The sequence below is a fragment of the Nonomuraea sp. NPDC059023 genome (assembly GCF_042740095.1).
Taxonomy (GTDB): Bacteria; Actinomycetota; Actinomycetes; order Streptosporangiales; family Streptosporangiaceae; genus Nonomuraea.
This window is the reverse complement of record NZ_JBHYIO010000007.1, coordinates 1-54,801: the sequence shown is the minus strand read 5'-3', so window position 1 is coordinate 54,801 and position 54,801 is coordinate 1. Positions and strand designations below refer to the sequence as shown.

Below are 54,801 nucleotides of genomic sequence, written 5' to 3'. Positions count from 1 at the left end.
GGCGGCGGTGCCCGGGGGCATCTTCTCGCCGAGTTCCTTCATGAAGTCGTCGTTGACGCCGACGTCGGTGAGGGCGCCGCCCGCCGCGCCCGCGGCCGCGCCGAGCGCCATGCCCAGCAGCGGCATGAAGAACAGCAGCCCGATGAGGCCGCCCCACAGCGCGCCGCCGGCCGCGCCCACGCCGGTGGTGCTGGTGGTCTGGTGCAGCTTGATCTTGCCGTCGTCCTTGCGCTCGACGATGGCCGCGTCGTCAAGCGTGATGAGGTTCTGCTTCTGCAGCTCGAACAGCCGCGTGCGTACGGTCTCCGCGGTCGCGACGTCCGGATAGTCGATGACGATGAGGTTGCTCATGCCGTCCCCCGATTTCTATGAGCTCCTCACCGATAGTACACAGATGGCTACGCGAGGTCGGATGCTTCCCATTCGTGGCACGGCTGCAGCCCGTGGTGGTGGAAGATCACGCCGACCATCTTCTTGGTGGCGGAGTTGTGCACGCCCTGACCGGTCGGGCCGCACGGGCAGTCGTGCGACTCCTCGTGACCGATGGCGTCGTCGAGGGGTCTGACGTGGACGATCTTCTGCATGGTCGCTTGCCCTTCCTTTGGCGGGAAGTTTAAGTCACGGGGTTGACCTCAAGCAAAGTTGAGGATGCAGGCTCGTCGGCATGAGCGAAGTGATGAAGGCAGCGGCGTTCGCCGAGTTCGGCGGCCCCGAGGTGTTGAAGGTCATGGAACTGCCCGCGCCGCAGGCGGGCCCTGGACAGGTCCGGGTGCGGGTGAAGGCCGCGGGCGTGCAGCCGTACGACACCGCGGTACGCGCTGGATGGACCCCGCCGGGCATCACCGGCGACCTGCCGCGCGTTCCCGGCAACGAGTTCGCCGGAGTGATCGACCAGGTGGGCGAGGGCGTGACCGGGTTCGCGATCGGCGCGGAAGTGCTGGGCTTCACGCAGCTCAACGCCTATGCCGAGTACGCGGTCGTACCCTCCGGCTCGGTCACGCCGAAGCCCGCCGGGCTCGCCTGGGAGGTGGCGGGGGCGATGACCGCGGGCGTGCAGACGGCCGAGATCGCCATGGACAACCTGGCGATCGGGTCGGGGGACACGCTGCTGATCCACGGCGCGGCCGGATCCGTGGGCGGCGCCGCCACGCAGATCGCCCGCCGGCGCGGCGCCACGGTCATCGGCACCGCCCGCGCGGTCAACCACGACTACCTGCGCGATCTCGGCGCGATCCCGGTCGAGTACGGTCCGGGCCTCGCCGACCGGGTGCGCGCGCTGGCCCCTGGCGGCGTCACCGCGGCCCTGGACGGCGCCGGCGGCGAGGCGCTGGAGGTCTCGCTGGAGCTGGTGGCGGATCGCGACCGCATCCTCACCCTGTTCGAGCACGACAAGGCCGCCGGGCTCGGCATCCGCACGACAGTGGGCGAACGGCTGGCCGAGCGCCTGGGCCGCTATGCCGCCCTGGTGGCCGCGGGCGAGTTCAAGTACCACATCCGCAGCACCTACCACCTGTCCGAGGCCGCCGACGCGCACCGCGAGATGGAGACCGGCCACGGCCGCGGCAAGATCGCCATCGTCATCCCGTAGAGCACCTAACCAGAACACCCGACAAAGACACCCGGGGTGAGGGGTTTCTAGGAAGCGCCGGTCGGGCGCTTGCGCTCGTTGAAGCGCCCGACCTTGGCCCGGTTGCCGCACACGTCCATGGAGCACCAGCGGCGGCTGCCGTTCTTGCTCACATCCAGGAACCACAGCACGCACCGCGGGTTCGCGCAGTGCTTGACCCGCCCGCCCATGACGCGCACGAGGTCGGCCGCCGCCACCCACGCCGCGTGCCACTCCGGCTCGTCCACGACCACCACCTCGTACGGCCCGCCCGCCCCGACCTGGGGTCGCAGGCTCCCGTGGGCCAGCACCGCGTTGAGCCGCCCGTGCCCCCGCCCCTCGAGCGCGTCGCGCATGGCGGCCCGTGCCTCGACCAGCCGCTCCCGCGCCCCTGATCCGCCCGGCAGCCCGTGGTCGGCGAGCCACGCCTCGACCCCCTCGGCCGTGTCGAACTGGTCGAGCAGCTCCCCCTGCCACACCCAGGTGGTGTCGACCAGGTCAAGACCGACGGGCTCCCCGCGCAGCGGCCGGATCCTCATCCTAACCTCTCAAATCAGTTTGACCGGTTAATCATGGCCATGCTATCACTTAACCACCAAACTACATTTAGCTGGTTAAGGAGTGATCATGCGCTACCACACCAAGGTCATCGAGGGACTGAACGTCTTCTACCGCGAGGCCGGAGACCCGTCGGCGCCCACGCTCGTCCTGCTGCACGGCTTTCCGACCTCGTCCATCGCCTACCAGGAGCTGATCGGCGAGCTGGCCGGGGAGTTCCATCTGATCGCCCCCGACTACCCGGGCTTCGGCCACAGCTCGGCCCCGGCCGCCGACGCCTGGGACTACACCTTCGACCACCTGGCCGACGTCGTGGACCAGCTCCTGGACTCCATCGGCGTCCACCGGTACGCGATCTACGTGCACGACTACGGCGCCCCGGTCGGCTTCCGCCTCGCACTGCGCCACCCCGAGCGCATCACCGGCATCGTCACCCAGAACGGCAACGCCTACGACGAGGGCCTGACCCCGTTCTGGGACCAGATCCGCGCCTACTGGGCCGACCCCTCCAAGGAGAACGGCGACGCCCTGCGCGCCCTGCTGACCCGCGAGGCCACCCACTGGCAGTACACCCACGGCGTCCCCGACACCTCCCTGGTCAACCCCGACCAGGAGGCCTTCGACCAGGCGCTGCTCGACCGGCCAGGCAACCAGGAGATCCAGCTCGCGCTCTTCCTCGACTACGGTGTCAACCCCGGCCGCTACCCGTCTTGGCAGGAGTACCTGCGCACCCACCAGCCTCCGCTGCTGGCGGTCTGGGGCAGGGGCGATGAGATCTTCGGCCCGGACGGCGCCCGCGCCTACGCCCGCGACGTGAAGGAGGCCCGCGTCCACCTGCTGGATGCCGGGCACTTCCCGCTCACGACGCGGCTGAGCCAGAGCGCCGCCCTGATCCGCGACTTCCTGCGCGGGCTGTCGGACTGATGCCGCCCTGGAAGAACGTGGTCAGCGCGACGACCGCGGCCCTGGCCGGGCTCCTGTTGCTGGCCGGGATCACCAGCGCCACCGGCCTGGCGTTGTTCGCCCTGCCGTTCGCCGCCACGGCGGGGATCGTCGCGCTGGCCCCGGCCGCGCCGTTCGCGCAGCCGCGCAGCATCGTGCTCGGGCACGTCAGCGCGACGGCCCTGGCGCTGCTCATCACGTCGGTCGCGGGGCCCTCGGTGTGGACGGCGGCCGTGGCCGCCGCCCTGTCGACGGCGCCGATGATGCTGCTCAAGGCGCCGCATCCGCCCGCCGGCGCGACCGCGGCGCTGGTCGGGCTCACCGCTCCGGAGCCGCTCTACCTGCTCAACCCGGTCATCCTCGCCAGCGTCGTCGTGATCGCCGGAGGGGTGGTGCTCGGGAAGCTGCTACCCGGCCACAGCTACCCGGCTTCCTGGAAGTGAGGTCACAGGCGCGGGCGCAACGCCTCGGCGATCGCCAGCTGGTCCTCGTCCAGCTCGGTCTCGCCGTCCTGGACGTCCCACAGGGCGTTCTGCAGGAGCCGGCCGTACGTCCAGCCGGCGGCCCGCTTGGGGTCGAGCGCGAGCCGGTCGACCAGCAGGTCGAACCGGCGGCGTACGGCGCGGTGCACGTCGCCGGTGGCCACGACGTCGTCCCAGCGGTTGTCCAGGGCGGGCCACAGGTCGAAGCCCGGGTCGCCGGCCAGCGGCTTGGGGTCGATGGCCAGCCACGGCTCGCGCCCGGCGGCCAGGACGTTCTCGTAGTGCATGTCCCAGTGCAGCAGCCGGTCACCTGGCTCGGTGACCAGTTCGGCGACGACCGAGGCGCACGTCTTCAGCCACGCCCGGTCGCTCTCCTTGGCCAGGGCGGCCACCGCGTCGGGCGTCTCGTCGATCATGTCCTGGGCGATGTCGGCCAGGCGGCGCATGCCCGCGGGCGCCGGGTGGGCCACGAGGCGGGCCAGCAGGTCGGCCAGGATCGTCAGGGCCTTGGTGTCGTCGGCGACCGTCGCCAGGGTGCGATGGCCCTCCAGCCGTTCGAGCAGCAGCGTGCCGGTGGAGGGGTCCTCGTCCAGGAGGCGGACCATGGCGTCGCCGTTCCAGACCTTCAGGCCCATCGCCTCGCTGGCGTTCTCGTCGTTGACCGGCTGCAGCTTGAGCGCGGCCGGTACGCCGTCGGGCCTGGTCACGGGGAGTACGAGCGAGACGAACCCGTGCATCGGGTCCCCGTCGAGCCGTAGCCCCCACGCATCGAGGTAGCGTCCGGCCAGGGCGGGCAGACCGGCGATCCAGGTAGGGCCGCCTTCCTCGCCCTCGCCGATCTCGTCGTGGTTGCTGATGAGCTTGGCGGGTATTTCGATCTTCGTCACAAACGTCCTAGAAATGCCAGGGGAAGGGCGACCAGTCGGGCTCGCGCTTCTCCAGGAACGAGTCGCGACCCTCCGCCGCCTCGTCCGTCATGTACGCCAGCCGGGTCGCCTCACCCGCGAAGACCTGCTGTCCGACCAGGCCGTCGTCGATGAGGTTGAAGGAGTACTTCAGCATGCGCTGTGCGGTGGGCGACTTGCCATTGATTTTCCGCGCCCACTCCAGGGCCGTGCTCTCCAGCTCGGCGTGGGGGACGGCGGCGTTGACCATGCCCATGCGGTGGGCGTCCTCGGCGGTGTAGGTGTCGCCGAGGAAGAAGATCTCCCTGGCGAACTTCTGCCCGACCTGACGGGCGAGGTAGGCGGAGCCGAAGCCGCCGTCGAAGCTGGCCACGTCGGCGTCGGTCTGCTTGAAGCGGGCGTGCTCGCGCGAGGCCAGCGTCAGGTCGGCCACGACGTGCAGGCTGTGCCCGCCGCCCGCGGCCCAGCCGGGGACGACGCAGATGACGATCTTCGGCATGAAGCGGATGAGGCGCTGCACTTCGAGGATGTGCAGGCGGCCGGTGGCCGGGGTCCCGTCGGCGTACTGGTAGCCGTCCTTGCCGCGGATGCGCTGGTCGCCGCCGGAGCAGAAGGCCCAGCCGCCGTCCTTGGGCGAGGGGCCGTTGCCGGTGAGCAGGACGCAGCCCACGTCGACGCTCTGGCGGGCGTGGTCGAAGGCGCGGTAGAGCTCGTCGACGGTCTGCGGGCGGAAGGCGTTGCGCACCTCGGGGCGGTTGAACGCGATCCGCACCGTGCCCTGGTCGACGGCGCGGTGGTAAGTGATGTCGGTGAAGTCGAAGCCTTCGACTTCCTTCCACGCCTGGGGATCGAACAGCTCGGAGACCATGACGGCGAGCCTAACGGATCTGTTTCTCGGCCCATTCGGCCCACTCCTGCTGCGTCCTGGTGAAGCGCAGGCCCCACTCCAGGGCGAGCCGGCCGTACACGGAGAGGTTGTCGGTGTCGCCGTCGAGGAACTCGCGGATGCCCTCCAGGTGCTCAAGGGTCTTGCGGCCGATCTCGGCCTGGCGGCGGATGTAGCCGCGCGCCTGCTCGGGTTCGACCTGGGCCAGGAAGAAGACGCGCAGGAGCATGTCGCTGCGGATGGTCCCGGCCGGCTCCACGTCGATGATCCACCGGCGCAGCTCGGCCAGGCCCGCTTCGGTGATGGAGTACTCCTTGCGGCCGCGCGGACCCTCCGCCGACACGCTGACCAGACCGGCCTCGGCGAGCCTGCCGAGCTCGGTGTAGAGCTGGCTCTGCGTGGCCGGCCAGACGTTGCTCAAGGACGCGTCGAACAGCTTGAGCAGGTCATATCCGCTCGCGGGACCTTCGGAGAGCAGGCCCAGCACACCATGGCGAAGACTCATGTTCCTATAGTGACATATCTCAACTGGAACGTGCTGCTCACCCGTGCGCTTCCGCCCTCAGTTCGGCCAGCAGTTCGCCCTGGTCCGCCAGCATCTCGGTGAGGATGCGGCGGACCGCGTCGAGCAGGTCGGCCAGTTCGGGCGTGGCCAGGGAGTAGACGACGGTGCTGCCTTCCCTCTCGGCGCTGACGACCCCTGCCCTGCGGAGTATGGCGAGTTGCTGTGACAGGCTCGATGCCTCGATGTCGATCTGGGCCAGGAGATCCCGGACCGGAAGCGGCCCCTCCTGGAGAAGTTCCAGCACCCTTACGCGAGCGGGGTGCCCGAGCGTCCGGAAGAAGTCGGCCTTGGCCTGGTAGAGCGGGACGGGCATGCGTCCAGGCTAATCCAGTGCAGTTGCATAATTGTTCAAGTCGCAATGTCGTTGGTTAGGATGACACCCGGGGAATAGGGAGTTGCCATGGGCCGAGGAAGACAGAAGGCGAAGCAGACCAAGGTCGCTCGCGAGCTGAAGTACACCAGCCAACACATGGACATCGACGCGTTGCGCAGGGAGTTGTCTGCGGACACGTCGCATGATGAGGGCTCTGGCGTACCGCATGACCAGGAGTCCGAGCCCGCCCGTTGAGGCGGGTGCGAAGGAGCCGTGTGCCAGCCGTCCGGGAAGGGACCGGGCGGCGCGACACGGCCTTCTCGCGTCTCGGGCTCCAGGTCGGCACGGCCGCCTATCGGGGCTGAATCTCGATCACGGTCTTGCCGCGTGAACGGCCGGCCTTGTTCTTGGACAGCGCCGTCGCGGCGGCGGACAGGGGCACCACGTCGTCGATGTGGACCTTGATCCGGCCCGCGTCGATCAGGTCGGCCAGCAGGACCAGGAGTTCGGCGGAGGCCTTGTTGTCGAGGTTGACTCCGGTGATCTCTCTGGCCGCCAGGGCTGCCGGGTCCGCGGAGAAGACCGTGGTGACCACCGTGCCGCCGGGCCGTACCGTCTGGGCGAGCTGGTCCAGCGCGGCCGGGTCGGTGCTCACCGTGTCGAGCACCACGTCGATACCGTCGGGGTGAAGCTGCAGCACCTGCTCGGCGACCGGGCGCAGGGTGTGGTCGACGAGTTCGGTGGCGCCGATGCCGCGCATGTGCTCGGCCAGGTCGGCGGTGGCCGTGGCGATGACCTTGGCGCCGGCGTTGGCGGCGAACTGCACCGCCTGCTGGCCGACGCCGCCCGTGGCTCCGGAGACCAGGACCACCCGGCCCTGGTCGATCTTGGCGGTCTCGACCATGTTGTACGCGGTCGTGGTCGCGACGGGCACCGCGGCGGCCTGGGTGAAGATCATGCCGGCGGGCATGCGCGCGATGACCGGGGTCGCCAGGGCGTACTCGGCGTAGCTGCCCTTGAACTGGCCGTAGACCTGGTCTCCCGGGCGGAACGCCGACACCGCGGGGCCGACCGCCTCCACGACCCCGGCGCCGTCGATGCCCAGCACCTTCGGGAAGGTCAGGCCGGGGATCTTGAACTCTCCCTCGGCGATCTTCCAGTCCACCGGATTGAGGCCGGCGGCGTGGAGCCGGACGAGGACGCCATTGGGGCCCGGCGTCGGTTTCGGCAGTTCCATGAGCTCGGGTTCTTGCCCCAAGCCGGAGATGGCAATGGCACGCATGGGAGGTACATGCCCGTGTGTCCGGTTCGCCAACCTGAGTAGGGGCGTACTCACGACACCATCCGTGACCCTCCCGCACGCTGGGTGCGAAGGAAGGGAGGTGGTGGCCATGGCGGCCAGGAGTGTGGCGGTGACCTTCACCAACACCACGGGAGAGATCCTCGGCAAGAACTTCGAGGCGCTGATGCACGGCGTCTGGACCAATGACATCGAGCCTCCGCAGACCGTGATGCCCGGCGAGACCGTGAGCTGGGAGAGCGAGTCGGACGGCATCGCCACCGGCACCGAGGGCCGCGTGCAGTACCGCGTCGGCGACGGCGGGCCGATCATCGAGATGCACTGGAGCAACCCGTTCGTCGGGGCCAACACGTTCAACGAGGTGTGCGTCGCGGGCAAGGCGCTGCTGCGCGGCGGCGGCGACGGCGAGAACGCCCGGGTGTCCTGGACGCTGGAGAACTCGCAGTGGCACACCACCGCGTTCCGGCCGACCCTGCACGGCTTCCACTTCAACAACTCCTGGCCGGAGGGCACCACGCTCAAGCACCTCGACCTCGGCGTGGTCAGCCTGCCGATCGGCGACGCCACCAACGGGCTGTGCGGCGGCATGGTCTACGCCGCCATGGACTACTTCCTGTCCAACCAGCTCGCGCCCGCGCAGACCGTCGCGCCCGCCGGTGAAGGGGTGCCGCTGTTCGACTACTTCGTCTCGCGGCTGTTCGACTCCTTCGACCTGCCCGACCTGCCGCTCAGCCTGCTCAAGCTGATGAACCCGGCCTACCCCGACACCGACCAGGGCATCTTCGAGCCGATCGGGCTCATGTCGGGCCGCTCGGCCATCATGGTCAGGGACTCGTGGCCGAGGGTGAAGGACTGGATCGACCAGGGCTTTCCCCGGCCGATCTGCCTGGTGAAGACCAAGAGCCTCAACCCCGCCGACCTGGGCAAGAACCACCAGGTGCTCGTCTGGGGCTACCACGTGAGCGGTACCGGGGTCACCTTCGCCCTGTACGACCCCAACTTCCACGACCACGACGCGCTCATGATGACGTTCGACACCTCCCGCACGGACGTACCGGTCGCCGTCGGCGTCACCGACCCGGGCCAGGGCACGATCTCCTGCTTCCTGCCCACCGCCTACGCCGCCCAGACGCCTCCCTGACCCCTGCTAGGTTCTGGGGCGTGCTCCAGGGAAGGAAGGACGAGCTGGTCGCGATCGAGCGGCTGCTCGGCACGGCCCGCGAGGGCGGCAGCGGCGCGCTGGTCCTGCGCGGCGAGCCCGGCGTGGGCAAGAGCGCCCTGCTGGAGCACGCGGGGCGCGCGGCCGACGGGTTCGCGCTCCTGCGCGGATCGGCGGTGGAGAGCGAGTCGGAGCTGCCCTTCGCCGCCCTTCACCAGATCCTGCTCCCTCTCCTCGACGAGCTCGACGCCCTCGACGCGCTCCCGGAACCGCAGGCCGCCGCCGTACGGACCGCGTTCGGCCTGGCCACCGACGGCGTGGCCGACCGGTTCATGATCGGCCTGGCCACGCTGACGCTGCTCGCCGAGAACGCGCCGCTGCTCTGCCTGATCGACGACGCCCAGTGGCTCGACCAGGCCTCCGCCGAGGCCCTGCTGTTCGCCGCCCGCCGCCTGCACGCCGAGGGAGTGGTGATCCTGGTCTCGGCCCGTGACGAGGCGTCGCTGGCCGGGCTGCCCGAGCTGCGGGTCGAAGGGCTCGACCGGGCGGCGGCCCACGCGCTGCTGGCCCGCCACCTTCCCGGCCTGCCACCCCACGTCAGAGACCGGGTGGTCGAGGAGTCGGGCGGCAACCCGCTGGCCCTGCTCGAACTGCCCGCCTCCGCGGCGGCGGAGGTCGGGCCGCTGCCGCTGCCCCGCCGCCTGCAGGAGGCCTTCGGCCAGCGCATCGCCGTCCTGCCCTCGCGGGCGCGCAGCGCGCTGGTGGTCGCCGCCGCCGCCGACACCGGCGAGCTGGGCACGATCCTCGCCGCCACGCGCGAGCTCGGGCTGCCCGACGACGCGCTGGCCCAGGCCGAGGGGCTGGTGAGCGTGCAGGGGTCCGCGGTCTCGTTCCGGCACTCGCTGACCAGGGCGGCGGCCTACCAGAGCGCCGGGTTCGTCGAGCGGCTGGCCGTACACCGGGCTCTGGCGGCGACGGCGGCCGACCCTGACCGGCGGGCATGGCACCTGGCCGCGGCGGCGACCGGGCCGGACGAGGAGGTCGCGGCGGGACTGGAGGCCGCGGCGGAGCGGGCGCGCGACCGCACCGGGTACGCCGCCGCCGCGGCGGCCCTGGAACGCGCCGCGCACCTGACGCCCGACCCGGAGCGGCGGCTGCGCCGGCTGACCGCGGCCGCGCAGACGGCGACGGACGCCGGGCAGAACGGGCGGGCCGGCGGCCTGGTCGAGGAGGCGCTGCGGCTGAGCGGCGACCCGGACGCGCTGGCCACGTTGCGCGCCAAGGTCGCCTTCGAGGACGGCGACCCGAGGGCCGCCTACACGATCCTCATCGAGGCGGCCGGGCGGGCTGAAGGCGAGGCCCGGGTACGGCTGCTCACCGACGCGGCCAGGGCGGCCTGGACGCGCGCCGACCCCGCGGGCATGCGGCGCGCGCACGGCCTGCTCGCCGAGCTGCCGGGGCAGGAGTCGCTGGCGGCGGCCATCGGCGGCGCGGCCGAGCTGATGTCCGGCGATCCCGGCGAGGGCCTGCGGATCCTGCGCGAGAACGTGGCGGCGATGCCCCAGCGCCGCGAGGGACTGGTCGGCGAGCGGCTCGCGACCGTGATGGTGGACTTCTTCAGCGGCGACTTCGCCCGCTCGCGCGAGACGATGCTGGTGCTCGCGGGCGAGTTCCGGCGGCGCGGCATGATCGGCTGGCTGGCCGGGGTGCTGGGGACGCTGGCCGAGGCCGAGTTCTTCCTGGGCCGCTTCCACGAGGCGGCGGCCAGCGTCGACGAGACCATCCGCATCGCCGGGGACACCGGCCAGCGCCGGCGCGAGGCCCACGCGCGCGGCCTGCTCGCGGTGCTGGCGGCGGTACGCGGCGAGGAGGAGAAGGGCGAGGGCGAGTGGGCCGAGCGGGCGGGCGCGCTGCTCGACCTGGGGCGCGGCCGCTTCGAGGCGGCGCTGGAGCGCATGGAGCAGCTCACCGGGCAGAACCACGCGCTCTACTTCGCGCCCGACCAGGTCGAGGCGGCGGTCAGGCTGGGGCGTCCCGAGCGGGCCGCAGAACCGCTGGAGCGCTTCGAGCGGTGGGCGCGGGCCGCCGGCCAGCCCTGGGCCGACGCGGTGCTTGCCCGCTGCCGTGCCCTGCTGGCCGAGGATCCCGAGGAGCAGTTCGCGCTTGCCGTACGGGATGGGGCCAGGCCCTTCGAGCAGGCCCGCAGCAGGCTGCTGTTCGGGGAGTGGCTGCGCCGTGAGCGGCGCAAGGCCGAGGCCCGCACGCAGTTGCGGGCCGCGCTGGAGACGTTCGAGCGGGCGGGCGCGCACCCGTGGGCCGAGCACGCCCGCGCCGAGTTGCGCGCGGCGGGCGAGACCGCCGCACGGGCCGCGCCCGACGCGATGGCCGCCCTCACCCCGCAAGAGCTGCAGGTGGTACGGCTCGCCGCGACGGGCGCCACCAACAAGGAGATCGGAGCCCAGCTCTTCCTGAGCCCGAAGACGGTCGGCCACCACCTCTACCGGGCCTTCCCGAAGCTCGGCGTGGCCACCAGGACCGAGCTGGCCCACCTGTTCAGCTGAGCTCGGCCTTCCTTCGCAGCAGGGCGTTACGCCGGCGGTGAGCCAGGAACGTCACCACCGCCGCGACCGCCACGCACAGCGGCCCCACCACGAACAGGACCGGCGTGTCGCGCACGACGGCGAGCACGGCGAGCAGCACCGCCGTCACGGTGGAGGCGGCGAGCGCGAGCCAGCCCGCGACCACCCGGTCCAGCGCGAACATGGGCGTCCGCCGGGCCAGCACCCACCCGCCGTAGCAGGCCCAGGCCAGGCAGAGGGCCAGGAGCAGGGCGAAGCCGAGGTGCAGGCGCTCCGGCAGCGGCCCCGGCTCGGTCAGCCACAGCGAGCCCAGCGCGACGGCGCCGGCGAGCCCGGCGAGCAGCGCGACCAGCCCACCGGCCCGCCGCCACGGCGACAGCACGGGCGACAACTTGGCGATGATGTCATCAGGCGAGTTCATGGCCATATCCCTTTCGCGTGAGGTGTTCCGACAGGAGGCGACGGGCGCGGTTGAGCCGTGACTTGACGGTGCCGACCGGGACGCCGCAGATCTGCGCGCAGTCCTCCAGAGAGAAGTCCTCCAGGTAGAACAGCGCGAGCACGTCCCGTTCCCGCACGGGCAGCGCGGCCAGGGCGCCGACCAGCTCAGCCCGGTCGAGCGCCGCCTCGAACGCGTCACCCTGCGGCGCGGGAGGCCGTGGCTCCGGCTGTGCGTATTCGGCGCGCAGCCGGTCGGCGATCGACCGCCGCGCGATGGTGAACAGCCAGGGCGCGAACCTGCCCGGTTCCTTCAGCCGGGGCAGGCCGCGCAGCACCGCCACCCAGACCTCCTGGGTGACGTCGTCGGCCCGCTCGGCGTCCAGCATGCGCCGGACGTAGGTCCAGACGGGTCCGTGCCACGTTCTGACCAGCTCGGCCAGCGCGTCGCGCTCACCGAGCTGGCAGCGGACCACCAGCAACTCGTCGCTCATGCCTGTCCAGTCGGGTGATGGTCCGGGAAGGTTCATGCCGGGGCGATAAACACCTCATGCGGTCGTGTGCAGGCTTGTTCACGCTCTGTCACGTCCCTACCTTCTTGGCGGGGGGACGCATGAGAAAGCTCCTATGTCAGGATGCCGGACAGGTCGATTTCGAGCGGCGCGGGTTCCGGCTCGGGCCCGCGAGGGGCCACCTGGAAGCTGTCGGGCTGGCCTTCATAGCCGGGTTCAACGCCGCGGGTCCCGACGGGACGGACGTCTCCGGCCTCGCGCCGGAGATGCGCGGGTTCGCCTACGAAGGCGCGGGGATGGCGTGTGCCATGCACGACGTCCTGACCCTTTCCGGCGGCAGGCGGCTGGCCGCGCTGCTGGCCGGGCAGGGGCGCGAGCACACGTACCCGATCCATCTGGGCGCCGGGCAGGCCTTCGCCAGGCTCAGGCTGCGGCCGTGGCCCATGCGCAAGGCGCTGGACCCGCTGCTGCGCTGGCTGAGCTGGGACGGCTACGGCTTCCACCAGGCCTTCTTCCGCCGGCCCGTGGGCCTGACCACCAACGGGGTCAGGCGGGCCATCCGCGACCAGGGCTACGGCCGGGCGCTGTGGTTTCGCGAGTGCGCCGACGTGGACGCCCTCGCCGTCACCATCGCCGCCTTCCCGCTCGACCGGCACGCCGACCTGTGGAGCGGCGCGGGCCTGGCCGCCGTCCACGCCGGCGGCGCCACCCCCGACGACCTGGTACGGCTGGCCCGCCACGCCGGCGAGAACCGGGCCGACCTCGCCCAGGGCGCCGCCGTCGCCGCCGCGGCCAGGGTGCGCTCCGGCCTCGTCCCGGCCCACACCGAGCAGGCCATCGAGATCCTGGCCGGAGCCGGATCCGAGCGGGCGGCCGGCTGGGCCGAGCGGGCCAGACGCGGCCGCGGCCACACCGCGGAGGAGTACCAGCTCTGGCGGGCGGAGATCCGCAGGTTGTGGGGAACGCGGCGAAACGTACGTTCCTGAGGGGGTTGACCGCTCCGGGCCGCCCGCAGAACCTACGGATGTGCAGACCTACCGCTATCTCGTCGTCGGCGCCGGTCCCGGCGGACTCCAGCTCAGCTACTTCCTGCACCGTCGCGGCGCGGACTACGTGACGCTGGAGCGGGAGGCGGGACCGGGGGCCTTCTTCCGGCACTATCCCCGCCACCGCAGGCTGATCTCGCTCAACAAGGTGCACGTGGGCGACGACGATCCGGAGATCCGGCTGCGCTGGGACTGGAACTCGCTGCTCAACGACGCGCCGGACCTGCTGTTCCCCGCGTACTCGGCCGAGTACCTGCCCTCGGCCGACGACCTGACCCGCTACCTCGCCGACTTCGCGGCCAAGCACGCGCTGAACGTGCGCTACTCCACGCCGGTCACGGAGATCCGGCGTGAGGAGGACGGCTTCGTGGTGCGGGCCGGCGAGCAGGTCTACCGGGCCGAGTGCGTCGTCGTGGCCACGGGGTGGGGCGGGCCGTACGTCCCGGAGATCCCGGGGATCGAGCACGCGGTCGGCTACGAGGACATGGAGACCGACGGGGCGCGCTTCGCCGGGCAGCGCGTGCTGGTCATCGGCAAGGGCAACTCGGCGTTCGAGACCGCGCAGGCGCTGCTGCCGCACGCCGACATCGTCCACCTGGCCAGCCCCCACCCCTTACGGCTGGCCTGGCGCAGCAAGCACCCCGGCGACGTACGCGGGCAGTACGGCGCCTTCCTCGACAGCTACTGGTTCAAGACCCTGCACGCGGTCCTGGAGTGCGACATCGACCGGATCTGGCGGGAGGACGGCGTCTTCAAGGTCGCCATCACGTACACGCTGGCCGACGGGGAGCGGGCGCTGCTCGACTACGACGCGGTCCTGCGGTGCACCGGGTTCACCATGGACAAAGGGGTGTTCGGTGCGGGCAGCGTGCCGTACCTGCACGAGAACGGGCGGATTCCGGCCATCGGGCCGGACTTCCAGTCGGCCAACGTCGACGGGCTGTACTTCGCCGGGACGCTGATGCAGGGGCGCGACGTCAAGCACGCCTCCTCGGCCTTCATCGACGGTTTCCGCTACAACCTGCGTACGCTGGACCGGCTGCTGGCCGAGCGCTTCGACGGGGCGCCGCTTGAGCACCGGCCGGCGCCGGTGGAGGCGGGCGGGCTGTGCGCGTACATGCTGGACCGGGCGAACTGGAGCTCGGCGCTGTGGACGCAGTTCGAGTACCTGTGCGACGCCTACGTGTTCGAGGACGGCCGGATCGAGCACTACGAGGACCTGCCCGAGGACTACGCGGCCGGGCGGTTCCACGATCTGCTCACGCTCACGCTGCGCTGGGGGCCGCGCGACCAGCCGGACGTATTCGCCATCCAGCGGCATCCGGAGCCGGATCGGGCCGAGGAGAGCGCCTTCCTGCATCCGGTCGTGCGCCGGTGGCGGGGCGGGGCGCTGGTGGCGGAGAAGCATCTGCTGGAGGATCTGCGGGCCCGGTGGCGCGACCCGGTCAGGCACGTCGCGCCGCTCACCGGGTTTCTGGCCGGGCAGCTCTAGCGCGGGCGCGGGGCCACCACGTCGATCCGGTTGGTCCAGATGCCGCCCGCGTAGCCTTCCGGCAGGCGTTCCAGGTCGGCCGGGGTGTCGAAGCCCTCCGACCAGCCGCCGTCGCCCGCGACGAGGACGACGCGCGTGCCGTGGGCGCGCATCCGCTCGACGAACTTGTGCGGCCAGCCCCACAACCAGGGGGCGTAGCTCTCCGGGATGTGCAGCTGGATGTTCTGGCAGGCGGCGGGGACCAGGCCGGCCCAGCCGGTCGCGAGGTAGCGCAGGCCGCAGCGTTCCATGACGGCCCGGGAGGCGACCCTCGCGCCGGGCGCCTTGGCGGCGTAGGCGGCCACCGAGGCGTCGCCGCCGTAGACGGTGATCTTCGCGCGGCGCTCCGGGGGCAGGGCGGCGGCCACCTTCTCGCCGTCTGCCGGGTCGTCGCTCTTGATGTGCAGGAGCAGTTCCCTGCCGGGGAAGGCTTCCAGGACCTCCTCCAAAGCCGGCATCAGGCCCACGCCCTTGCCGCGGAAGGGGAAGGTCATGCCGCCGTCTGGGGTGTAGCCGTGGCCGACGTCCAGGCGGCGCAGCTCGGCCATCGTGTGGTCGCGCACCGCGCCCCGTCCGTCCGTGCGGCACTCCAGGAGGTGGTCGTGGAAGACGGCGATCCTGTCGTCCTTCGTCACCTGGACGTCGAACTCGACCATGCCGGCTCCGGCCGCGAAGGCGGCGCGCATGGAGTCCAGGGTGTTCTCCAGATAGGGGTGCTGTGGTGGGTGGATGCGCTCCGCCGTACAGGTGTCGCCGGTCAGGCCCGCGAACCCGAACGTCTGTGCCATCCCGCGGTGGGCCAGCAGGAGCGGCGGCTCGTCCGGCGTGCTCCACGAGCGGTTGCCCGCGTAGACGAGCGCGACGAGCCCCAGGAGCACGAGGAGGGCGATGCGGCGTTTCGGCACCGCTCGACGATCGCGCCGGCCCGTCTCGGCCCGCAACCGGCGAAAGGACTAGTCCCTTGGTACGAGCCGCGCGGCCTGGGTGCGGCTGGTGACGCCCAGCTTGGCCAGCACGTTGCTGACGTGCGCCTTGACCGTGCGCTCCGCCAGGCCCAGCGTGCGGGCGATGTCCTGGTTCGACAGGCCCTCGGCGACCAGGTCCAGGACCTCCCGTTCCCTGGCGGTGAGCGCCTCCAGGCCGGGCGGCCGGGCGCGGGCCAGCAGCCGGCCGGCCGAGGCGCTCAGCGTCGTGACGCCGGCGTGCGCGCCCCTGACCGCCGCGGCCAGTTCCTCGCCGGTGGCGTCCTTGAGCACGAAGCCGTCCGCCCCGGCGGCCAGGGCGCGCTGGATCTCCGCGGCCCTGCCGACCGTGGTCAGCATGAGCACGCGCGGCCGCGGTCTGGGCAGGTGCTCGCGCAGCAGCGTGATGCCGTCGATGCCCGGCAGGTACAGGTCCAGCAGAATCACGTCCACCTCGCCGGCCGAGAGGAAGGCGAGAAGTTCCGGCCCGTCTTCCACCGCGGCGACCACCTCGATGTCAGGTTGTGCCCCGAGAATGAGGGACATGCCCTCCCGGACGAGCGCCTGGTCATCGACGATGACGAGCCTGATCACGCGGCCGATGTTACGAGATGCCCGGCTCTGGCTGGAACTCTCGCTCGCCGGCCTCCTGACCGGGCTCTTCGTGATCAGCGGCGTGGCCGTCTCGGCGCCGCTCGGGCTGGCGCAGATTCTTCCGCTGGCCTGGCGGCGCGGGTACCCCGCGCTCGTGCTCGTCGTGGTCGCGCTGGCCACGCTCGTGCACCTGCGGCTCGGGATGTGGCGGGTGGTGGGCTACCTTCCCGCCATGCTCGCGCTGCACGCCGCCGCGGGGAGCGGCAGCAGGAGCGTGCGGATCTGGCTGTGCGCCGCGGCGGCGCTGGCGTTGTCGATCTCGGACGCCACCCTGCGCGGGCCGGTCGAGGGCGGGCTGATCAGCCTCGTGTCGTTCACCGTCGTGTGGGTGACCGGGGTCGAGCGCGGCCAGCACGCCCGTGAGCGGGCCGCGCTGGCGGCCACCGCCGCCGAGCACGCGCGGCTGCGCGCGGAGTCGGCCGAGCGCGAACGGCTGGCCAGGCGGCTGCACGACACGCTGGCCGGGACCGTCACGGTCATGCTCGTCCAGACCGAGGCGCTGCGGCACACGGCCGCCTTCGCGCCGCCCGAACGTGAGCGGGTGGATCGGGTGCTGTCGGCGGGGCGCAGGGCGCTGGACGAGGTCCGCGACGCCATCGCCGATCTCGACCGGCGGGACGCCTCGGGGGCCGAGCTTTCCGCCCATCTCAGCCGGTTGCGGGCGGCGGGGCTGGACGTGCCCGCCGTACCGTCGATGGATCTCGCGCCGCCGCTCGCGGACCTCTTCCACCGGCTGGCCGGGGAGGCGGCGACCAACGCGCTGCGGCACGGCGGGCCGGGCGCGCGGGTGGAGTACCTGGTCGAGGGGCGGGTGCTGACGATCGTCAGCACCCCCGTGCGCGCCCGGCGGGCCGGAAGCGGCGGTTACGGCCTGCGCAGCCTGGCCGCCGATCTTCACGAGTACGGCGGCGCCCTCGCATACGGCCGGGACGGCGAGCGCTGGGTCGTGACCGCGACCTTCCCGGAGTAGCCGGTGCTGTCCAGACGCGCGATGCTCCTGCTGGGGGCCGCCGCACTGCTCCCGGCCGAGGACCCGTTCGAGCTGGTCAGGCGGCGTTGGCGGGAGCTGGCTACGGGCCCGGTGGTCCACGACATCGACGGATATGTCCGGCGGGCCTACGCGCCCGGCACCGATCCCGAAGGCAACTGGTGGCGCTGGCAGATCGGCGTGCCCAAGCGGCTTCTCGACAGCGCGATGCGTACCGGCTATCGGGGCACGTTGCTGCTGGAAGCGGTCGACCACTTCGTGCCGGAGAGCGTGCTCGACGACTACGACGGCACCAGCACCGGCGCCAACCGCGTGGACCTGTGCACGGTGCTGCTGCTGCGCGCCGTCCTCGGCGGCGACCACTCCGACCGCGAACGGGCGGCCAGAGCGGTCGCCGGGCTCGCGCCGGTCCTGCGCTATGTCACGGAAGGCGATGGCTTCTACCGCGACGGCTCCTTCATCCAGCACTCCTGGGTCCCCTACCAGGGCGGCTACGGCGCGGTGCTGCTGTCCGGCCTGGCCAGGCTTTTCGCCGTGCTGCGCGGCACCCCCTGGGAGGTCGCCGACCGGCAGATCGTCCACGACAGCGTCGAGCGCTCCTTCGCCCCCTTCATCCACCAGGGCCTGTGCATGGACCTCGTCCGGGGCCGGAGCGTCGGCAGGCACCCCGACGGCGCGCGGCGCAGGGCCCGCGAGATCGCCGAGGCCGTGCTGCTGCTCGGCGAGACGGCCGGCGCCGCCGAGCGGGCCCGCTGGCGCGGCATGGTCAAGGGCTGGGGACTGCTCGACGACGACCAGGTCGCGGCGCGTTCCGAGCCGACGGGCCACGTGCTGATGCCGATGAGCGCCCGCGCCGTCCACCGGGCGCCCGGCTGGTGCGCTGCGCTCAGCATGAGCTCGCACCGGATCGGCCACTACGAGCACGGCAACGGCGAGAACCTGCGCGGCTGGCACACCGGCGCCGGAATGCTCTACTGGTGGACCCCGGAGCACCCCGCCCAGTACGCCGACGGCTTCTGGCAGAGCGTCGACCCCTACCGGCTGCCCGGCACCACGGTCTCCACCCGCCGCCTGCCCGACGGCGCCGGGACCGCGTGGGGCGAGACCCTCACCCCGTGGCGCTGGGTCGGCGGCGCCACCGACGGCACGTACGCCACCGTCGGCCACCACCTGTCCGGCCTCGAAAGCTCACTCGAGGCGTTCAAGTCGTGGTTCTTCCTCGACGACGCCGTGGTCTGCCTGGGCGCCGGGATCGCCTGCAGCGACGGCGTACCCGTCGAGACCGTCGTGGACAACCGCAGGACCGGCGCCGACCTGGCCGTGGACCGCCGGGCGGGCTGGTTCCACCTGGACGGCCACGCCGGCTACGTCGTCCTGGACGGCGCGCAGCCGAAGATCGGGCGCGACGAGCGGTACGTGACGCTCTGGCTGGACCACGGCACCGACCCCGCGGACGCCGCTTACGCCTACGCCCTGCTGCCCGGCGCCTCCGAGGCCGGGACGCGGGCCCGTGCCGCCGCATCGACCTGGCTGCACGTGTTGGCCAACACGAGCGGGCAGCAGGCCGTACACGTGCCGGGGCTGGGCCTGACCGCGGCCAACTTCTGGCAGCCCGGCACCGCCGGCCCGCTGACCGCCTCCGCCCCCTGCGCGGTCCTCGTCAGGGAGAAAGGCGACGGCACCGCCACGCTCACGGTCGCCGACCCGCGCCGCGAACTGCCTGGTCTGACCGTCGTCTGGAACCGGCACGTCCTCGTCTTCGAGTCCCTCCCCGAGCCCCGGACCGTGACGCTCCCCGTTTAACCGCCTGCCGCCGGGTAGCCGGATGTGCGTCCGCAACCAAAGGAAAGGAGCAGTCATGCAGCCTGACCCGAACCTGTGGGCCTTCCACCACGACGTATACGGAACCGGCGGCACCATGGATCTCGCCGGATACACCGTCGAGGCGACCGACGGCAAGATCGGTTCGGTCGACGAGGCGACTTACGAGGTCGGCGAGAGCTACATCGTCGTCGACACCGGCCCGTGGATCTTCGGCAAGAAGGTCATGCTTCCGGCCAGCGTCGTCACCAGGGTGGATCCGCAGGAGAAGAGAGTCCACGTCTCCCGTACCAAGCAGGAAATCAAGGACGCTCCCGAGTTCGACGACTCGAACTACAAGGAGTCCGTCTACCGGGACCAGATAGGCACCTACTACGGGAAGTTCCCCCCGTACGGTCCCGGTCCTCTGTAATGCGCGAAACCCAAGGGCAGGCCGCCCTCGCGGCCTGCCCTTGGCCTGTCTCTTCAGGAGGTTTCCATGGATCTGCGAGGAAAGGTGGCCGTGGTGACCGGCGCCAGCGGCGGCGTCGGCCGCGCCGTGGTGCGGGAGCTGGGCACGCGCGGCGCCACCGTGGCGCTGATCGCGCGCGGCACGGCGGGCCTGGCCGAGGCGTCGGTGGAGGTCGGCGTCGCGGGCGGCGAGGGCCTCGTCTACGAGGCCGACGTCGCCGACTATCACCAGGTACGGCAGGCCGCCCAGCGGATCGAGGCCGACCTCGGCCCGATCGACGTGTGGATGAACGTCGCCTTCTCCTCGGTGTTCGCCAAGTTCTGGGACATCCAGCCCGAGGAGTACGAGCGCGCCACCAGCGTCACCTACCTCGGCTACGTCTGGGGCACCCGCGTGGCACTCGACCTCATGCGCCCCCGCGGCCACGGCGTCATCGTCCAGGCCGGATCGGCGCTCACCTACCGGGCCATCCCCCTGCAGTCCGCCTACTGCGGCGCCAAACACGCCATCAAGGGCTTCACCGAGTCCGTCCGCACCGAGCTGCTGCACGAGAAGAGCGACATCCAGGTCACGATGGTGCAGTTGCCCGCGCTCAACACCCCGCAGTTCGACTGGGTGCTGGCCAGGCTGGGCCGCCACCCGCAGCCGGTGCCGCCGATCTACCAGCCCGAGGTCGCCGCCCGAGCCATGGTCTACGCCGCCGAGCACCCGCGCCGCCGCGAGTACTGGGTCGGCGCCACCACGGCGGCCACGATCCTGGCGCAGAAGTTCGCCGCCGGAGCCCTGGACCGCTACCTGGCCCGTGCCGGAGTCGACGCGCAGCAGATCGCCGGCGAGGCGCCCAGCGGTGTCCACAACCTGTGGAAACCCGCCGACGACGAGCAGTCCTACGGGGCGCACGGCCGCTTCGACGAGCGCAGCCATCCCCGCAGCCTGCAGGTCTGGCTCTCCCGCCACCGCGGCGCGCTCGCACTCGGCGCCGCTGCCGCCGCCTACCTGGGCTGGCGGGCGCTCCGTTAATCAGCGCGACCGTGGGTAGCCGTCTGTCATGAGCAGATTGCTGTTGCTGCTGGTGGCACTGGTGATCACGGCCTGTTCTTCGCAGCGGGGCGGCGAGGTGACCGCGGCCGCGGACGGCTTCTACGCCGCCGTCGCCGCCGGGGACGGCACGCGGGCCTGCGCCCTGCTCTCGCCGCGGGCCGAGGAGGGGTTGAAGAAGGGCGGCGACACCTGTCCGCGGGCCGTTCTCGACCTGGACCTGCGCGGGGGAGCGCCGCTGGGCGGCCCGCGCGTCTACGGCGACGAGGCCCAGGTACGGCTGGCCGCCGACACCGTCTTCCTGCACCGGTTCGCCGACGGGTGGCGGGTCAGGGCCGCTGGGTGCGAGCCTCGGCCCGGCCTGCCGTACCGGTGCGAGATCGAGGGGTGAGCGCATGCGGATCATGTTCGTCACGACGCTCGCCATCGTCGTCGTGGGCCTGGCCTACATGATCGCGCTGGGGGTGCTGGGCCGATGAGGGGCTTCGTCAGGGACAACGCGCTGAGCCTGTTCTTCCTGCTGGCCTTCGCCGCCGCGCTGGTGGGACAGTCGTTCGCCGGGACCGCCGACTACAACGCCAGGCAGCTGACCGAGGGCGGGCTGCCGGTCACGTGGGCGGACTACGTCACGAGCAGTGACTTCGCCGTGGACGTGGCGGAGAACTGGCAGTCGGAGTACCTGCAGTTCCTGTTGTTCATCATGGTCACGGTCTGGCTGGTTCAGCGTGGTTCGCCGGAGTCGAAGCCGCCGGGGGAGGAAGGCGGACAGAGCGACCGGGAACAGCGGATCGGGCCCTTCGCCCGGCCGGACAGCCCCGCCTGGGCCAAGGCCGGCGGGTTGCGCCGCGGTCTGTACTCCAACTCGCTCGGCTGGGTGATGGGGCTGGTCTTCGCCGCCTCCTGGTTCGCGCAGTCGGTCGCCGGGACGGCGGCGTACAACAACCAGCGCCTTTCCCAGTTGCAGGACCCGGTCGGCTGGAGTGGCTACGTGCTGTCCGCGGACTTCTGGAACCGCACCCTGCAGAACTGGCAGTCGGAGTTTCTGGCCGTGCTTTCGATGATCGTGCTCGCGGTCTACCTGCGCCAACGTGGCTCGCCCGAGTCCAAGCCCCTCGGCGCCGGGCATGCGGCGACCGGTGTGGAGAGCTAGCGCGGGGGTAGGTGAGGCGCTTACCGGATCCGTCCTAGGAGGGACATGCCGACCGCACGAGAGATCATGACGCCCGGCGCGGAGTGCATCGCCGCCGACGCCAGCGTGTCCGAGGCCGCGGAGAAGATGGCCAGTCTCGACGTCGGCTCACTGCCGGTCTGCGGGTCGGACGAGCGGCTCCGGGGGATGCTGACCGACCGGGACATCGTGGTCAAGGTCCTGGCGATCGGCAAGGACCCGGACTCCTGCCGTACGGGCGAGTTGGCCAGGGGCAGGCCGGTCACGATCGGCGCCGACGACGACGCCAGGGAGATCCTGCGCACGATGGCCGCGTACAGGGTCCGGCGGCTGCCCGTCCTCGACGGCCACCGCCTGGTCGGCATCGTCGCCCTGGCCGACGTCGCCCGCGCCCTGCCGGACGCCCCGGTGGGGGACCTGATGAGCGCGATTGCGAGCTGATGACCATGACGCACAACGAGGACTACCGTCCGCCCGAACGTTCGCCCGAGGGCAAGCCGATGGCGAGTGCCACCCCGCGTGACGTGGTGCACATCAGGGTGGGTTCGTTCATCCTGATCTTCGCCGTCGTGCTGGGCGTGGCGGGCCTGCTGCTGGGCATCCCGCTGCTGGCCGCCGCGGCCGGGGTGGTGATCGTGGCCACGATCGTGGACATGGTCCTGGCCGTTCGCGGGCAGCGCGCCCGTGGCACCGGAGAAGCCGGATGAGGCGGCCTCAGCGGTGGCGGATCTTGAGGCGGCCGTAGCCTAGCTCGCCGCTCACCTGGACGTGCAGGGTGCTCGGGCCCGGGTTGCGGGGTGGGCGGTGGGTGGCGCTGCCCCAGGTGAGGCGTACCCGGTCGTAGTCGACGCTCGCCCGCTTCGGCAGGGTGAGGAGGACCGAGCCGTAGGCCAGCTGGATGTCGATCTCGATGGCCGCGTGGCGGATGTCGGCGGCGGACAGGTCGAGGTTGGCGCCGCCGTACTCGCCGATGATCCGCAGTGAGCGGGGGACGCGCCACGCGCCCGAGCGGCGGATCCGGCCCCCCGTGGAGATCAGCTCAACCCGCTCGTCGGGCAGCTCGGCCAGTGCCGTGGCCAGCGTGCTGGGGGAGCGGGCGGTGAGGGCCTGCTCCAGGCGCACTTCCATCTCGGCGGAGTCGAGATGGCCCTCCGCGTAGGCGTGCTGGAGCCTCTGGACGGCCTGGTCGCGCTCGGCCTCGGACAGGGGCATGACGACCTCCCTTCATGGTGTCATACAGACACCATAATGGTGCCATGCATCATCCGGTAGTGCGCTCGGACTCCAGGCTGTCGAGAATGTGACGCAGGCCGAAGGAGAACTGGTCCTCGCGCGCGGCGTCGACGCTGACGTCGGTGGCGTGCTGGGCGGCGTAGAGGCGACGCAGCCGCGGGTACGGCTGGGCGGCCCGCTCGGCGACCGGCCACATGAGCGCCACCCAATCCTCCTGGCTCATGCCGTTGCGGGACATCAGCGACAACGCCGCCGCCTCGGCCATGGTGACACCGGTGACGTAGGACGCGACGGTGCTCAGCGCCCGGTTGGCCGCCTCCAGCGGGAAACCGGCGGTCTCGAGGATGCCGATCATGCGATCGTTCGTTTCCATGGTGTTCGGTCCGAGGTACGACAGGCCGGCCGCGCCGAAGAGCTGCGCGGACCAGGGGTGGCGCAGGATCGCCGCGCGCAGGCTGTGGGCGCAGGCGAGCGTGGGGGTGCGCCAGTCGGCCGGGTCGCCGCTCTCGGGGATCTCGATCTCGGCGTAGATCTGGTCGACGACCAGCTCGATCAGCTCGTCCTTGCTGGCCACGTGGCGGTAGAAGGCGGTGGCGGCGGTGCCCAGCTCCGCGCCGAGGCGCCGCATGCTCAGCGCCTCCAGCCCCTCGGCGTCCAGGACGCGGATCGCGGTGGCGACGATCAGCTCGCGGGTGAGCGCGGGCGGCTTCTTGGGCTGGCGCGTCCACACCGACGGGCTCTGTTCTTGCATGCTCTCTCCCTGGTCGCGGTCATTGTAGTGCACAGCGTGATTGCCAACGAGTACACTGTTCGCTTAGGGTGCACGGTGTGAATTCCTTCGACACCCCGGAACCCATCCAAGCCGCGGTCGACCTCGCGGCGGGAGATGTTCGGCTCGTGGCGGAGCGCCGCGCCGACACGTGGGTCAGGGTGAACCCGCTCGACCCGGCCGACGACGACGACGCGACCGCGGCCGGTCTGACCGAGGTGGAGTACTCCGGCGGCCGTCTGAAGGTGCGCACCCCGCGCCTGTGGGGGCGCCGCACCGGCGCGGTCGAGGTGGAGATCCGGCTCCCCGAAGGCTCCGGCATGGAGATCGACCTGTCCACCGGCGGGGTACGCAGCCACGGCCGGCTCGGGGAGACCAGGATCCGCACCACTCACGGGGAGATCCAGCTCGACCAGACCGCCGGACTCCACCTGGAGTCGGGATCGGGCCACGTGTGCGTCGCCGCGGTCGAGGGTCCGGCCGTGATCAAGATGCCCAGCGGCGACCTGTGCCTCGGCGAGGTCACCGGCGGCCTGCGCGTCCGCGCCGCCAACGGGCGGATCGTGGTCGAGCGGGCCCACGCCGACGTCGAGGTGGTGACCGCGCACGGCGACATCAGGATCGGCGAGGTGGTCCGCGGCCTCGTCACGCTCACCACCGGCTCGGGGGCGGTCGACGTGGGCGTCAGGGAGGGCAGCGCCGCCCTGCTGAGCCTCGGCTCCACCTACGGCGCCGTCCGCGACCTGCTGGAGGAGGAGCTGGCGCCCGAGTCGGTCGCGGAGAACATCGAGATCCATGCCTCGACCACGCACGGCGACGTGGTGGTCCGCCGCGTGGCTCACCTGCGGAAGTAGGCGCGGGTCGACGGCAGGAGAAGCAGCACGATCACGGCCGGCGCGGCCACCGGGGTGAAGAACATGCGGCCCTCGGTCAGGACGAACACCCAGTCCGGGTAGGCGTCCGAGGCCGCGTCCACGACCGCCCGCGCATCCGCGCCGGCGCCAAGGATGTTCTGGAGGTACTCCACCTTCGACAGCTGGCTGAGGATGACGAGGACGTCCATCACGAGGAAGAGGGGCTGCGCGATCAGGGTGAGGATCCGGCCCGCGCGCCTGCCCGCCAGGTTGAGCGCGCCCAGGACCGCGACGACGGCCGCGGTGCCGACGGGCACGAGCAGCGCGTAACCGCCCTCGTCGAAGTGCACGTTGTTCTCCGCCAGGACCGACGGCGCCTGATCACTTCGGCCTCGGCCGCCGCCTGCACGTCGGCGCCGTAGACGAGGCCGGCGACAGGGGCGATCAGGAAGGCCAGGGCGTACAGCAACTGGAGGACGCCGGCGTAGCGGTGGTTCTTGGTGAGTTCCATGACGGTGACGATCGCGTGGCCCGCTGATACGGCGCTCTCACGCCGCTGTCACGCCGCTTAGGGCGCTCGTGGCAAGCTACGCACGTGCGGGTTGTCCTGCTTGGTGCTGTTCAGGCGTTTGACGGGGACACGGCGCCGGTCGAGATCGGCGGCGTGCGGCTGCGCATGCTGCTGGCCAGGCTCGCGCTCGCGGCCGGCCGTCCTGCGCTGGACTGACCGACCGACCTGGCCGGTCAGCCGCCGGACAGCCGTAACGCGCCCGCCGTCATGGGGCGCCGTAAGCGGGCGCCGATTCGGGGTCGGCCGGCAGATCTGCCTGCAGCCCACGTTGAACGCCCGCTGGAGGTCAAGATGTCCTGACGGCAAGACGGCAAGCTAAGCGTCAGGGTATCTTGACGGGCATGACGATGAAGCTTTCCGACATCCCCGACCACGAGGGGTTCGCCGCGCCCGTCCTCCCCGACGGCGAGCTGGCCCGTTCCTCCAGTGCGTTCACCCGAGCCTTCATCGGCTACCAAGCCGCCTGCTCCTGCGGATGGGCCGACCGCCGCCGCTTCCCGCCCACCCCGGAAGGCGCCAAGGACGCGGAGGGCCGCTGGTACACGCATGTCGCCCCTCTCCTGGCCGCAGCCCCACCCAGTTGGCTGGTCGTCAAGTCGAACCTGCTGTGCGAGCAGATCGTCAACCTCGCCGCCGACCGCCCGCTGGCCGCCCTCACCCTGCTGGCCCAGGTGGAGAGCTGGCAGCGTACGTTGCTCGACCAGGCCGTGGCCGGGGCGAAGGCGGCCGGTGCCTCCTGGGCCGACGTCGGCGAGGCCATGGGCATCACGAAGCAGGCGGCCCACGAACGTTTCCGCGCGCACGTGGGCCCCCAGTGACCGTCAGCGGCAGGTACGGAGCATGTTGATCAGCGCCTTCTTCTCCCGCTTGGTGACGAAGAGGCGGTAATGATGCTTCACCGAGATCCAGGAGGTGGCATAGCGGCACCAGTAGCCCCGGCGCGGCGGCCGCCAGCTCTGCGGCCCCTTGCCGCCCTTGGCGATGTTGATCGAGTGGCTGACGACCTTGAGCTCAGGCCGCGTCAGGTCATTGGCGAACGCCCGCCGCTTGGCCTGACTCCACCGCTTGGCCCCCGACCGCCACGCGTACGCCAGCGGCACCACATGGTCGACGTCCACCAGCTTCTCGCTCTTGAGCACCTTGCCGTCATAAGGGCTGTACCAGGTCCCCTTGACCGGATGGCAGTACTTGTTCCTCCGCACACCCCGCCCATCACGCGCCAGCACGACTTCGCGCGCGTCACAGGTCCCCCGGTGATGCGCCCACCGAGGCTGGAACCGCCGATGACTGTAGCCCCGGCCGGACAACGCCTTGGCAACCTTCAGCTGCCCGAGCATCCGAAGAGACCCGGCCTGTGACTGTTCACGCCGTTCAGCCGCCGCCTGCGGACTCATGACGACCGCCGTAACCGGAACAGCCAGAGCCGTGAGTACGGCGACGCGGACCACTCGACTTAAGATCATGCTTTCCCCCATACCCACGACACCGTAGGGGCTCGGCCGCCCTCGCGCACCCGGGATTCCCCACATCCCAGCAGCTACCCGCCCCAGAGCCCCTGCCCAACGGCAACTCCTCCCTGCACCACCCCCCAACCAACCGACTCGACCCACCCCGCCCACAATGCCCCCAGCCCCCAGCCCCCAGCCCCCAGCCCCCAGCCCCCAGCCTTGGCTTCCAGCCGGTCGCCGTCGCCGCAGGCCCACTAAGCGGCTTCGCCGTACCCCTCACTCATGCCCTTGACCCGAAGGCACCCGCGCTGGCAAGCCCAACCGAACGCGAGCCCAACCGACAGGTGAGCGCAACCGAGAGGCGAGCCCGCCCGGCACACGAGCCCGCCCGGCAGGTGAACCCCCCGTCCGGCACGCGAGCCCGTCCGGCACGCGAGCCCGACTGACACGCGAGCCCAACCGACAAGCGAGCCCAACCGACAAGCGAGCCCCGATCGGCACGCAAGCACCGCTGGCAGACGATCGCGGCCGAGAACAAAGGCGGTCAGGCGGCGAACCGCTCACACAACCAGGCCAACGCCAGCGGATACCGGTACTCGATCGCCAGGTGCGTAGCGTCGGACAGCTCTCCCTCCGTGAGCAGGGTCAACGGCGGGGGTCTAGCCGGGCAGGACGTGGGACAGCGCGCGGCGGAGGATGGCGGCGAAGGGTTCGTTGGTGCCCGGTTCCAGCCACCGCCGCCCCGCGACCCGGACCGCGCCCGCGACGGCGGCAGCCGTAACGGCGGGAAAAAGGTCGCCGTCGTCGTCGGTGCGGTCCGCGATCGCGTCGGCGAGCGGGCCCTCGGCCATGGTGAACGCCTTGAGCGCCTCACCTTCCAGCTCGGGTGTCAGCATGATCATGCTCAGCCCGGCCCGGTCGGGCTCGGGATCGGTGTAGAGCTCGATCACGGCGGCGGTGATGGCCTCGGTCAGCGACTCGCCGGCCGGGCGGGCGCGCAGGGCCTTGCCCGCACGTTTGGACTGGTCGGCCTGGAAGGCGCAGATCGCCTCGCCTCTGCTGGAGAAATAGTTGTTGTACGTGCGGGGCGACACCCCGGCGGCCGCGGCGATGTCGTGGACACGCACCAGGGCCAGCCCGTTGGGCCCCTGCTCGATGGCCAGGCGCAGCGCCGCATGGCCGATCGCCTCCCTGGTGGCCTGGCTGTTGCGTGTCCGTAGGTCTGCGATCTCGTCGGTCATGCCGATACGATACCGCGAGATTGCGCGTCGCGCATCATGTGCGTGGCACGCAAATTCTATGTAGAGTGCCAGCGAGCCGGGACGGCGCGGTCGCGGGAGCCGTCCCCCACAGACAGGTCAGGAGTGCGGAATGACGTCAAAAATGATCGCGTTCGACGAGGACGCCCGGCGCGGTCTCGAGCGCGGCATGAACCAGCTCGCTGACGCCGTGAAGGTGACCCTTGGTCCCAAGGGGCGCAATGTCGTGCTGGAGAAGAAGTGGGGCGCTCCCACGATCACGAACGACGGTGTCTCCATCGCCAAGGAGATCGAGCTCGAGGATCCGTGGGAGAAGATCGGCGCTGAGCTGGTCAAGGAAGTGGCCAAGAAGACGGATGACGTCGCGGGTGACGGCACGACGACGGCCACCGTGCTCGCCCAGGCGCTGGTGCGTGAGGGTCTGCGTAACGTGGCCGCGGGTGCGAACCCGATGGCGTTGAAGAAGGGTATCGAGGCGGCGGTCGAGCGGGTCAGCGAGGAGCTGTCCAAGCTGGCCAAGGATGTGGAGACGAAGGAGCAGATCGCTTCGACGGCTTCCATTTCGGCCGCGGACACCGAGATCGGCGCGCTCATCGCTGAGGCGATGGACAAGGTCGGCAAGGAAGGTGTCATCACGGTCGAGGAGAGCAACACCTTCGGCCTGGAGCTCGAGCTCACCGAGGGCATGCGCTTCGACAAGGGGTATCTCGCCCCGCTCTTCATCACCGACTCCGACCGGCTAGAAGCGGTCCTGGACGACCCGTATGTCCTCCTGGTGAGTGGCAAGGTCTCCGCCAACAGAGAGGTGCTGCCCCTGCTCGACAAGGTCGTCCGAGCCGGTGGCCCGCTGCTGGTCATCGCCGAGGAGGTCGACGGCGAAGCCCTCGCCACCCTGATCGTCAACAAGATGAAGGGGATCTTCCGCTCGGTGGCCGTCAAGGCTCCGGGTTTCGGTGACCGGCGCAAGGCCATGCTCGGTGACATCGCCACCCTGACCGGTGGCCAGGTCATCGCCGAGGAGGTCGGCCTCAAGCTGGAGTCCGCCACTCTCGACCTGCTGGGCCGGGCTCGTAAGGTCGTGGTGACCAAGGACGAGACCACGATCGTGGACGGCGCCGGTGACGCCGACCAGATCGCCGGGCGGGTCAACGAGATTCGGGCGGAGATCGACCGTACCGACTCCGACTACGACCGGGAGAAGCTGCAGGAGCGGCTGGCCAAGCTGGCCGGTGGCGTGGCGGTCATCAAGGCCGGTGCGGCGACCGAGGTCGAGCTGAAGGAGCGCAAGCACCGGATCGAGGACGCCGTGCGTAACGCGAAGGCGGCCGTCGAGGAGGGCATCGTGCCCGGCGGTGGTGTGGCGCTGCTGCAGGCCGGTACCAAGGCGTTCGACAAGCTGGAGCTGTCGGGCGATGAGGCGACCGGCGCGGCGATCGTGAAGAAGGCGCTGGAGGAGCCGCTGAAGCAGATCGCGGTCAACGCCGGTCTCGAAGGCGGCGTCGTGGTCGAGCGCGTGCGCAACCTCACCCCCGGTGAGGGCCTGAACGCGGCGACCGGCGAGTACGTCAACATGTTCGACGCGGGCATCCTCGACCCGGCCAAGGTCACCCGCTCGGCGCTGCAGAACGCCGCCTCCATCGCGGCGCTGTTCCTGACCACCGAGGCCGTCATCGCCGAGAAGCCGGAGAAGAACCCAGCCACTCCGAGCGGCGGGGAGATGGACTTCTGATGCGCGCCTACGGAATCACCTACGACACCGGCTTCACCTCCGCCGGATCCACCACCCACGAGCCCTTCGACCCCGGCACCGTCCGCCGGGAGATGCGGATCATCCACGACGACCTGGGCTGCGACGCCGTACGCATCACCGGAGGCGTCCAGGACCGCCTGGAAACCGCAGCCCGGCACGCCGCGGAAGCGGGCCTGGAGATCTGGTACTCGCCGTTCACCAACGGCCTGACCCAGGACGAACTGCTGGCGTTCCTGCTGGACGCGGCCGAGCGAGCCGAATGCCTGCGCCGGGCAGGAGCGCGAGTCGTCCTGCTCACCGGCTCCGAGATCAGCCTGTTCACCAGCGGCTTCCTGCCCGGAGACACTCTGGAGGAGCGCCTGGGCCTGTTCACCGACCCCGAGCGCATGCGCGCCGCCCTGCCCGCCCTGCACAGCGCCATCAACGCCTTCTTCAAGGAGGCCGTGGCCGGCGTGCGCGAACGTTTCGGCGGCCAGGTCGGCTACGCCTCACTCCTCTTTGAAGGGGTCGACTGGACACCGTTCGACATCATCGCCACCGACGCCGGATACCGCGACGCGACCACGCCCCCCGGCTGGCTGGAGGGCCTGCGGGCGCAGGTCGCGCAGGGCAAGCCGTTCGCCGTCACCGAGTTCGGCTGCGCCACCCACCGGGGAGCCGCCGCGCTGGGCGGCCGCGGCGACTCCATCGTCGAGTACGACGCTCACGCCCGCCCCCGCCTGCACACCCAGGTCATCAGAGACGAGGACGAGCAGACGCGATACGTGCTGGAACTTCTCACCCTTTACGAGGAGGCGGGGGTGGACGCGGCGTTCGTCAACACCTTCGCCAACCGGCACCTGCCTCACTCCGATGACCCGGAGCGCGACCTCGACACCGCCGCCTTCGGAATCGTCAAGATCCTGGAGCACGGCCGTACCGGCGCCGCCTACCCAGAACTCCCATGGGACCCCAAATCCGCCTTCCACGCCCTGGCCGACTACGGACGCGTACGACATAAGCCTTGAGACGCGAGTGAGGGCCCGCCAGCCACAGGCGGACCCTCACCGGAGTTGCCGTCAGTGCTCGACGGGGTTGTCCGACCGGGCGGGAAGGATCAGGGCGGCGATGACCACGGCCACGGACAGCACCGCGCCGATGATGAAGGCCAGTCGCATGCCGTCGAGAAGGGCGACGTTCTCCGCGATTCCTCCGGCCTTCAGCGAATCGGCCCGCGCGCTCATCACGGTGATCACGAGCGCGGTGCCGATGGCCGCGGAGACCTGCTGCAGCGTGCTCAGGATCGAACTGCCGTGGGAGTACAGATGCGAGGGAACCGCGCCGAGTCCGAGGGTGAACACCGGAGTGAACAGAGCCGCCAGGCTCACCATGAGCAGAGCGTGCAGCCCGAGAATCTGCCAGAACGGCATGGTCATGGTGACCTGGGTGAACCCGACCAGCGCCAGCATGATCCCGATAGAGCCAGGAATGACCAGCACCCGCCCACCGAACTTGTCGAACAGCCGCCCGACGGTCGGACCGAGCAACCCCATGGCGAGACCACCAGGCATCACCAGAAGCCCGGTCTCCAGAGGGCTGAGCCCGCGGATGGTCTGCAGATACAGCGGCAGCAGGATCATCGAGCCGAGCATCGACATGAAGGCGACCGACATCAGAATCAGCGCGACGGTGTACGTGCGGTGGCGCAGCGTACGCAGGTCCATCAGCGGCGTCCCGCGCTTCTGCAGCGACATCTGACGAAGAACGAAGGCCCCGATCAGGAGCAGCCCGACGCCCACGATCGCGGCGGCCGTCCCCGGGGAGCCGCCCTCGAACCGGCTGAGGCCGTAGACGAACCCGCCGAACCCGGCGGCGGCGGTCACCACGCTCAGCCAGTCGATCGTGCTGAACTTCGGCTCCCCGACGTTCTTGAGCTGCTTCAGCCCGCCCCACGTGATCAGCGCCGCGATGGGAAGCACGACGATGAACAGCATCCGCCAGTTCCCGAACTGAAGAATCAGACCCGACACCGCCGGCCCCATGGCAGGCGCGACCGAGATGGCGAGGGAAAGATTCCCCATCACCCGGCCCCGGTCAGAAGCGGGCACGACCTGCATCAGCGTGGTCATGAGCAGCGGCATCATCACCGCGGTGCCGGACGCCTGGACGATCCGGGCACCCAGCAGCACCTCGAACGTCGGCGCTGCGGCGGCCAACGCCGTGCCGAGAAGGAACAAACCCATCGCCGTGGTGTACGCACTGCGCGTGGACACGCGCTGCAGGAACCATCCGGTGATCGGGATAACCGCGGCCATGGTCAACATAAAGGCGGTCGAGAGCCATTGGGCGGTCTGCTCAGTGATGTGCAGAGCCTCCATGAGCTGCGGGATCGCATTGATCATGATCGTCTCATTGAGGATGACCACGAACGTGGCGAGCACCAGCAGCCGGATCACGGCCGGGGTACGACCTGCGACGACGCCGGTCGTGGGCTTGGCGGGTGAGTCGAGCTGTGGACTGGACACGGAACCTCGATCTTGATTGTCGGTAATGACGTGGTCACGGCCGGCATCCCAGCCTTGGGTCTCACAAGAAGTTGTGGTCATGCAAAGACTGACCGGCACCACCGACAAAACTCATCGCCCCCGCTCAACATTCCGGGAAGAGACATGAAATGTCACCCGGTTTTCCCCCGAAAGACGATCACCAAATCACCCCGCTAAGCCCCAAATAGCCACCTGACCAGCACGAACACCCACCCAAGGCCCTCCTGGCGCCACACGGGGGGTGATTCTCGGCTCCTGAGACCTCCTCGGCGAAGAGCCCGCCATGTCGTGTCAGCGGCCGCGTCAGGACGGCGACCACCCGGTATCAGGGCACTTGGCGATGCTTTGAAGCACCGCAAGACCGCAAAGCCCAACAGATCCGAAGGAGCACACCATCATGTCTGTCACCCTCACCGACCAGGACAAGGCCACCCTGCGCACCGCCGCCTACGGCGCTGTCTCGCTGATCGCCGCCGCCGACGTCGCCGGCTCGCCCCACAAGGCCGCCACCCAGGGCTCCATCGCCCTGTCCTCCGCGACCGGCCTGATCGGGCACGTCCTAGCCGCGAAGAGCAAAGACATCAACGTGACCGGCAAGACGGTCGCCGAACTGGCCGACCGGGTGCTGCCCGCCCTGACGGCAGCCGTCGCCCTGCTCAAGCAGCAGGACCCGGCCGAGGCCGGCAACTACCGCGACACCGTGATCGTCGCCATCGAGGCGGCCGCCCGTACCCACCAGGCCCAGCCCAGCCCCACCGTCGCCGACATGATCCGCAAGATCACCGAAGCCCTCGACGCCGCCTGACCTGACACAACAGATTCGAAAGGAGCACCACCATGACCACCACCCACGACACCCGCCCCGAACTGCAGAAGGCCATCCAGGAGTTCGTCGACGCCGGCCTGGCCGCCGGAGTGCAGCTGCGAGTGAACGACGAGCAGGGAGAATGGGTCGGCAGCGCCGGCGTGCGCGAACTCGGCCAGACCGCCAAGCCGGCGACGGACGGACTGTTCCGGATCGGCAGCACCACCAAGACCTTCACCGCGACCCTGGTTCTGCAATTGGTGGCCGAAGGCCGGATCGAACTGGACACCCCAGTAGACGACCACCTGCCCGAATACGGGCTGGACCGGCGAATCACGGTCCGGATGCTGCTGCAGCACACCAGCGGCGTGTTCAACTTCACCGGCGAGTACTACGAGGACGGCACCTTCGCGCCGGGAATCCCCGGACTCGGCAAGGAATGGGTGGAAGACAACCAGTTCCACACCTACAAGCCTGAGGAGCTGGTACGGCTGGCGCTGTCCAAGCCGGCCCGGTTCGAGCCGGGAACCGCCTGGAGCTACTCCAACACCAACTACGTGCTGGCCCGCCTCCTGGTCGAGAAGATCACCGGCGGCACGTTCGCGGACGAGATGGCGGCACGGATCCTGCGCCCACTCGCCCTGTCAGGCACAGTGCTCCCGGAGTCCTCCCCGGACATCCCCGAGCCGCACGCCCACGGCTACTACCGCTACCAGGACGGCGAAGAGTGGAAGACCGCCGACACCACCAGCTTCAACCCCTCCTGGATCTCCGCCGCCGGTGACATGATCTCGACCACCAAGGACCTCCACACCTTCTTCTCCGCCCTGAACTCCGGCAAGCTCCTGCCCGCCCCGCTCCTGGCCGAGATGCGCAAGCCCGACCCCACGATCGGCTACGGCCTGGGGGTGTTCGTGGAGACCACCGAGGACGGCGTCGCCCTCCTGCACCACAACGGCGGCTTCTGGGGCTGGGCCGCGATCATGTACAGCACCCCGGACGGCAGCAAGACCATGACCGCCTCGGTGACCACCGGCGAAGCCGAACTCGACATGGTCGCCCTGTCCGGGGCATTCGAGAAGGTGAAGCAGCAACTCGTCAAGGTGGTCTTCAGTGACGAGCAGACCGAGCCCACCAAGTAACAAGACCTTCCACCGAAAGCCGGCAGCGGCACTGTCGGCCAGAGCACCCCCACCCGCTCTGGCCGACAACGCCGCCTTCGCCGGGTGCAGGTCGCCATCCTCATTCCCGTACACCACATTCACGTGGCGTGACGATGTCGGTGGTGGCTCAGGTGGAGGCTTTCCAGGAGTCGGTGAGCCAAGCCAGGTCCGCTTCGTGACGCTCGCGGGCGAGACGCTCCCGTTCGAAGAGGGCTTCTGTCTTGGTCAGAACCAGGGTGTACGGCCGGCCCTGGCGTCTGGTCTCATGACGGACGGGCAACTCCGCGTCATCTATTCGAGCGTGGACATGCCTGCGCTTGTCCTTGGCGAGCGGCCAGTCGAGAGCGCGCCGTTCAGGATGCCGGAGGAACGTGCCGAGTACTTCGCACAGCTCGCACGCGCATCCGGTGGGCAGCTCGATCGACCAGTCGCCTGGCACACGCTGGGGTTGCGCCAACCATGTGCGGAGCCGTTCAGCACAGATGACGGCCAGGTCGCCGAAGCCCGCCTGGTGCGTCGCGGCGCGCAGCGTGGCCATCGTCAGCACGTGCGCTCGATCACCGGCCGTCCGCGCGAGCCTGTGGGCGTCCTGCAGTACGCCAGTCGATCCCAGGTGGGCCGCGGCGGCGATGATCCCGGCGCATGACGCCCCCAAAGAGGTCAGCCAGGCGCTGTGCCGGGAGGTGAGGGGGCCGTCGAGCGCCGGACCGACCTGGCCCGCGATCATCGTCCACGAAAGATCGACGATACGACGGGTGGCTGTGACGGACGCGCTCCCCTCGGCCGAAAGCGCAGTACACAGCCGTGGGAGATTCTCAAACCAGTCCAGCGGCGCCTGGGCGAGGCCGTAGGAGCCGGGCCGCCAGCTCGCGGACCAGTCGTGCAGCAGAGCGTCGGTCCAGGTGTCGCCGTAGTGCGCCGCCAGGCGGGCGAACGCCAGGCCGTGTCCGGGAGTCAGCCGCTCCAGCGCGAACGGCCGCAGCAGCATGGCGGCGATCTGCGCGTCATCCAGTTCCCTGGCTGCTTCCAGCGCTTGGCGGAGAAGTTCGGTCTGGTCGGTGTAACGGCCTGCGGCGTGCCAGAAGGACTCCAGCGAACGCGCCGCCTCATGGGCTTCCGCGATCTTCCCGGCGCGGGCCATCGCGGTGAGTTCGTCCAGCGCCCATCCCGGAGACGCCTCGGCACGGCTGGCGAAGCCCTGGTTTCGTGGCCAAATGACTAGCGCGGCTCGCCGGTACCACCGGTCCAAGGTGTTGCCGTAGTTACCCATGTAGCCCTCGTACTCCGAGGAGTAGGGCGTCCTGTCGGCAGTCGGGGTCGTCGAGGCCACCTCGGCATCGCTGAGATCCAGTGAGATGTCCACGAGCAGCCCTGTTTCCGGGCTGATCCAGTGAGCGAGCGTGGTCAAGGTCTCGATCAGATCCTGAAGAACGTACTGCCTGTCGTCCGCGCTGCCCGAGTCCTCCTCGTCGGGTTCTTCGTCCTCGTCATCGCCATACCACGCATCCTCGTCCTCATCGGGATCGTAGGCGTCCCAGGTCTCCTGGATTTCTGCCAGAGCCAGGGTGATCTCGCAACCCGCCTGCTCCGCCGCGGCCCGCACCAGGGCGGCCCGCGAGGCGTCGGAGCCCTTCAACCGGGACCAGCTCAGCCCGCGGGCGGTGTACTCATGGTCGAGAAGGTACGCCAGCCGCGTCGGCGGATCGCCCCTGCGATGGCTGTACGGCAGGACGACCGGGGTGGTGAAGTGCGTGCGAAGGCAGGCCGCGAGATCACTGACCAGCGGATGCCCGGCCGCCGCGTCCTGGCTGTTGCCCGTCAAGAGCAGGTTGTAGGTCAGGGTGACGCGGTTGCCCGTCTTGACGGGAAGAACCTGGTGCCGGCAGTCGGCGTAGAGGGCCACCAGCGAAAGCGCGGTCTTCAGCCCCCGGTATTTCCTGGTCTGGCCCTGATGCTCGACGACGAGCTCGCCACCGGTGTGCGCGGACGGCAACGTCACCACCAAGGTCGCGACCATGGCGTCGTCCTTCTCGGAGTCCTGGTGTGCGACAAAGAACTGCCCGGTCTCGTACAGGAGCATGGAGTGCAACTCCGGCGTGAGCCCGCAGTGCGGCGGCAACCCCAGCTCTTGGCGCATGTCATCGAGGACGGTCACGAACGCGTCCGTCCACTCGACGCGCACCAGCTCCTTGGGAATCTCCCAGCTGTCGCGGACCTCCGGGTCGGTCAGCGTCTGCTCGCCGCGCCCGAACCGCGCGCGACGGCCGAGCCCGCGCAACTGGACGGCCTGCTCATCAGGAAGGGGAAACCGCAGCCGGCCGATCCCATCTACCACCACCGACATCTCGGACTTCGCAAGCTTCCGATAGACGCTGGACGCGGCCGGCGCCGCCGACGCATCCAGTAACTCGGCCAGTCGGTCACGAGCCATGCCGGGCACGGGGTCCCCCTTCTCTCTGTCGCGGAACCCAAGCTACTGCGTGGGGGCGCGCTCCCAATGGGCCTTCCAGAACGTCGTCCGCGCGGCACTCTTGCCCGGTACGCACCTTGGTCAGCGGTGCCTCCAACTGATCAGGGGAGCAGGCGGCGCGCGAGTCGTTCGGCGTTGAGCGCGCGGATGGCGTCGTCCACGGCTTGCCGGTCGGTGAGGTCGACGCCCTGATCAGTGAGAGCGGCGGCGATCTGCTTGGCGGGACCCCAGGAGGTGTCGTCATCGAACGCCTGGGCGAACTCGGGAAGGTGGGCGTCGCGCTGATCGAGGGCATAGGCCAACCACTTGCGCAGAACGTCAGGAAGGGCTGTGCGCTGGGCGGCATCGAGGATGGCCTCCGTGTCCGCGGATGCGGCGGTGTGCCAGGGCGGCGGCGGCTGGGTCTCTTCCAAGATGTCGATCGTCTCGGCCAGCATGGTGAGGTCGGTGGCGGGCGCGACCCGCGCCAGCGCGGCGATCGCGGCCAAGCCGTGCGGTGAGGGTGTGGTGGATGCCCGGCCGGTCACCTCCATGCACAACAGATGCTCGGCCTCGCGCTCACCCACGCCTGGCCGAGCCAGCTGCTGTCCCAGGGTTTCGGCCATCAGCGGGTCGGCGAGGCCGGTGAGCTGCCGGGCATCACGCAGCAGCAGGTCGGATCGGCGCGGCGGGAGGGGCGAACGACGGACCGGTTTGCTGCTGGTGGCCTTGCGGCGGCCGCGGCTCTTGGGCGTGCTCCAGTCCACCACACCCCGGCGACCGCGCCGCATTCTGACCGGGGCGGTCAGATGGGTCGCGTGGTCGGAGGATGACGGCCACTCGTCGCGATAACCGTGGCCTATGTGCAGCCGAACCAGTCGGGTGCAGCGCCGGCGAGTTCGGAGTCCGGCAATGCGACGCCGGCCTTGCTGAGGCGTTCGGTGAGCGTTTGTGCTCGCTGGTGGGCGCGTGCCGCGTTCGAGGAGCGCCTGGCGGCGGCCATCGATGCCGACGCAGCCATGCCCAGCAGGGTCAGGTCAACTGTGTCGGAAGTCCGCGTCGGCTTGACAGGGCACATCCAGCCACTCGCGCAGCACGAATACGAGGTGACAACTGTCACGCTCATTGGAGGACAACGGTGAATCTCATCCCCCGACTCTCGACCCGGCGCCAGCGCCTGATCCCGGCATCGGACGGCCAAGCGGCACGACCGCGCCGCAGGTGGCTCGGCTCGGCGGCACGCCGCCGAGCCACCCTCGTCGCGAGCGCCGCGGCGGCGGTGATCCTCAGTGCCGGCCTCGCCGCATCCACTGCCACCGCGGCACAGGCGAACGTCTCGGTGGGTATCAAGAGCTTCAGGTGTGTCAGCTACACGCCCAACGACGGAGAGTTCCACTGCACGGCCAGATGGATCGGCGGTCGCCCACCCTTCACGGTCACCTGGAAGTCCAACCTCCCGCTCGGCATCGAGACCGACGAGGCCAACCGCTGGAGCCAGGCCGATGGGACATGCAGCCGCAGAGGCGCAACCTTCGCCATGTTCACTGTGACGGACGCCGATGGCGACAGCGCCTCGGCACAGGCGAACAACATCTGCCCGAAGCCACCACGCTGACGCCGACATACCGGAGAGACGGCGGCCCCATACCGGATCGCCGTGACCCAGGGCCCCGTTGAACGGGGCCGACCGGAAGATCGCGGACCCGGTACAGGAGCCGGATCAGGGCAGGGTCACCATCGGGCCGGGTAACGTCGTCACACAGTCTGGTGGTCGTCTACTGGCGCGAAGACCCATCTCTAGTGGGCTGGCCGCAGCGTGCACCGACTGCGAATCGATGATGCCGGTGACAGGGGGCACCGGCATGCGCGGACACGCAGGATACGGCGCAACTCATCCCGGATCGGCTGAAAGACCCCGGCCCTGGCCCAGCGGGCGAGGAACCCGAACACGTAGGCGATCTAATCGAGCGGCTCGGCCGAGAAACGATAGCCGTCCACCGGTCCTGCTTGGTGCGCTCATCTACAGACTCAGCGGGTCGGCGATCCGCGTGCACCGCTCCTCTCGCTCCTGATCGAGGCCAGGGTCCGGTGGATGATGTAGGAGACACCAGCTCGACGCTGTATGGCGAGCCAGCGGGAGGCCACCCGGCGCCGCTACTTCGGCTGCTTGGGGGCGTACACGTGCACGATCACGCCGGAGGGCAGCGGCGTGCTGCGTACGTACTCCAGGTGTGTGGTGTCGATGCCGTCGAGCACCCGCTGGCCGCTGCCGGCGATGACCGGGTGCACCCAGAAGTGGTACTCGTCCACCAGGCCGAACAAGGCCCGGTCCAGTTCGCCGGTGCCGAACTTCAGCAGGTGCCCGCCGTCCTCCTTCTTCAGTCGCGCCACCGCCTCCGCGACGTCTCCCTCGATGACGGTGGCGTTCCAGCCGGCCTCGGTCAGTGTCCTGGAGGCGACGTGCTTGGGCAGCTTGTTGATGGTGTCGGCGTAGTCGCCGCCATCCTCGGCCGTCGGCCAGTAGCCCGCGAATCCCTCGAACGTCTCCCGGCCCAGCAGCAGCGCGCTCGCCCCGAAGAGCAGGTCGCCGTTGTAGGCGATGTAGTCCTCGTCGATGTAGCCCATGCTCCAGACGTCCAGGCCGTCGATGACCCCGTCCAGCGTGATGAACGTCGACTCGATCAGCTTCCTCATCGTCTTCATCCCTTCGGTGTTTTCTTGGCGATGAGGAAACCCTCGTGCAGGCCCATTACCGGCTTCTTACCGCTTCCTTTCGGGGTCGGCCAAGCTGCTGCGAGATGCGTCAGCCCGCCCTATGAGCAGGCTGATGGGTGAGGACGGGCTGGGCGCCTGTATCCGCAGGTGTGGTGATGCGCGCAGGGTCGCGGACCCGGCCCGCAAGGCACGCCTGTACGACAGCCTGGGCTACTACCCCCGGCAAACAAAAAGTCCTGGTCAGCTCCAGAGCCGACCAGGACCACATAGGCGAATCGAGTGTGTCCGAGGGGGGACTTGAACCCCCATGCCCCGCAAAGGGCACTAGCACCTCAAGCTAGCGCGTCTGCCTATTCCGCCACCCGGACTTGGTGCCTGCACGCGGGACCGTCATCCCGCGTCGGCGAGAGAAAGGTTAGCAAACTCTGGGGGGTGCGTCATACCTGGTTTCCGCGCCACCCCGCCGAAGAGCTTCGGGAAGCCCCGCCGGCAAGAGAAAAGCATGCCCAATCAGCGGGTACAGGTTGGTTTGGGGTGTGGGTTCTTGACCTCTTCCTGGATCTCTGCTGAAAAGCCCTTGCGACAACGTTGGGTGCTGCTACGGTTACGGACCGTTGAGGGGTGAGTCCATGGACCGGCCTCACCTGGTGAGGTCGGTTCTGGAGCTTTGGGAGGTCACGTGGCACGCACGCCGGTGCAGCAGCTGAGGGCGATGTCCCTCGTTGCGCGGCGTGTGCGCGTGGCCGTTCCCACGGAGGGCGCGATCACTGATCGGCAGGACCGGATGGCGCGGTTCGCGGCCGGCGCCGGTCAGGTCATCGCCCGAGCGGTCGCGGTTGGGGCCCTGGTGGCCGCCGGCTGGCTGCTCGCTCTTCTCTTCGGGATGCTCACCGCCGCTCCCGCGGCGGCCGGCACCTCTCAATCCACGGTCGCCGCCGGGCCCGTCTCGGGCGATTTCCCCACGGCGGGCGACGCCGTCTCGGTCACGGACAATGCCGAGGCGATGGCAGGCCTGAAGGTCGACGGGCTGACCAGCCAGTCGACCCCGGGCATGCCCGATCCATCCACCGCGTCCAAAAACCTGGGCGCCAATGGGCTGGCCCCCAATGGCGGTGGCAGTGGCCCCTTCGGGCCGAGCATGGGGGACGTCGCGAGGTCGGTGTTCGACCCGCGGCTCCTGGCACAGCGCGCCCCCCTGGCGTGCGTGCTGCCCCCCGTCGTCCGCACAGCGGCGGACGACCCTTCTTTCTCACCTGACTGATCCAACGGCGTCATCGGCCGGCCCTGCTCTAAGGCCCGGCGGCGGAGCGTGGGCGAATCTCTGAAGCCCCTCCGCGAGCGAGCCAGTCAGTCAGTCACAGGTTCGCATGCCCCGTGATCTCCGCTGAGCGGCGCCCCATCCAGAGGGCGCGCACGGTCTCGGGCTGCCCGCGAACTGTCAGGTAATCCCCCCAAGAACCACTAGGAGCATTCATTATGCGTACGTGGGCAAAGGCATCGGCCCCGGCGGCTCTGCTCGCCGTAGCGGTCATGTCCTTCGGCGGCGGTACGGCTGTCGCCGACACCTCGGGCAACTCATCGGTCGGCGGCGGGAACCAGGTCAACCTGCCCATCTCCCTGCCGATCGACATCAGCGGCAACGCCGTCGGCGCGGCCGGCGAGTCCAGCGCCACCTCGCAGGGCGGCGCCTCGGTCGAGAACACCGGCAAGGGCGGCATCCCCGGCAAGACATCCGGCAACAGCAGCGTGCTGGGCGGCAACCAGGTCAATGCGCCGATCAGCGCGCCGGTCAACGCCTGTGGCAACGCGGTCTCGCTGTTCGGCAGTTCCGACGCGGGCTGCAAGGGCGGCGCGACCGTCAAGAACTCCGGCAAGGGCGGCGCTGGCGGCAACAGGACCTCCGGTGACAGCAGCCTTCTCGGCGGCAACCAGGTCACCGCGCCCATCAGCGCCCCGATCAACGCCTGCGGCAACGCGCTGGCGATCTTCGGCGACGCGACCGCGGGCTGCAAGGGCGGCTCGTCCGTCAAGAACACCGGCGTCGGCGCCGGTGGCAACACCACCTCGGGCCGGAGCTCAGCGCTCGGCGGCAACCAGGTGATCGCGCCCATCAGCGGCCCGATCAACATCTGCGGCAACGCGATCGCCGTCTTCGGCCAGGCGTTCGCCGGCTGCAAGGGCGGCTCGTCGGTCACCAACGGCGGTGGCAAGCCCGGTCACGGATACCACTCCGCCCACGGCAGGGGTTCCAGCGGCAACGACACCGACGGCCGCTTCGGCGCCGGCAGCGGCAACCAGGTCGTCGCGCCGGTCAGCCTGCCCATCACGGCCTGCGGCAACGCGGTCGGCAACGCCCCGGCAGGGTGCAAGGGTGGCAGCACCGTCGAGAACACCGCCGCGGGCAGCGGGGCGGGCGGCAACACCACCTCCGGGCGTTCCGGGGTGCTCTCCGGCAACCAGGTGATCGCGCCGATCACCGCTCCCGTCAACGTCTGCGGCAACGCCGTGGCCGCGTTCGGCGAGGCCTTCGCCGGGTGCCGCGGCGGCGTGTCGGTGAAGAACGGCGGCAAGGGCGCCGGCGGCAACACCACCTCTGGCAAGTCGGGTGTCGGATCGGGCAACCAGGTCGTGGCTCCGATCACCGCGCCGATCAACGCCTGTGGCAACGCCGTGGCCGCGCTCGGCCTGGCGGAGGCCCACTGCAAGGGCGGCGCCAGCGTCAACCCGCACAACGGCATCGGCGGCGGTGGCAACACCACCTCCGGCCAGTCGGGCGTGCTCGCCGGCAACCAGGTGATCGCGCCGATCACCGCTCCTGTCAACGTCTGCGGCAACGCGGTGGCCGTCCTGGGTGACGCCGCCGCCGGGTGCCTGGGCGGTTCGCACGTCGGCAAGCCGGTCGAAGAGGGCCACGGCTACGACCACTACGCGCGTCCCCGCACGGGAAGCGTCGCCAAGAGCAGCGGCCTGCTGCCCGCACTGCCCCTTCCGGCTCTGGCCAGCCTGAAGGACGCGGGGAACGTGACCCAGCAGATGCGTTCCGGCGGTCTGCCCCCGCTGCCCGTCGTGGGCGACGTCACCCAGACCCTGGGCCTGCCCGCGCTTCCCGGCCTGCCCGGTCTGCCCGGCCAGCCGTCCACCCCCGCCACGCAGGGCAAGACCAACCTGCCGGTGAAGACCAAGAACCACACCGCCGCCCCCGACCCGCTGTCGGCCCTCGGCCCGGTGGGCGGGCTGGCCTCCGCTACTCCGGTCGGCGGCGCGGTGGCCTCCACCGCGGGCTCGCTGCCCGTCGGCGACCTGGGCCTGATGAGCGCCGCTCAGCCCGCGGGGGTCACGGGGATGAACTCCACCTCGTTGTTCGCGCTGGTGCTCGGTGCGATGTTCGCCGCGTCCACGACGCTGTTCGCGACCACCCGCCGGCTCCGGCTCGGCAGGAAGTAGTCCAGGTACGGCTCTCGCTCACAGCCTGTGAGTAAGTAGCGTGAGACGCTTTGCCCGTTCTGGGGGGCGCGGCCCCGGGACGGGCAAAGCCATGTCCAGAAGCGGTCAACAATTAGAGGGTGCGGCGAACTCGTATGATCTTGCGGCGCAGCCGTACCCGACGGCTTCCATCGGGATACACGCGCACGAGAGACAGTTCCCACTGGCCGTACTCGGCGTGTTCGGTGAGCAGTTGACGTGCGGCTTCGCGGGAGGTGTCGCGTGGAATGAAGATATCCATGTAGGAGTAGTCGGGCACAACGATTAGTCTCCAGGGTGAGTCAGGGCGCGAGGCTGCTCGGTGGGCCTTATTCTGCGTCCTTGTGGGTGGACCCGAAAGGTTGTGGGTAGCCCGGGGGAAGGAAAAAACCCGCAATCCGGGTTACCTTGCAGATCTGTGCCGGACTCCGGCAGGGGGAAGCGCGAACGAACAGCGAGGTAGGAAGCAGCGTGCCAGCCAACAACGGCGCCGGCGGAACACGCCTGGTGATCGTCGAGTCGCCCGCCAAGGCGAAGACGATTGAGAAGTACCTGGGGCGTGGCTACGTCGTCGAGTCCAGCATCGGCCACATCCGTGACCTGCCGGAGCGGGCCGACGACATCCCCGAGAAGTACAAGGGGGAGTCGTGGGCTCGGCTCGGCGTGAACGTGGAGCACGAGTTCGAGCCGCTGTACGTCGTCAACGCCGACAAACGAGCCCAGGTCACCAAACTCCGGCAGCTCCTGAAGGACGCCGACGAGCTTTACCTCGCCACTGACGAGGACCGCGAGGGCGAGGCCATCGCGTGGCACCTGCAGGAGGTGCTGAAGCCCAAGGTGCCGGTGCACCGCATGGTCTTCCACGAGATCACCGAGCACGCGATCCAGGAAGCCGTCGCGAACCCGCGCACGCTCAACCTGCGCCTGGTCGACGCCCAGGAGACGCGCCGCATCCTCGACCGCCTCTACGGCTACGAGGTCAGCCCGGTCCTGTGGAAGAAGGTCAAGCCGCGCCTGTCCGCGGGCCGCGTGCAGTCGGTCGCGACCCGGCTGGTCGTGGAGCGCGAGCGGGACCGGATGGCGTTCACCGTCGCCAACTACTGGGACCTTTCTGCCCTTTTCGACACCGGCAAGGCCGAGGAGCGGCCGCGTGACTTCACCGCCACGCTGTCGACGGTCGACGGCAAGCGGGTCGCGCAGGGCCGCGACTTCGCCTCCACCGGCCAGCTGAAGACGGCCGGCGTGCTCCACCTGTCCGAGGCGGCCGCCGGTGAACTGGCCGGGCGCCTGCGCGCCTCGTCGTTCCGGGTCAAGTCGGTCGAGCGCAAGCCGTACACGCGCAAGCCTTATGCGCCCTTCAGGACGACCACGTTGCAGCAGGAGGCCAGCCGCAAGCTGGGCTTCACCTCGAAGCACACGATGCAGGTCGCGCAGCGCCTGTACGAAGAGGGCTACATCACCTATATGCGTACCGACAGCATCACGCTGTCGGAGACGGCGATCGCCGCCGCGCGCTCTCAGGCCATCAAGCTGTACGGCGCCGCCTACGTGCCCGACAAGCCGCGGGTATATGCCAGCAAGGTGAAGAACGCGCAGGAGGCGCACGAGGCGATCCGCCCGTCGGGTGAGGAGTTCCGCACTCCCGGCGAGACCGGGCTGAGCGGCGACAAGTTCCGCCTTTACGAGCTGATCTGGCAGCGGACCATCTCCTCGCAGATGAAGGACGCGGTCGGCGAGTCGGTCACGGTGAAGGTGGCGGGCGCGTCGTCGGCGGGTGAAGAGGTCGAGTTCAGCGCCTCCGGCCGCACGATCACCTTCCACGGCTTCCTCAAGGCCTACGTCGAGGGCGCGGACGACCCGTCGACCGACCGCGACGACTCCGAGAAGCGCCTGCCCAACCTGGCGGAGGGCGACGCGCTGGACCTGAGCAGGCTCGACGTGGCCGCGCACGCGACCAAGCCGCCCGCTCGCTACACGGAAGCGACGCTGATCAAGGAGCTGGAGGATCGGGAGATCGGGCGTCCTTCGACGTACTCCTCGATCATCGGAACGATCCTCGACCGCGGCTACGTGTTCAAGAAGGGCACGGCGCTGGTGCCGTCGTTCCTGGCCTTCGCCGTGGTCAACCTGCTGGAGCAGCATTTCGGCAACCTGGTCGACTACGACTTCACGGCCGAGATGGAGAAGGTCCTCGACGACATCGCCAACGACCGCGCCGAGCGGGTGCCCGAGCTGCAGCGCTTCTACTACGGCGCCGACGGCGACGAGGGACTGAAGGAGATGGTCACCGACCTCGGCGAGATCGACGCCAAGGAGATCAGTTCCTTCGCGATCCGGGACAGCGACATCGTCCTGCGCGTCGGCCGATATGGCCCGTACCTGGACAGGGAGGGCTCGCGGGTCAACGTTCCCGAGGACATGACGCCGGACGAGCTCACTGCGGACAAGGCCGAGGAACTGTTCTCGCGGCCGACCGGCGACCGTGAGCTCGGCCATGATCCGGCGACGGGGAACATGATCGTGGCCAAGGACGGGCGGTTCGGCCCGTATGTCACGGAGGTCCTGCCCGCTCCGGCCGAGGACGAGGCGCCCAAGAAGCGGACGAAGAAGGCGGATGCCGCGAAGCCGCGGACGAGCTCGTTGTTCAAGACGATGTCGCTGGACACGATCACGTTCGAGGAGGCGCTCAAGCTCCTGGAGATCCCGCGGCTCGTGGGTGAGCTGGAGGGCGAGCCCGTCGTCGCGCACAACGGCAAGTTCGGGCCCTACCTGAAGAAGGGCACGGACTCGCGCTCGCTGGCCGCCGAGGACGACCTGTTCACGGTCACGATCGAGCAGGCCAAGGAGCTGTTCGCGCAGCCCAAGCAGCGTGGCAGAGGACGCGCCGCGGCCGCCGCGCCGCTGCGTGAGCTGGGCGAGGACCCGCACTCGAAGAAGCAGATCGTGGTGAAGGAAGGGCGTTTCGGCCCGTACGTCACCGACGGCGAGACCAACGCCTCCCTGCGCAAGGACGACAGCGTGGAGGAGATCACCACGGAGCGGGCGGCCGAACTGCTTGCCGAGCGGCGTGAGCGGGCGCCGGCGCCGAAGAAGAAGACGACCACGACCAGGAAGGCTCCGGCCAAGAAGGCTCCGGCGAAGAAGCCGGCCGCCAAGTCCTGAGAAGGCTCTCAGGCGGCGCCGCGCGCGTTGTCGGCGCCGCCTCGTAGCATGACCGCGTGGGATTCGCCGTCATGATGATCGTGGTCGTCCTGGCCGTGCACTACTACCTGTGGCGCAGGCTGGTCCGTTCGACCACCGCGCCCGGCCGTTCGCGCCGGGCGCTCACCTGGGCCATGGTCGGCCTGGTCCTGCTCGTGGTGGCGACCTTCATCGGCACCCGCGTGGAGGCGGGGTTGTGGTGGCTGGCCTGGCCGGGCTACATCTGGTTCGCCATGATGTTCTACCTCGTGGTCTTCCTGGTGGTGCTGGAGATCCCGCGGGCCGTGGTGAGCCGGTTGTGGCGGCGGCCTGCCGTACATGAGGTGAAAGAGCCGGTGTTGGTCGCGGGCGGGGCGCCGCCCGCGACGGAGCCCGCCGAAACGCCGCCGCCGTCCGGCGGCGAGGACGTGAGCAGACGCCTGTTCATCGGGCGCGGCACCGCGCTGGTCGCGGGGGTCGCGGCCATGGGCACGGTGGGGTACGGCATGCGTACCGCCCTGGGGCCGCCGGTGATCGAGCCGGTCAAGGTCACGCTGCCGAAGCTCGATCCCCGGCTGGGCGGGATGAGGTTCGCGGTGGTCAGCGACATCCACCTGGGGCCGCTGACCGGGATCGGGCACACCGAGCGCATCGTCCGGATGATCAACGAGCTCGAACCCGACGTGGTCGCGATCGTGGGCGATCTGGTGGACGGGACGGTGGCGGAGCTGGGGGCGCTGGCGAAGCCGTTCCGGAACCTCGAATCCCGATATGGCGCCTATTTCGTGACCGGTAATCACGAGTACTACACGGCCAACGGGCCGAATGAGTGGATCAAGGAGCTCGACGGGCTCGGCGTGCGTTCGCTGCGCAACGAGCGGGTGGAGATCCGCCATCAGGGCGCGGTGCTCGACCTGGCCGGGGTCAACGACATCAACGGCGCGACCATGAACGACGGCCCCGACTTCGACAAGGCGCTCGGCGGGCGGGACGCGGCGCGGCCCACCGTGCTGCTGGCCCATCAGCCGGTGCAGGTCGACCGGGCCAAGGACTATGGCGTGGACCTGCAGTTGTCCGGGCACACGCACGGCGGGCAGATCGTGCCGTTCAACCTGGTGGTGCCGTTCCAGCAGCCGGTGGTGTCGGGGCTGGCGACGGTCGACGGCGTGCAGGTGTACGTCACCAGGGGCGCGGGTTTCTGGGGGCCGCCGGTGCGCGTGGGGGCGCCGCCGGAGATCACCCTGCTGGAGCTGCGCTGACTTCCCCGTTCGCCTGACGGGCCCGGCCCATCCGGCGTAGTATCCAACCGGATACCGAGGAGGTGGCGGGTGGGTACGCCTGACGTCAGATTCTGGGCCGAGCGCGGCGGGTTGCTGCTCAAACGGGCCAGACAGGCCGCCAGCATGAACCAGACCGTGCTGGCCGACCTGAGCGGCACGTCGCGTACGACGCTGTCCGCCTACGAGCACGGCCGCAAGTCGCCGACGCTGGAGACCGCCGGCCGCATCCTCGACGCGGCCGGCTTCCACCTGGTACTGGAGCCGAAGATCGAGTTCACCGAGCACGAGGGCTCCTTCCACGTGCCCGATCGGCTGCCGCGGCTGCCGGCCGAGCGCGCGCTGGCCACGGTCGACTACCCGGCGGGCCGGCGGCGCGACCTGGCCGACAGAGCCGACCGCGGCGCGGTCTACTCCGCCGTGCTGCGCGAGGGAACCCCCGCTGACCTGCTGCGCTATGTCGACGGCGTGTTGCTGGTGGAGCTCTGGAGAGAGCTGGAGCTGCCCGAGGCGGTCAGAGCCGCCTGGACGCCCCTGGTGCGCGCGTGCCGGGCGGCATAGCGATGGGGGCCCATTCGGGGTCTGCGCCCTGCACAGGGGCCCCAGGACGTAATACCCTCAGGCGCGAGCAGCCGGGTATATCCGGCTCGTCTCGTGACCTCCCACGCCCGGCGAGCACCTGGATACGCTGACACTATGACCGCCCCTGGCCGACCCAGACCAGCGCATTTGCTGGCTAACGCCCCATTCCGCAAGCTGTGGACGGCCATGTCGGCGTGCAGCCTGGGTGACTGGCTGACCATCCTGGCGCTGACCGCCGTCGCGGGAAACCTCCACCAGAGCGACCCGCGCGTGCAGGCGCTGGCCATCGGCGGCGTCTTCGTCGCCAAGATCTTGCCGGCGATCCTGCTCGGACCGCTGGCGGGCGCGCTCGCCGGCCGCTTCGACCGCCGGATGACCATGGCGGCGGCCGGCCTCGCGAGGTTCGCGGTGGTGCTGTCGGCCGTGTTCGTCGGCGGCTACCAGTGGCTGATCATCACGATGGTCCTCGTGGAGTGCGTCAGCCTGCTCTGGACGCCGGCCAAGGACGCGACGGTGGCCAACCTGGTGCCCAGGGAGCGGCTGGAGCAGGCCAACCGGCTCGACCTGCTGGCGTCCTACGGCACCGCGCCGCCGGCCGCCCTGCTGTTCGCCGTGCTGTCGGTCGTCGCCGGCCTGCTGCGTACCGTGAGCCCGTTCTCGCCCGCGACGGAGACGGCCGGGCCGGCGCTGATCATCGCGGCCGCCGCCTACCTCGTGTCCGCTGCGCTCAGCTTCACCCTCCACGACATCCCCCGGCGTACCGGGGCGATCCCGGCGCCGTCGGTGCTCAAGCAGATCGTCGAGGGCCGCCGGTCGGTCGGCGGAAACCGGCTGGTCCGCGGGCTGATCATCGGCATGCTCGGCGCCTTCGCCGCCGGCGGCGCCGTGGCGGTCCTGGCGAAGCTGTACGTCAGCAGCCAGCTCGAAGGCGGAGATGCCGCCTACGGCATGGTGTTCTGCGCGGTCTTCACCGGCGTCGCGCTCGGCATGTTCTTCGGGCGGAGGCTGCTGGCAGGGCTGTCGCGGCGGCGGCTGTTCGGGCTGTCGATCGTGGTCGCGGGCCTGGCGCTCGTGGCGATCGCGCTCATCCACAACCTGGTGATCGTGGTCATGCTGACCGGGCTGCTGGGCGCGTGCGCGGGCATCTCGTGGATCATCGGCCACACGCTGATCGAGCTGGAGGCGGAAGACGCGCTGCGCGGGCGCATCCTGCCGTTCCTGCGGTCGGCGGCGCGGGTGACGCTGCTGCTGGTGGTCCTGGTGGGCGGAGCGCTGGCGGCGGTGTTCGGGGTGCACGAGCTCCCCTTCGCCGGGTACGACTACAACTTCGACGGCGTCAACCTGGTCCTGGTCGTCGGCGGCGTACTGGTCGCCGTCGTCGGGGTCCTGAGCTTCCGCCACCTGGACGACAGGAAGGGCGTCCGGCTGTCGGAGGACCTGGTCGCCGCGGTGCGCGGCGAGCGGTACGCGCCCGGTTCCGACGAGGAGACCCCCGGGCTGTTCCTCGCCTTCGAGGGCGGGGAGGGCTCCGGCAAGACCACGCAGTCCCGGCTCGTCGCGATCTGGCTGCGCGACCAGGGCTACGACGTCGTCCAGACCCGCGAGCCCGGATCCACCAAGGTCGGCATGCGGCTGCGGGCCATCCTGCTCGACGCGGCCGAGCGCGGACTGTCGGCGCGCTCGGAGGCGCTGCTGTACGCCGCCGACCGGGCCGAGCACGTCGAGAAGGTGATCCGTCCGGCGTTGGAGCGGGGCGCTGTGGTGGTCACCGACCGCTACGTCGACTCGTCGCTGGCCTACCAGGGCGCGGGGCGGGAACTCGACCCGGCCGACGTCTCCAGGGTCAACGCCTGGGCGACCGGCGGGCTGGTGCCGCACCTGACCGTGCTGATCGACACGCCGCCGGAGATCGGGCTGACCCGGCTGGGCGGGGCGGCCGACCGGATCGAGTCGGAGCCGCTGGAGTTCCACGAGCGGGTGCGCAAGGAGTTCCGCGCGCTGGCCTCGGCCGCGCCCGAGCGCTACCTGGTCGTCGACGGCACGTTGCGGCCCGAGGAGATCACCCGTTCGATCCAGGACCGGGTGCGGGAGATCCTGCCCGATCCGGTGCCGCAGGAGTCAGAAGACAACACGGGCACGATGCCTGCCATCCGCGACTAACCTTGCTTCCGTGGGCGTCTTCGATGACCTTGTCGGCCAGGACCAGGCGGTAGCCGTACTTTCGCGTGCCGCTGCGGCCGCGCACGAGGTCGTCGGCGGCGGGCGGGGCGCGGGCATGACGCACGCGTGGTTGTTCACCGGCCCGCCGGGCTCCGGGCGCGAGGAGGCCGCGCGGGCCTTCGCCGCCGCGCTGCTCTGCCCGGACGGCGGATGCGGCCACTGCGACCAGTGCCATCAGGTGATGATCGGGTCGCATCCCGACCTCGAATCGGTCCGCCCGCAAGGGCTGTCCTACGGCGTGAAGCAGACCCGCGAACTCATCCTGCGGGCCGCGGGCGCGCCGACGCAGGGGCGGTGGCGGGTGATCCTCTTCGAGGATGCCGACCGGGCCACGGAATCGGCCCAGAACGCGGTGCTGAAGGCCATCGAGGAGCCGCCGCCGCGTACCGTGTGGCTGCTGTGCTCGCCCGCGCCGGACGACATGATGATCACCATCAGGTCGCGCTGCCGGGTGATCACGCTGATTACGCCGGGTACGGAGGCGGTCGCGCACGTGCTGGCCACGCGCGACAGCGTGCCGCCGCCGATGGCGCAGTTCGCGGCGCGGGCCTCGCAGGGGCACATCAGCCGGGCGCGGTCGCTGGCGCTGGATGAGGGGGCGCGGTCGCGGCGGGAGGCGGTGCTGGCGATTCCCCGGTCGCTGACGGGGGTCGGGGAGTGCATCACCGCTGCGGAACGCCTGGTCAAGGCGGCCGAGGAGGAGGCCGCCGCGGCCACGGCGGCGCTCAATGAGACGGAGACGTCCGAACTGCGCAAGTTGTATGGTGAGGGGTCGACGGGGAAAGGGCTCAATCGCGGGCTGGTGCGTGGGGGCGCGGGGGCGCTGAAGGAACTGGAGGACCGGCAGAAGTCGCGGGCTACGCGGATCAAGCGGGACTCGCTGGACTCGGCTTTGCTGGAGCTGGTGTCGTTTTACCGGGACGTGCTGGCGATGCAGTTCGGGGCGGGGGTGGAACTGGCCAACGACGACCTGCGGTTTGACCTGGATCAGGTGGCTCGGGGGGGTACACCGGAGGAGACGTTGCGGCGGATCGAGGCGATCATGGTGTGCCGGGAGCGCCTGGAGGCCAGCGTCAACCCACAGATCGCGGTGGAAGCCCTGATGCTGTCCCTGCGCGGCTGAGCGCGTCCCTCGCTTTTCTTCTTCTGGTCTGTTCTTTCTGCGGGGTCTTTGCCGCTTCTCTCGCCTTTTCCGTTACGGCAAGCCGCCCCCACGCCACCCGCCGACGTTGGCGGGCGTGTCGTGGGGGTCGCTTCTCACGTCGGACGTGGCGAGCGTCGTCACGGCCCGCGTGAACCAGCTGCTGCCGCTGAAGATCTGTGGTCTCACGGACTGCCACTTCGAGGGCCAGATGACGGCCTGGCAGGTCGCCCTGCGGCTCGGCGATCTCAAGGGGAAGAGTGCCGAGGACATGAACGCGTCGATCCGGGTCCTGCTCCACCCGGATGCCGACCGGCGGCGGGTTCTTGAAGCGATCTTCCCGCTGGCCGGGGTGGAAAGGGTGGTCGACCATCGCTGTCTGATCACGATTTCCTGCTGATCTCGGTTCCACGACTCTTGAGCCGGGCCGGGAAAGTAGTGCTAGTGACTCTCACGTTTGGGCGGTCCGCACACGTAGTGTGGCAATGGTAGGCACCCCCGAGGCCGTCAGGAGGCGAGCTCTAGCCCATGGGAATGATCATGGCCGTGAGCTTTACACGCTACGGGAGGCTCTACTACCTCGATCCGGGCGGGCACAGTCCCAAGGTCGGTGACAAGGTTCTGGTGCCGACCGACTCGGGTCCCGAGGTCGCGGAGTGCGTGTGGGCTCCGCAGTACTCGAGTGAGGACATCGACGGGCTGCCCGTGTGCGAAGGCGTCGCCGGCGACGAGCACCTGGCCCGCGACGAGAGCAACAAGCGACGCCGCGCGGAAGCCCGTAGCGTCTCCAAGCGCCTGATCAAACGCCACAGCCTGCCCATGAAGGTGGTCGGCGTCGACTATCTGGACAAGGACAACGTCTACACCGTCTACTTCTCCGCGCCGCACCGGGTCGACTTCCGGGCGCTGGTCCGCGACCTGGCCCGTAACCTCCGTGCCCGGGTGGAACTCCGCCAGATCGGTCCCCGCGACGAAGCCCGTCTCCAGGGCGGCATCGGCCCGTGCGGCCGTGACCTGTGCTGCGCGACCTTCCTCAAGGACTTCGAACCGGTGTCGGTCCGCATGGCCAAGGACCAGGACCTGCCGGTCAACCCGCTGCGTATCGCGGGGGCGTGCGGGCGGCTCATGTGCTGCCTCAAGTACGAGCATCCGCTGTACGTCGAGACGCGCTACCGGATGCCGAAAGCGGGAAGCCGGGTGGCCACACCTCAGGGCGACGGTACGGTGATGGGCCACAACGTCCCGTCGGACACCGTGCTGGTCCGGCTGGACGACGGGGGCCGCCGCTGCGCCTGCCCGTCGGCGTCGGTGTGTTCGCCCCGCCAGCAACACGAAAAGCAGTACGGCCCCGAGGGGGCCAATCCCGACGGCACCTCGAACCCCGCCTGAATCTGGGCTGCGGGGGTTGTACGGCGCGAGCGCCTGATCCCAGAGCCTGTGGAAACTCGTGTGACGCGCGGGAACTTCCAGGCGGTGGAGAAACACGGCGCTTGGGGGCAAGTGTTGCGTCGGGTGGGCGAGCTTTCGCGCGGCCGGAGACGTGGGAGGGCGTCCTTCGGCGGGTGAGTTGCCCTGACTCCGCGGTCGGCGTTCGCCCGGCAGCACTGTGGATGGCCCGCGCACCCCGTCACAAGGTCGGTCGGGCCACACTGAACGGTGTAGTTGACACTTTATACTGAACGGTTTAGTTTCGAGTGGAGATCCTAAATCGGAGGTTGTCATGGAGTTCGGCTTCTCCCTTGTCCCCACACCTGACATAGCCGCCCATCGCGAACTGGTCACCGTTGCCGAGGAGACCGGCCTTGACCTGGTGGGCGTACAGGATCATCCCTATGCCCCCTCCCAAGTTGACGCCTTCGCCCTGATCGGCACCTTGCTGGAGCACACGGAGCGGATCCGGTTCTTCCCTGATGTCGCCAGTCTGCCGTTGCGTCCGCCGGCCGTACTCGCCAATACTGCGGCAACTCTGGATCTGGCGTCCGGTGGACGGTTTGAGCTGGGTATCGGTGCGGGCGGCTACTGGCGGGCGATCGCCAGCATGGGCGTGCCCGAGCTCAAGCCCGCGGTGGCCCTCGACGCGCTCGGCGAGGCGATGGAGATCATGCGCGCGCTGTGGAGCCCGGACCAGCCCACGGTACGGCTGCGCGGCGAGCACCACACGGTCAACGGCGTGCATGCCGGGCCACCGCCGGCCCACCCGATCAACATCTGGGTCGGCGCGCAGGGGCCGCGGGCGCTGCGGTTCACCGGCCGGCTGGCCGACGGGTGGGCCGCGCCGATCCCGTCGTATCTGCCGTACGAGTCCTGGCCCGAGGCGAACTCCCTCATCGACCAGGCGGCGCGCGCCGAAGGCCGCGACCCGGCCGCCGTCATGCGGATGGCGCAGATCGTCGGCACCATCACCTCCGTTCCGGGCGAACTACCCGGACACGGCTCCGATCCGGTACGCGGCACGCCTGACCAATGGGCCGAATTCCTGGCGAAGCTCGCCATCGACCAGCCCTTCACCACGTTCATCTTCTGGCCGGAGCAGCAGTCGGCCGAGCAGGTGGTGCGCTTCGCGACCGAGGTCGTCCCGCTGGTCAAGGAGAGGACACCAAACGGTGTAGTTTACGCGCATGAACGTTGACGAATTCGGCCTCCCGATCATCCCCGATGCGGTCAACGTCTCGCAGCGCAAGCGCGAAGCGATCATCGACGCGGCCAAGGCCGAGTTCCTCAAAGAGGGATATACGGCCGCATCGGTGGATGCCATCGCCTCCCGGGCCGGGGTGTCCAAACCCACGATCTACAAGCATTTCGGCAACAAGGAGCGGCTCTTCCTGGCGGTGATCGGGGGGATTCTGCCGCAGACGTACGCGCATCTGGAGCCGTGCAAGTCGAAGATCGCTCAGGCGGACGACCTGCGGACAGCCCTCATCAGCCTGATGACCGAATGGGCGGAGATCCTCCTACGTCCCGACATCATGGCCCTTCGTCGGCTGGTCATCGGGGAGATCGACCGCTTTCCGCAGCTCGGCAAGGCGTGGTACCGCATCAGCGACAAGATGAACAACGAGCCGCTCGTCGAGGCGTTCGAGATCCTGCATGAGCGCGGGCGGATCAGCGTGCCCGACCCGGTCCTCGCCGTGCGGCAGCTGGTGGCGGCCACGATCGGCGTACCGCAGCTGGTCCGCACCTTCGACGCCCACGCCGAGGTCGACCTCAGGGAGATCATCACCTCGGGCGTCGACCTCTTCCTCGCCCGCTACCGCGCGGCCTAGATGTTCTGTCCTGAGAGGTTAGGTACGCGGTTGGCGGGTGGTTGGCCGCCGAGTGCGGTGTGGCCGCGGTGGTGATTGTAGGCGTGTAGCCAGGGGCCGAGTGCTTGGCGGCGGTCGGCCTCGCTGGTGTAGGGCCGGGCGTAGGCCCATTCTTCGAGCAGGGTGCGGTTGTAGCGTTCGACTTTGCCGTTGGTCTGGGGGCGGTAGGGGCGGGTGCGTTTGTGGGTGATG

At 69.9% G+C, this 54,801-nt stretch carries 58 protein-coding genes and 1 tRNA gene (1 of these 59 only partly in view); 35 read left to right on the top strand and 24 right to left on the bottom strand.

Features of this window, described 5'->3' with window-relative positions:
* Together ACFWYW_RS14130 and ACFWYW_RS14125 are read right to left on the bottom strand one after the other, a co-directional pair.
* Positions 1–351 carry the 5' portion of a DUF1269 domain-containing protein gene (locus tag ACFWYW_RS14130; RefSeq protein ID WP_379613217.1) on the bottom strand. Its footprint begins 141 nt before the window's first position, so only the first 351 of its 492 coding nucleotides appear in the window; it begins with the start codon at positions 349–351; its stop codon lies beyond the left edge, outside the window.
* Between the two features lie 47 nt (positions 352–398).
* A complete protein-coding gene (locus ACFWYW_RS14125) occupies positions 399–584 on the bottom strand; it encodes a hypothetical protein (RefSeq protein ID WP_184959265.1) in 186 nt (61 codons plus the stop codon).
* Between the two features lie 80 nt (positions 585–664).
* On the opposite strand from ACFWYW_RS14125, the gene ACFWYW_RS14120 reads away from it, so the two are divergent.
* The gene (locus ACFWYW_RS14120; RefSeq protein ID WP_379613218.1) at positions 665–1,588 is read left to right on the top strand and encodes an NADP-dependent oxidoreductase; all 924 of its coding nucleotides are present in this window, start codon (positions 665–667) and stop codon (positions 1,586–1,588) included.
* 47 nt (positions 1,589–1,635) lie between these two features.
* On the opposite strand, the gene ACFWYW_RS14115 is transcribed toward ACFWYW_RS14120, so the two are convergent.
* Positions 1,636–2,145 carry a CGNR zinc finger domain-containing protein gene (locus tag ACFWYW_RS14115; RefSeq protein ID WP_379613219.1) on the bottom strand — a complete coding sequence of 170 codons (510 nt, stop codon included), beginning with the start codon at positions 2,143–2,145 and terminating at the stop codon, positions 1,636–1,638.
* A gap of 88 nt (positions 2,146–2,233) precedes the next feature.
* On the opposite strand from ACFWYW_RS14115, the gene ACFWYW_RS14110 reads away from it, so the two are divergent.
* Both ACFWYW_RS14110 and ACFWYW_RS14105 read left to right on the top strand, forming a co-directional pair.
* Entirely contained in the window at positions 2,234–3,088 is an 855-nt protein-coding gene (locus ACFWYW_RS14110) for an alpha/beta fold hydrolase (protein WP_379613220.1), read from the top strand.
* Complete coding sequence (locus ACFWYW_RS14105; protein WP_379613221.1) at positions 3,088–3,549, top strand: HPP family protein; 462 nt, start codon at positions 3,088–3,090, stop codon at positions 3,547–3,549. Before ACFWYW_RS14110 ends, ACFWYW_RS14105 begins: the two co-directional genes overlap by 1 nt.
* A gap of 2 nt (positions 3,550–3,551) precedes the next feature.
* Here ACFWYW_RS14105 and ACFWYW_RS14100 read toward each other — a convergent pair whose 3' ends face one another.
* From ACFWYW_RS14100 to ACFWYW_RS14085, 4 genes are read right to left on the bottom strand one after another with little or no spacing between them, the layout of a single operon-like run.
* Positions 3,552–4,475 (bottom strand): aminoglycoside phosphotransferase family protein, encoded by a 924-nt coding sequence (locus ACFWYW_RS14100; RefSeq protein ID WP_379613222.1) that lies wholly within the window; start codon positions 4,473–4,475, stop codon positions 3,552–3,554.
* A 7-nt stretch (positions 4,476–4,482) separates the two neighbouring features.
* Positions 4,483–5,361, bottom strand: a complete 879-nt coding sequence (locus tag ACFWYW_RS14095) for a 1,4-dihydroxy-2-naphthoyl-CoA synthase (RefSeq protein WP_184959270.1) — start codon at positions 5,359–5,361, stop codon at positions 4,483–4,485.
* A 10-nt stretch (positions 5,362–5,371) separates the two neighbouring features.
* Complete coding sequence (locus ACFWYW_RS14090; RefSeq protein WP_379613223.1) at positions 5,372–5,884, bottom strand: PadR family transcriptional regulator; 513 nt, start codon at positions 5,882–5,884, stop codon at positions 5,372–5,374.
* A 37-nt stretch (positions 5,885–5,921) separates the two neighbouring features.
* Entirely contained in the window at positions 5,922–6,257 is a 336-nt protein-coding gene (locus ACFWYW_RS14085; RefSeq protein ID WP_379613224.1) for an ArsR/SmtB family transcription factor, read from the bottom strand.
* 87 nt (positions 6,258–6,344) lie between these two features.
* On the opposite strand from ACFWYW_RS14085, the gene ACFWYW_RS14080 reads away from it, so the two are divergent.
* On the top strand, positions 6,345–6,512 hold the full coding sequence (locus ACFWYW_RS14080; protein ID WP_184959274.1) for a DUF3073 domain-containing protein: 168 nt from the start codon (positions 6,345–6,347) through the stop codon (positions 6,510–6,512).
* Positions 6,513–6,609: 97 nt separating this feature from the next.
* On the opposite strand, the gene ACFWYW_RS14075 is transcribed toward ACFWYW_RS14080, so the two are convergent.
* The gene (locus ACFWYW_RS14075; protein ID WP_379613225.1) at positions 6,610–7,494 is read right to left on the bottom strand and encodes an NADP-dependent oxidoreductase; all 885 of its coding nucleotides are present in this window, start codon (positions 7,492–7,494) and stop codon (positions 6,610–6,612) included.
* 154 nt (positions 7,495–7,648) lie between these two features.
* Here ACFWYW_RS14075 and ACFWYW_RS14070 point away from each other — a divergent pair, with 154 nt between their 5' ends.
* A complete protein-coding gene (locus ACFWYW_RS14070) occupies positions 7,649–8,698 on the top strand; it encodes a hypothetical protein (protein ID WP_379613226.1) in 1,050 nt (349 codons plus the stop codon).
* Positions 8,699–8,718: 20 nt separating this feature from the next.
* Entirely contained in the window at positions 8,719–11,277 is a 2,559-nt protein-coding gene (locus ACFWYW_RS14065) for an AAA family ATPase (protein ID WP_379613227.1), read from the top strand.
* Here the strand turns inward: ACFWYW_RS14065 and ACFWYW_RS14060 are convergent.
* Both ACFWYW_RS14060 and ACFWYW_RS14055 read right to left on the bottom strand, forming a co-directional pair.
* Positions 11,270–11,716 (bottom strand): hypothetical protein, encoded by a 447-nt coding sequence (locus tag ACFWYW_RS14060; protein WP_379613228.1) that lies wholly within the window; start codon positions 11,714–11,716, stop codon positions 11,270–11,272. The genes ACFWYW_RS14065 and ACFWYW_RS14060 overlap by 8 nt on opposite strands.
* Entirely contained in the window at positions 11,703–12,227 is a 525-nt protein-coding gene (locus tag ACFWYW_RS14055) for an RNA polymerase sigma factor (protein ID WP_379613229.1), read from the bottom strand. Before ACFWYW_RS14055 ends, ACFWYW_RS14060 begins: the two co-directional genes overlap by 14 nt.
* 119 nt (positions 12,228–12,346) lie before the next feature.
* Here ACFWYW_RS14055 and ACFWYW_RS14050 point away from each other — a divergent pair, with 119 nt between their 5' ends.
* Positions 12,347–13,231 (top strand): DUF1702 family protein, encoded by an 885-nt coding sequence (locus ACFWYW_RS14050; RefSeq protein ID WP_379613230.1) that lies wholly within the window; start codon positions 12,347–12,349, stop codon positions 13,229–13,231.
* 40 nt (positions 13,232–13,271) lie between these two features.
* Complete coding sequence (locus tag ACFWYW_RS14045; RefSeq protein WP_379613231.1) at positions 13,272–14,783, top strand: NAD(P)-binding domain-containing protein; 1,512 nt, start codon at positions 13,272–13,274, stop codon at positions 14,781–14,783.
* Here ACFWYW_RS14045 and ACFWYW_RS14040 read toward each other — a convergent pair.
* Complete coding sequence (locus ACFWYW_RS14040) at positions 14,780–15,727, bottom strand: glycerophosphodiester phosphodiesterase family protein (RefSeq protein WP_379613232.1); 948 nt, start codon at positions 15,725–15,727, stop codon at positions 14,780–14,782. The two genes, ACFWYW_RS14045 and ACFWYW_RS14040, sit on opposite strands and share 4 nt — an antisense overlap.
* Positions 15,728–15,775: 48 nt before the next feature.
* The gene (locus ACFWYW_RS14035; RefSeq protein ID WP_379613233.1) at positions 15,776–16,378 is read right to left on the bottom strand and encodes a response regulator; all 603 of its coding nucleotides are present in this window, start codon (positions 16,376–16,378) and stop codon (positions 15,776–15,778) included.
* 7 nt (positions 16,379–16,385) lie between these two features.
* Between ACFWYW_RS14035 and ACFWYW_RS14030 the strand changes: the two genes are divergently transcribed.
* From ACFWYW_RS14030 to ACFWYW_RS13995, 8 genes are all read left to right on the top strand, one after another.
* Positions 16,386–17,408 carry a sensor histidine kinase gene (locus tag ACFWYW_RS14030; protein WP_379613234.1) on the top strand — a complete coding sequence of 341 codons (1,023 nt, stop codon included), beginning with the start codon at positions 16,386–16,388 and terminating at the stop codon, positions 17,406–17,408.
* Positions 17,409–17,411: 3 nt separating this feature from the next.
* On the top strand, positions 17,412–19,229 hold the full coding sequence (locus ACFWYW_RS14025; protein WP_379613235.1) for a polysaccharide lyase 8 family protein: 1,818 nt from the start codon (positions 17,412–17,414) through the stop codon (positions 19,227–19,229).
* Between the two features lie 55 nt (positions 19,230–19,284).
* A complete protein-coding gene (locus ACFWYW_RS14020; protein ID WP_379613236.1) occupies positions 19,285–19,659 on the top strand; it encodes a PRC-barrel domain-containing protein in 375 nt (124 codons plus the stop codon).
* 66 nt (positions 19,660–19,725) lie between these two features.
* Positions 19,726–20,718: an SDR family oxidoreductase gene (locus ACFWYW_RS14015; protein ID WP_379613237.1), complete on the top strand. Its 993-nt coding sequence runs from the start codon at positions 19,726–19,728 to the stop codon at positions 20,716–20,718.
* A gap of 28 nt (positions 20,719–20,746) precedes the next feature.
* Positions 20,747–21,127, top strand: a complete 381-nt coding sequence (locus ACFWYW_RS14010; protein ID WP_379613238.1) for a hypothetical protein — start codon at positions 20,747–20,749, stop codon at positions 21,125–21,127.
* A gap of 84 nt (positions 21,128–21,211) precedes the next feature.
* Positions 21,212–21,886, top strand: a complete 675-nt coding sequence (locus tag ACFWYW_RS14005; protein ID WP_379613239.1) for a DUF6766 family protein — start codon at positions 21,212–21,214, stop codon at positions 21,884–21,886.
* A gap of 45 nt (positions 21,887–21,931) precedes the next feature.
* On the top strand, positions 21,932–22,345 hold the full coding sequence (locus ACFWYW_RS14000; RefSeq protein WP_379613240.1) for a CBS domain-containing protein: 414 nt from the start codon (positions 21,932–21,934) through the stop codon (positions 22,343–22,345).
* A 5-nt stretch (positions 22,346–22,350) separates the two neighbouring features.
* On the top strand, positions 22,351–22,611 hold the full coding sequence (locus tag ACFWYW_RS13995) for a hypothetical protein (protein WP_379613241.1): 261 nt from the start codon (positions 22,351–22,353) through the stop codon (positions 22,609–22,611).
* 7 nt (positions 22,612–22,618) lie between these two features.
* Here the strand turns inward: ACFWYW_RS13995 and ACFWYW_RS13990 are convergent, their stop codons facing one another.
* Both ACFWYW_RS13990 and ACFWYW_RS13985 read right to left on the bottom strand, forming a co-directional pair.
* Positions 22,619–23,116, bottom strand: coding sequence for a DUF1707 domain-containing protein (locus tag ACFWYW_RS13990; protein ID WP_379613242.1), 498 nt, complete (start codon positions 23,114–23,116; stop codon positions 22,619–22,621).
* Positions 23,117–23,165: 49 nt separating this feature from the next.
* Entirely contained in the window at positions 23,166–23,888 is a 723-nt protein-coding gene (locus ACFWYW_RS13985; RefSeq protein WP_379613243.1) for a TetR/AcrR family transcriptional regulator, read from the bottom strand.
* Between the two features lie 77 nt (positions 23,889–23,965).
* On the opposite strand from ACFWYW_RS13985, the gene ACFWYW_RS13980 reads away from it, so the two are divergent.
* The gene (locus ACFWYW_RS13980) at positions 23,966–24,760 is read left to right on the top strand and encodes a DUF4097 domain-containing protein (protein WP_379613244.1); all 795 of its coding nucleotides are present in this window, start codon (positions 23,966–23,968) and stop codon (positions 24,758–24,760) included.
* Here ACFWYW_RS13980 and ACFWYW_RS13975 read toward each other — a convergent pair.
* Positions 24,745–25,110, bottom strand: a complete 366-nt coding sequence (locus ACFWYW_RS13975) for a hypothetical protein (RefSeq protein WP_379613245.1) — start codon at positions 25,108–25,110, stop codon at positions 24,745–24,747. The two genes, ACFWYW_RS13980 and ACFWYW_RS13975, sit on opposite strands and share 16 nt — an antisense overlap.
* 245 nt (positions 25,111–25,355) lie before the next feature.
* Here ACFWYW_RS13975 and ACFWYW_RS13970 point away from each other — a divergent pair, with 245 nt between their 5' ends.
* Together ACFWYW_RS13970 and ACFWYW_RS13965 are read left to right on the top strand one after the other, a co-directional pair.
* Positions 25,356–25,487 (top strand): hypothetical protein, encoded by a 132-nt coding sequence (locus ACFWYW_RS13970; RefSeq protein ID WP_379613246.1) that lies wholly within the window; start codon positions 25,356–25,358, stop codon positions 25,485–25,487.
* Between the two features lie 185 nt (positions 25,488–25,672).
* Positions 25,673–26,149: a hypothetical protein gene (locus tag ACFWYW_RS13965; RefSeq protein WP_379613247.1), complete on the top strand. Its 477-nt coding sequence runs from the start codon at positions 25,673–25,675 to the stop codon at positions 26,147–26,149.
* 3 nt (positions 26,150–26,152) lie between these two features.
* Here the strand turns inward: ACFWYW_RS13965 and ACFWYW_RS13960 are convergent, their stop codons facing one another.
* Both ACFWYW_RS13960 and ACFWYW_RS13955 read right to left on the bottom strand, forming a co-directional pair.
* Entirely contained in the window at positions 26,153–26,533 is a 381-nt protein-coding gene (locus tag ACFWYW_RS13960) for an HNH endonuclease family protein (RefSeq protein WP_379613248.1), read from the bottom strand.
* Between the two features lie 905 nt (positions 26,534–27,438).
* Positions 27,439–28,020, bottom strand: a complete 582-nt coding sequence (locus ACFWYW_RS13955) for a TetR/AcrR family transcriptional regulator (RefSeq protein WP_379613249.1) — start codon at positions 28,018–28,020, stop codon at positions 27,439–27,441.
* 130 nt (positions 28,021–28,150) lie between these two features.
* On the opposite strand from ACFWYW_RS13955, the gene groL reads away from it, so the two are divergent.
* Together groL and ACFWYW_RS13945 are read left to right on the top strand one after the other, a co-directional pair.
* Positions 28,151–29,767 carry a chaperonin GroEL gene (groL, locus tag ACFWYW_RS13950; RefSeq protein ID WP_379640980.1) on the top strand — a complete coding sequence of 539 codons (1,617 nt, stop codon included), beginning with the start codon at positions 28,151–28,153 and terminating at the stop codon, positions 29,765–29,767.
* A complete protein-coding gene (locus ACFWYW_RS13945; protein WP_379626948.1) occupies positions 29,767–30,795 on the top strand; it encodes a hypothetical protein in 1,029 nt (342 codons plus the stop codon). The genes groL and ACFWYW_RS13945 overlap by 1 nt, the downstream gene beginning before the upstream one ends.
* Positions 30,796–30,846: 51 nt before the next feature.
* On the opposite strand, the gene ACFWYW_RS13940 is transcribed toward ACFWYW_RS13945, so the two are convergent.
* Positions 30,847–32,394: an MDR family MFS transporter gene (locus tag ACFWYW_RS13940; RefSeq protein WP_379626984.1), complete on the bottom strand. Its 1,548-nt coding sequence runs from the start codon at positions 32,392–32,394 to the stop codon at positions 30,847–30,849.
* Positions 32,395–32,710: 316 nt separating this feature from the next.
* On the opposite strand from ACFWYW_RS13940, the gene ACFWYW_RS13935 reads away from it, so the two are divergent.
* A complete protein-coding gene (locus ACFWYW_RS13935; protein ID WP_379626950.1) occupies positions 32,711–33,118 on the top strand; it encodes a hypothetical protein in 408 nt (135 codons plus the stop codon).
* A 32-nt stretch (positions 33,119–33,150) separates the two neighbouring features.
* Positions 33,151–34,260 carry a serine hydrolase domain-containing protein gene (locus tag ACFWYW_RS13930; protein WP_379626952.1) on the top strand — a complete coding sequence of 370 codons (1,110 nt, stop codon included), beginning with the start codon at positions 33,151–33,153 and terminating at the stop codon, positions 34,258–34,260.
* Between the two features lie 148 nt (positions 34,261–34,408).
* Here ACFWYW_RS13930 and ACFWYW_RS13925 read toward each other — a convergent pair whose 3' ends face one another.
* Complete coding sequence (locus tag ACFWYW_RS13925; protein WP_379626986.1) at positions 34,409–36,712, bottom strand: 2OG-Fe(II) oxygenase; 2,304 nt, start codon at positions 36,710–36,712, stop codon at positions 34,409–34,411.
* Positions 36,713–36,852: 140 nt separating this feature from the next.
* Positions 36,853–37,497: a hypothetical protein gene (locus ACFWYW_RS13920; RefSeq protein ID WP_379626954.1), complete on the bottom strand. Its 645-nt coding sequence runs from the start codon at positions 37,495–37,497 to the stop codon at positions 36,853–36,855.
* A gap of 371 nt (positions 37,498–37,868) precedes the next feature.
* Between ACFWYW_RS13920 and ACFWYW_RS13915 the strand changes: the two genes are divergently transcribed.
* Positions 37,869–38,345, top strand: coding sequence for a hypothetical protein (locus tag ACFWYW_RS13915; protein WP_379626956.1), 477 nt, complete (start codon positions 37,869–37,871; stop codon positions 38,343–38,345).
* A 539-nt stretch (positions 38,346–38,884) separates the two neighbouring features.
* On the opposite strand, the gene ACFWYW_RS13910 is transcribed toward ACFWYW_RS13915, so the two are convergent.
* On the bottom strand, positions 38,885–39,424 hold the full coding sequence (locus tag ACFWYW_RS13910; protein ID WP_379626958.1) for a dihydrofolate reductase family protein: 540 nt from the start codon (positions 39,422–39,424) through the stop codon (positions 38,885–38,887).
* A 303-nt stretch (positions 39,425–39,727) separates the two neighbouring features.
* Positions 39,728–39,813, bottom strand: a tRNA-Leu gene (locus ACFWYW_RS13905).
* 311 nt (positions 39,814–40,124) lie between these two features.
* Between ACFWYW_RS13905 and ACFWYW_RS13900 the strand changes: the two genes are divergently transcribed.
* Together ACFWYW_RS13900 and ACFWYW_RS13895 are read left to right on the top strand one after the other, a co-directional pair.
* The gene (locus ACFWYW_RS13900; RefSeq protein WP_379626960.1) at positions 40,125–40,706 is read left to right on the top strand and encodes a hypothetical protein; all 582 of its coding nucleotides are present in this window, start codon (positions 40,125–40,127) and stop codon (positions 40,704–40,706) included.
* Positions 40,707–40,921: 215 nt separating this feature from the next.
* Complete coding sequence (locus ACFWYW_RS13895; protein WP_379626962.1) at positions 40,922–42,889, top strand: chaplin family protein; 1,968 nt, start codon at positions 40,922–40,924, stop codon at positions 42,887–42,889.
* 112 nt (positions 42,890–43,001) lie between these two features.
* On the opposite strand, the gene ACFWYW_RS13890 is transcribed toward ACFWYW_RS13895, so the two are convergent.
* Positions 43,002–43,187 (bottom strand): DUF5703 family protein, encoded by a 186-nt coding sequence (locus ACFWYW_RS13890; protein ID WP_184971456.1) that lies wholly within the window; start codon positions 43,185–43,187, stop codon positions 43,002–43,004.
* 191 nt (positions 43,188–43,378) lie between these two features.
* Here ACFWYW_RS13890 and topA point away from each other — a divergent pair, with 191 nt between their 5' ends.
* The 9 genes from topA (at position 43,379) to ACFWYW_RS13845 (ending at position 54,570) form a co-directional block, all read left to right on the top strand.
* Positions 43,379–46,069: a type I DNA topoisomerase gene (topA, locus tag ACFWYW_RS13885; RefSeq protein WP_379626965.1), complete on the top strand. Its 2,691-nt coding sequence runs from the start codon at positions 43,379–43,381 to the stop codon at positions 46,067–46,069.
* Positions 46,070–46,125: 56 nt separating this feature from the next.
* Positions 46,126–47,346, top strand: a complete 1,221-nt coding sequence (locus tag ACFWYW_RS13880; RefSeq protein ID WP_379626967.1) for a metallophosphoesterase — start codon at positions 46,126–46,128, stop codon at positions 47,344–47,346.
* Between the two features lie 69 nt (positions 47,347–47,415).
* Complete coding sequence (locus ACFWYW_RS13875) at positions 47,416–47,925, top strand: helix-turn-helix transcriptional regulator (protein WP_379626969.1); 510 nt, start codon at positions 47,416–47,418, stop codon at positions 47,923–47,925.
* A gap of 135 nt (positions 47,926–48,060) precedes the next feature.
* Positions 48,061–50,106 (top strand): dTMP kinase, encoded by a 2,046-nt coding sequence (gene tmk / locus ACFWYW_RS13870; protein WP_379626971.1) that lies wholly within the window; start codon positions 48,061–48,063, stop codon positions 50,104–50,106.
* Between the two features lie 10 nt (positions 50,107–50,116).
* The gene (locus ACFWYW_RS13865) at positions 50,117–51,289 is read left to right on the top strand and encodes a DNA polymerase III subunit delta' (protein ID WP_379626973.1); all 1,173 of its coding nucleotides are present in this window, start codon (positions 50,117–50,119) and stop codon (positions 51,287–51,289) included.
* A 145-nt stretch (positions 51,290–51,434) separates the two neighbouring features.
* A complete protein-coding gene (locus ACFWYW_RS13860; RefSeq protein ID WP_379626976.1) occupies positions 51,435–51,707 on the top strand; it encodes a hypothetical protein in 273 nt (90 codons plus the stop codon).
* A 140-nt stretch (positions 51,708–51,847) separates the two neighbouring features.
* The gene (locus ACFWYW_RS13855) at positions 51,848–52,696 is read left to right on the top strand and encodes a stage 0 sporulation family protein (RefSeq protein WP_379626978.1); all 849 of its coding nucleotides are present in this window, start codon (positions 51,848–51,850) and stop codon (positions 52,694–52,696) included.
* Positions 52,697–53,027: 331 nt separating this feature from the next.
* Positions 53,028–53,936, top strand: a complete 909-nt coding sequence (locus ACFWYW_RS13850) for an LLM class flavin-dependent oxidoreductase (protein WP_379626980.1) — start codon at positions 53,028–53,030, stop codon at positions 53,934–53,936.
* Complete coding sequence (locus ACFWYW_RS13845; RefSeq protein ID WP_379626982.1) at positions 53,926–54,570, top strand: TetR/AcrR family transcriptional regulator; 645 nt, start codon at positions 53,926–53,928, stop codon at positions 54,568–54,570. The genes ACFWYW_RS13850 and ACFWYW_RS13845 overlap by 11 nt, the downstream gene beginning before the upstream one ends.
* Here the strand turns inward: ACFWYW_RS13845 and ACFWYW_RS13840 are convergent.
* Positions 54,567–54,801 (bottom strand): integrase core domain-containing protein (locus tag ACFWYW_RS13840; protein WP_379640979.1); only part of this gene is annotated, 235 nt, incomplete at its 5' end. The genes ACFWYW_RS13845 and ACFWYW_RS13840 overlap by 4 nt on opposite strands.

What these genes read in the sequence shown, in the direction of transcription:
- ACFWYW_RS13845 (WP_379626982.1), top strand. Translation starts at nt 53,926, where the DNA reads ATGAACGTTGACGAATTCGGCCTCCCGATCATCCCCGATGCGGTCAAC.
- ACFWYW_RS14090 (WP_379613223.1), bottom strand. Translation starts at nt 5,884, where the DNA reads ATGAGTCTTCGCCATGGTGTGCTGGGCCTGCTCTCCGAAGGTCCCGCG.
- ACFWYW_RS14005 (WP_379613239.1), top strand. Translation starts at nt 21,212, where the DNA reads ATGAGGGGCTTCGTCAGGGACAACGCGCTGAGCCTGTTCTTCCTGCTG.
- ACFWYW_RS13945 (WP_379626948.1), top strand. Translation starts at nt 29,767, where the DNA reads ATGCGCGCCTACGGAATCACCTACGACACCGGCTTCACCTCCGCCGGA.
- ACFWYW_RS14085 (WP_379613224.1), bottom strand. Translation starts at nt 6,257, where the DNA reads ATGCCCGTCCCGCTCTACCAGGCCAAGGCCGACTTCTTCCGGACGCTC.
- groL (WP_379640980.1), top strand. Translation starts at nt 28,151, where the DNA reads ATGACGTCAAAAATGATCGCGTTCGACGAGGACGCCCGGCGCGGTCTC.
- ACFWYW_RS14105 (WP_379613221.1), top strand. Translation starts at nt 3,088, where the DNA reads ATGCCGCCCTGGAAGAACGTGGTCAGCGCGACGACCGCGGCCCTGGCC.
- ACFWYW_RS14095 (WP_184959270.1), bottom strand. Translation starts at nt 5,361, where the DNA reads ATGGTCTCCGAGCTGTTCGATCCCCAGGCGTGGAAGGAAGTCGAAGGC.
- ACFWYW_RS13850 (WP_379626980.1), top strand. Translation starts at nt 53,028, where the DNA reads ATGGAGTTCGGCTTCTCCCTTGTCCCCACACCTGACATAGCCGCCCAT.
- ACFWYW_RS13935 (WP_379626950.1), top strand. Translation starts at nt 32,711, where the DNA reads ATGTCTGTCACCCTCACCGACCAGGACAAGGCCACCCTGCGCACCGCC.
- ACFWYW_RS13965 (WP_379613247.1), top strand. Translation starts at nt 25,673, where the DNA reads ATGACGATGAAGCTTTCCGACATCCCCGACCACGAGGGGTTCGCCGCG.
- ACFWYW_RS13985 (WP_379613243.1), bottom strand. Translation starts at nt 23,888, where the DNA reads ATGCAAGAACAGAGCCCGTCGGTGTGGACGCGCCAGCCCAAGAAGCCG.
- ACFWYW_RS14060 (WP_379613228.1), bottom strand. Translation starts at nt 11,716, where the DNA reads ATGAACTCGCCTGATGACATCATCGCCAAGTTGTCGCCCGTGCTGTCG.
- ACFWYW_RS14050 (WP_379613230.1), top strand. Translation starts at nt 12,347, where the DNA reads ATGAGAAAGCTCCTATGTCAGGATGCCGGACAGGTCGATTTCGAGCGG.
- ACFWYW_RS14080 (WP_184959274.1), top strand. Translation starts at nt 6,345, where the DNA reads ATGGGCCGAGGAAGACAGAAGGCGAAGCAGACCAAGGTCGCTCGCGAG.
- ACFWYW_RS14120 (WP_379613218.1), top strand. Translation starts at nt 665, where the DNA reads ATGAGCGAAGTGATGAAGGCAGCGGCGTTCGCCGAGTTCGGCGGCCCC.
- ACFWYW_RS13930 (WP_379626952.1), top strand. Translation starts at nt 33,151, where the DNA reads ATGACCACCACCCACGACACCCGCCCCGAACTGCAGAAGGCCATCCAG.
- ACFWYW_RS14030 (WP_379613234.1), top strand. Translation starts at nt 16,386, where the DNA reads ATGTTACGAGATGCCCGGCTCTGGCTGGAACTCTCGCTCGCCGGCCTC.
- ACFWYW_RS14125 (WP_184959265.1), bottom strand. Translation starts at nt 584, where the DNA reads ATGCAGAAGATCGTCCACGTCAGACCCCTCGACGACGCCATCGGTCAC.
- ACFWYW_RS13955 (WP_379613249.1), bottom strand. Translation starts at nt 28,020, where the DNA reads ATGACCGACGAGATCGCAGACCTACGGACACGCAACAGCCAGGCCACC.
- ACFWYW_RS14000 (WP_379613240.1), top strand. Translation starts at nt 21,932, where the DNA reads ATGCCGACCGCACGAGAGATCATGACGCCCGGCGCGGAGTGCATCGCC.
- ACFWYW_RS14020 (WP_379613236.1), top strand. Translation starts at nt 19,285, where the DNA reads ATGCAGCCTGACCCGAACCTGTGGGCCTTCCACCACGACGTATACGGA.
- ACFWYW_RS13990 (WP_379613242.1), bottom strand. Translation starts at nt 23,116, where the DNA reads ATGCCCCTGTCCGAGGCCGAGCGCGACCAGGCCGTCCAGAGGCTCCAG.
- ACFWYW_RS14110 (WP_379613220.1), top strand. Translation starts at nt 2,234, where the DNA reads ATGCGCTACCACACCAAGGTCATCGAGGGACTGAACGTCTTCTACCGC.
- ACFWYW_RS14055 (WP_379613229.1), bottom strand. Translation starts at nt 12,227, where the DNA reads ATGAGCGACGAGTTGCTGGTGGTCCGCTGCCAGCTCGGTGAGCGCGAC.
- tmk (WP_379626971.1), top strand. Translation starts at nt 48,061, where the DNA reads ATGACCGCCCCTGGCCGACCCAGACCAGCGCATTTGCTGGCTAACGCC.
- ACFWYW_RS13910 (WP_379626958.1), bottom strand. Translation starts at nt 39,424, where the DNA reads ATGAGGAAGCTGATCGAGTCGACGTTCATCACGCTGGACGGGGTCATC.
- ACFWYW_RS14010 (WP_379613238.1), top strand. Translation starts at nt 20,747, where the DNA reads ATGAGCAGATTGCTGTTGCTGCTGGTGGCACTGGTGATCACGGCCTGT.
- ACFWYW_RS14070 (WP_379613226.1), top strand. Translation starts at nt 7,649, where the DNA reads ATGGCGGCCAGGAGTGTGGCGGTGACCTTCACCAACACCACGGGAGAG.
- ACFWYW_RS14115 (WP_379613219.1), bottom strand. Translation starts at nt 2,145, where the DNA reads ATGAGGATCCGGCCGCTGCGCGGGGAGCCCGTCGGTCTTGACCTGGTC.
- ACFWYW_RS14075 (WP_379613225.1), bottom strand. Translation starts at nt 7,494, where the DNA reads ATGGAACTGCCGAAACCGACGCCGGGCCCCAATGGCGTCCTCGTCCGG.
- ACFWYW_RS14015 (WP_379613237.1), top strand. Translation starts at nt 19,726, where the DNA reads ATGGATCTGCGAGGAAAGGTGGCCGTGGTGACCGGCGCCAGCGGCGGC.
- ACFWYW_RS13925 (WP_379626986.1), bottom strand. Translation starts at nt 36,712, where the DNA reads ATGGCTCGTGACCGACTGGCCGAGTTACTGGATGCGTCGGCGGCGCCG.
- ACFWYW_RS13855 (WP_379626978.1), top strand. Translation starts at nt 51,848, where the DNA reads ATGGCCGTGAGCTTTACACGCTACGGGAGGCTCTACTACCTCGATCCG.
- ACFWYW_RS13895 (WP_379626962.1), top strand. Translation starts at nt 40,922, where the DNA reads ATGCGTACGTGGGCAAAGGCATCGGCCCCGGCGGCTCTGCTCGCCGTA.
- ACFWYW_RS13995 (WP_379613241.1), top strand. Translation starts at nt 22,351, where the DNA reads ATGACGCACAACGAGGACTACCGTCCGCCCGAACGTTCGCCCGAGGGC.